Here is a 43,974-nt window from a genome sequence, read left to right on the forward strand (position 1 = left end):
CCCGGTCGGTGGACGGCTTGGAACGGCGGGACGAGTTTGTGCGACCCTGGCCCCGTGAACGCCGCCGACGAGTCGCAGCCACAGGCCGAGCAGTACATCCTCACCCTCTCGTGCCCCGACAAGACGGGCATCGTGCACGCCGTGTCGAGCTACCTCTTCATGACCGGGTGCAACATCGAGGACAGCCAGCAGTTCGGCGACCACGACACCGGACTGTTCTTCATGCGGGTGCACTTCTCGGCCGGCCACCCCGTCACCGCCGGAAAGCTGCGGGCCAGCTTCGCGGCCGTCGCCGACGCCTACCGCATGGACTGGCAGATCACACCCTGCAACGAGCGGATGCGGGTCATCCTCATGGTGAGCAAGTTCGGGCACTGCCTGAACGACCTGCTCTTCCGTACCAGCATCGGCGCGCTGCCGGTGGAGATCGCCGCCGTGGTCTCCAACCACACCGACTTCGCGGAGCTGGCGGCCTCCTATGACGTCCCCTTCCACCACATCCCGGTGACGAAGGAGAACAAGGCCGAGGCCGAGGCGGAGCTGCTCTCCCTGGTGGAGCGGGAGAACGTGCAACTGGTCGTACTCGCCCGCTATATGCAGGTGCTGTCGGACCACCTCTGCAAGGCGCTGTCCGGCCGGATCATCAACATCCACCACTCCTTCCTGCCCAGTTTCAAGGGCGCCCGGCCCTATCACCAGGCCCACGCCCGCGGGGTGAAGCTGATCGGCGCGACGGCGCACTACGTCACCGCCGACCTCGACGAGGGCCCGATCATCGAGCAGGAGGTCGAGCGGGTGGGGCACGAGGCCGGCCCGGAGCAACTCGTCGCCGTCGGCCGCGACGTGGAGTGCCAGGCCCTGGCGCGCGCCGTGAAGTGGCACAGCGAGCACCGCGTCCTGCTCAACGGCCACCGCACGGTCGTCTTCGCCTGACACCCGTTGCTCAGGCCTGGCATACCGGCCGGCCCACGACGTCCGCCAGGAAGGTCTCGACAGCGGAGGCCCATGCCTCGGGCTGCTCCCAGGGGACGAGGTGCCCGGCGTGGGGGATCTCCGCGTACGAGCCGCGGGGCAGCACCCGCACCATTTCCTGGGCCTCGGCACGGCCCAGCTCGCTGTCCCATCCGCGTACCACGAGGGCGGGACAGGACACCTGTGCCAGCTCCTCCCAGTGGGCGTCGTGGACCCAGGACTCCCGGGACCGCAGCATGTGCCGCCGCGCGAACACCGGGCGCCAGCCGTCGGGGCGCTCCTCCATCACCTCGGCGAAGAACCGGCCCCGGGACGGGCGCGGGCCCTCCAGCCAGGGATCCTCCTCGCCGAACCACCGGCGGACCGCGTCGGGCCCCGGGAAGGGCAGCGGCCAGGCGCCGAACCAGTCCTCCCAGCGGCGCTGGCTCGCCTCTCCGAGAGCCGCCGCCCGCATGTCGCACAAGACCACCGCCCGCACCAGCGAGGGCCTGCGCGCGGCGAGCTGCCAGGCGGTGAGGGCGCCCATCGAGTGCCCCACGACGGTGACCGGGGCGAGCCCCAACTGCTCGACGGCGGCGGCGGCGTCGGCCACGTAGGCCTCCCGCGTGTAGGGCCCCTCGGGCTTGGCGCTGCCTCCGTGGCCGCGCTGGTCCAGGGCCACCACCCGGTGGCGCGCGGCAAGCCGGCGAGCGGTGCCGGCCCACTGGGAGGCCCGTCCCATCAGGCCGTGCAGCAGCAGCAGGACGGCGGGCCGCCGCACCTCCTCGGGCACCTCGTCGGACGCCGCCGCGGGCCCGGTGCCTGACTGCGGGGCGGGCCCGTCGGTGTACTCCCATGCCGTGAGCGGGAGGCCGCCCGCTCCGGTGACTTCGACGCGCCTGGCCATGTGCCGCACCCCCTGGTACGTGACGTTCAGACCCCCACGCTATCGAAATCCTGTTCGATATGCGTCTTCACGCGCGCAACACCGCTCTTTCGAGTGACAACGCTCAAGGATTGCCCGCCCACGCCGAGGGGAGTACTTCAGCGGGACGCGGTCCGGCGGGGAGACGGACAGCGGGGAGCCACCCGGACAGCTCGGGGATCCGGGTGGCCTCCATGGGGACGAGGGGGACCGGGGGGTCCGGAGGGGGACAGGGAGGGGACGGAGGGGGACAGGGGAGGGACGGGGGATCGGGGGAGAAAGGGACTCCGGCGCATGGGGAGGCGCCGGAGTCCCTCCGCCGGAACCGCCCACCGCCGACGACCCGCCTCACCGGCGCCCGAGAAGCGCCGCGCCGGCGGCGGACCGCCCTGGACCGGCCGGAACCGCCCGGCCCGACGTCACAGGACGATCCACCGAGCGCACCCCACAGACGATCCACCGAGCGCACAGCCGCAGGGGACCGCACAAGCCGCGACGAGACACCGCCACGCGGCGCCCCGGGCACCGCGACGCTCCGCGGGACCGTCCTACCGCTTGGCGACGAAGACGTGGGACGCGGTCTCCGAGCTCAGCTCCGCCGCCTCACCGCCGCTGCCGACCATCACACCGCCCGCCGACGGGGTCACCGACACCACCGCGCCCGGCTGCACACCGGCCCGCCGCAGCGTGTACATCAGCTGGGCGTCCGTCTGGATCGGCTCCCCGATCCGCCGGACGACCACGCTCGCGCCCGCCTGCCCCGTCTCCAGGTCGGTCAGGCTGACCATCCCCTCGTCGAGGAACGGGTCCGCGCCGTCCTTCTCGCCCAGCTCCTCCAGGCCCGGGATCGGGTTGCCGTACGGCGACTCCGTGGGATGCCGCAGCAGCTCCAGGACGCGTCGCTCGACCGCCTCGCTCATCACGTGCTCCCAGCGGCACGCCTCGGCGTGCACGTGCTCCCACTCCAGGCCGATGACGTCGACCAGCAGGCACTCGGCCAGCCGGTGCTTGCGCATCACGCGCGTCGCGATCCGCCGCCCTTCGGCGGTCAGCTCCAGATGCCGGTCGCCCGCGACGTTCACCAGCCCGTCCCGCTCCATACGCGCGACGGTCTGACTGACCGTCGGCCCGCTCTGGTCGAGCCGTTCGGCGATTCGGGCGCGCATGGGGACCACACCCTCCTCCTCCAGCTCCAGGATGGTGCGGAGATACATCTCCGTCGTGTCGATCAGTCCGGACATGCGTGCCCCTCGATGGCTCGTACGTGGCCCTGGCCTCAATTCTGACGCATGCGACCGGCAACCGGGACGCCGTGGTTGACAGGCGGACGCTGCGGCAGCACGGTTCTCGGCATGACCGATCTGGCCGCCGCATATTTCGACGCCGCCATCGCACTGCTCAGGCGCGTGAGGGACGAGGAGTCCCCAGCGATCGAGGCGGCCGCGGCCGCGCTCGCCGACACCGTGGCGGCCGGGGGGCGGGTGTTCGCCTACGGCGCCGGGCACTCCTCGCTCCCCGCACAGGACGTCGTCTACCGCGCGGGCGGTCTCGCCCTGGTCAACCTGCTGGCCGTGCCCGGCGCGGTCGGCGTGGACGTCGTCCCCGCCACCCTCGGCAGCGCCCTCGAACAGGTGGGCGGCCTGGCCCGGGTCGTGCTGCGAAGCTCCCCCGCGCGGGCGGGCGACCTGCTGTTCGTCATCTCCCTCTCCGGCCGCAACCCGCTCCCGGTGGAGATGGCGCAGGAGGCCAGGGCACTCGGGATGACGGTGATCGGCGTCACATCGGTGGCGTACGCCAAGGAGACGCATTCCCGGCACGCGAGCGGCACCTTCCTCAAGGACCACTGCGACCTCGTCGTCGACAGCAAGATCGCGCCGGGGGACGCCGAGCTGTCCGTGCCGGGCGTCCCGGCACCGTTCGGCCCGGCCTCCACGGTGGTGACCAGCGCGCTGATGCAGGCCGTCGTGGCCACGGCCGCGGCGGACCTGGCGGAGCGCGGCGTCACCCCGCCCATGCTCCGCTCCGGCAACGTCGACGGCGGGCACGAGTGGAACGCGCGGGTCTTCGAGGAGTACGCGGACCGGATCTTCTACCGCCGCTGAACCCGGCCTCAGGCCCGCGGCGGCAGGTCGAGACCGGCCGCCGCCCGCAGCGCGACGTCCTCGGCGAAGACGGCGTCCGCCCGGTCGAAGGGACGGCCGCCCGCGCCGCGCAGGAAGGTGAGCACGCCGAGCGTGCGGCCGCGGCTGCGCAGCACGGCGCACAGTGCGTGGGCGGTGCCCTCGGGCCAGCGCCGCGCGGCAGCCCAGCTGTCGACCTGGGACCGCGTGGCGGGGTCGGCGGCCCCGGCCCCGAAGCCGGCCCGCACGGAACCGGTGCGCGCGAGCGCCTGCAGGGCCGGGTGCCCCTCCCCGTACCGCACCGGGATGCCGCCGGGCACCGGCAGGCAGGGCCCCGGACCGCCGGAGGACGTGCCCGCCGCCCGGACGAGCCGCACCCCGTCGGGCGCCAGCACGTCGAGCAGCGCGTGCTCGGCGAACCCGGCGAGGGCGAAGTCCACCCAGCAGGTGGCCGCCTCCAGGGGGTCCTCGCACTCGGCGACGGCCAGCGCGGCCCGGTGCAGCTGGTTGCTGCGGAAGCGCAGCCGCACCGCCTCGCGCTCGGCGAGCTTGGTGTCGGTGATGTCGTGGAGCAGCAGCCCGACGCCGAGCGGCACCGGCTCCTCCCCCAGCGGCGAGCCGAGCCGCACGAAGCCGCTGCGCCAGCAGCGGCGGGTGCCGCCGTCCGCCCGCAGCCCCACCCACAGCTCGCTGGGCTCGGGGGGCGCGCCCTCGGCGAGGACGTGCTGCAGGGCGCTCTCCAGCTCCTCCGCGCCCTGGTCGAGGAAGTCGCCCAGGGGCCGCCCGAGGGGCGCGTCCCGGCTGGTGCGCAGCGCGCGGGCGGCGTACGCGTTGACGACGACCGGGCGCAGGTCGGCGTCGACCAGGACGACCCCGCACGGCGCGTCGTCGAAGAGCGCCTCGCTGAGGGCGATCGAGCGCTCCAGGTCGATCTGGGCGTGCACCTCGGAGAAGGCGCAGTAGACCCCGGCGGGGCGCCCGTCGGCGCCGTGCACGGCGGCGGCCTGGGTCCGCACCAGCACCCGGCGCCCGTCCTTGGTCAGCAGCGCGAACTCGTGGACCTGGCGGCCGTCCGCGGCCATGGCGCCCAGCAGCCGTTCGCGCACCTCCTCGGCGTCGGCGCTGCGCGCGGCCCAGCCGGCGAACCCGCGCCGGCCGACGGCCTCCTGCGCCGTCCAGCCCAGGATGCGGGCGGCCTCCGCGTTCCAGTGCGTGATCACTCCGTCCCGGTCCAGGGCGCAGAGTCCGGCCTCCATCCCGTCGAGGAGCGCGGCGAGCAGCTGCGGTGTCGCGTCAAATGACTGCACGTCTGGACATTCAACCCGTGTGTGACCGACGCCACAGGAAGTTCACGAAATTCGGCGCCCGCGAGGCCTCGGCGCGCGGGGCGGAAAAAACCGCTTGCCGTCCCACGAACCGTTTCTTAGGGTTGCGGGCACACATGAAGGGAGGTGGTCCGAAGAATGAGTTCCCATCGGACGCGTGAGGTGGCTGCGGGCTGACGCCTGCGCTCCTCGCCTGCGCGCGATGTGCGTAGCGGGCCAATCCATCGCAGTCACCCGACCCGCGGGCTCGTCGGATTCGTCCGGCCGATGCCCGGACGGTTCGCCGTCCGGGGAGCAGCCCGCGGGTCGTCTGCGTCCGCGGCCCTGACCTCACCGCGCCGCCTCCGCCACCCGGCGCGGGCGGCCGCGCCCGGGAACCGGCCCCCCTCCGGCACGCCTCAGGGCGAAAGGCGCCGCACCGTCCAGCCGCCCTCCGCGGCGGTGTACACCAACCGGTCGTGCAGCCGGTTCTCCCGCCCCTGCCAGAACTCGACGCGGCCCGCCACCACCCGGAAGCCTCCCCAATGCGGCGGCACGGGCACGTCCGTGCCCTCGGGATAGCGGGCCGCCAGCTCCGCGTAGCGGTGCTCCAGCACCTCGCGCGAGGCGATCTCCGCGGACTGCTCGCTCGCCCAGGCGCCGATCCGCGAGCCGTGCGGCCGGCTCCGGAAGTAGGCCTCGGTCTCCTCGCGTGAGACGCGCTCGACGGCGCCCGTCACGATCACCTGGCGCGCGACCGGGTGCCAGGGGAAGAGCAGCGAGGCGAAGGGCCGCTCGGCGAGCTCGCGCCCCTTCCTGGAGCCGTAGTTGGTGAAGAACACGAAGCCGCGGTGGTCGTAGCTCTTCAGCAGCACCGTGCGCGAGCTGGGCAGCCCGTCCGCTCCCGCGGTGGAGACCACCATGGCGTTGGGCTCGTCGATGCGGGCGTTGACGGCATCGGCGAACCAGCGCGCGAACTGCGTGTACGGGTCGCCGGCCAGCTCGGCCTCGGTCAGTCCGCGGGCGCGGTACTGCCTGCGCATGGCGGCGGGGTCGTGGTGGCTGTGCTGCACCCGCACATCTTGCAGCACGGAGGCGGCACCGCGTGCCGCCTCCGTGCTCCCCGGCCCCACCGTCACGGTCCGCCGCAAGATGTGCCGGACCTCACGCTTCACGTCACCTGCGGAAGGGGACAGACTTACAGGCCGGGTATCTGTGCACTCCCCACACCGGGGGATATCGTGCGGGCACCCAGTGCCGACCCCCGCGCCATTCCGCGTGCCACAAGCACCACCGGATCGTCGACCGCATCACGAGGAGCCGCCTGATGTCCGACTTCGTACCCGGACTCGAGGGAGTCGTCGCCTTCGAGACGGAGATCGCCGAACCCGACAAGGAAGGCGGCGCCCTGCGCTACCGCGGGGTGGACATCGAGGACCTGGTGGGCCGCGTCTCCTTCGGGAACGTCTGGGGCCTGCTGGTCGACGGTGCCTTCAACCCCGGCCTTCCTCCCGCCGAGCCCTTCCCGATCCCCGTCCACTCCGGCGACATCCGCGTCGACGTCCAGTCGGCGCTGGCCATGCTCGCTCCGGTGTGGGGACTGAAGCCGCTGCTGGACATCGACGCCGAGCAGGCCCGCGAGGACCTGGCGCGCGCGGCCGTGATGGCGCTGTCGTACGTGGCGCAGTCGGCACGCGGCCAGGGACTGCCGATGGTGCCGCAGCGCGAGATCGACAAGGCGCAGTCGGTGGTCGAGCGCTTCATGATCCGCTGGCGCGGCGAGCCCGACCCCAAACACGTCGCCGCCGTCGACGCCTACTGGACCTCCGCCGCCGAGCACGGCATGAACGCGTCCACCTTCACCGCCCGGGTCATCGCCTCCACCGGCGCCGACGTGGCCGCCGCGCTGTCGGGCGCGGTAGGCGCCATGTCGGGCCCGCTGCACGGCGGCGCGCCCTCCCGCGTGCTGGGCATGATCGAGGAGATCGAGCGGACCGGCGACGCCGAGGCGTACGTGAAGCAGGCCCTGGACAGGGGCGAGCGCCTGATGGGCTTCGGGCACCGCGTCTACCGTGCCGAGGACCCGCGGGCCCGGGTGCTGCGCCGTACCGCCAGGGAACTGGGCGCCCCCCGTTTCGAGATCGCGGAGGCGCTGGAGAAGGCCGCCCTGGAGGAGCTGCACTCCCGCCGCCCGGACCGCGTCCTGGCCACCAACGTGGAGTTCTGGGCGGCGATCATCCTGGACTTCGCCGAGGTCCCGGCCCACATGTTCACCTCGATGTTCAGCTGCGCCCGCACCGCCGGCTGGTCGGCGCACATCCTGGAGCAGAAGCGCACCGGCCGGCTGGTGCGCCCCTCGGCCCGCTACGTCGGCCCGGGCGCCCGCGACCCGCGTGAGGTTCCGGGCTACGCGGCCATCGCCCCGTAGGCGGCCCGCCCACACCCGGCGCACCTCGCACGCCCGCCGCGGGCGGTGCACCCTGGGGGCATGAGGCTGTTCGTGGCCGTTCTGCCTCCCGGCGCCGCCCTCGCCGAGCTGGCAGACGCCGTGGACGCGCTGCGCGCCCTGCCGGGCGCGGACGGGCTGCGCTGGACGGAACGCGCCGGGTGGCATGTGACGCTGGCGTTCCTCGGGGAGGTGGACGAGGCTCTGCTGCCCGCCCTGGTCGAACGGCTCGAGCGGGCGGCGCGGCGCCATCCTCCCTGCCGGGTGCGCCTGGGCCGTGGGGGCCGCTTCGGCGACCGGACTCTGTGGGCGGGACTGGACGGCGACGACCTGGGCGGCGCGGCCGCGGCGGCGCGGGCCGCCGCACGGCGGGCGGGCGTCCGCCACGAGGACGAGCATGGCGCCTTCCACGCCCACCTGACGCTCGCCCGGCAGCGCTCCGGGCGCGTCAGGGTGGGTCTGCGGCCCTTCACGGACGCGCTCGGCGCGTTCTCGGGGACGCCGTGGACGGCGGGGGCGGTCCGCCTGGTGCGGAGCCATCCGCCCACGCCCGGAGTGCCGGGTGCCCAGCCCCGCTACGAGACGGTGCGGACCTGCCCTCTGGGGCACTGAGGCCGCCCCGTTAACCTCGCTGTGTGGACCCGAAGACCCGTACCCGCGTAATGACCGCCGCTCTCGCTCTGCTGGTGGTCGTGGTGATCGTCGGCACGATCGTGCGCGGCTAGCCGCCGCGGCCGGGCGGCCGCAGGCGCTCGGGGCGGCCCTGCGACCGTCGGCCGCCCGGCGGCCGTGGTCGGCCGTGGCCGGCCGGGCAGTGTCGTCGGCCGTCGTCGTCTGTCGTCGGCCGTCGTCGGCCCGGCGGTGTCGTCCGCCTCAGGAGCCGGCGTACACCTTCTCGACGAATTCCGCGACCTGTTCGTCGCTGAGGTGGCGGGCCAGGTCGGCCTCGGTGATGATGCCGATCAGCTTCTTGTTCTCCACCACCGGGAGCCGCTTGATGCGGTGCGATTCCATCTCGGTGAGGACGTCGGACACGTCGGCCTCGGCGTCGATCCAGCGCGGGGTGCCCTCGCACAGGTCGCCGCAGGTCACCTTGGAGGGGTCGCGTCCCGCGGCTACGCACTTGGTGACGATGTCCCGGTCGGTGATGATGCCGCACATCCGGTCGTTCGCGTCGTGGACCGGCAGCGCGCCGACGTTGAGCTCGCGCATCAGCTGCGCGGCGCGGTCGAGAGTCTCGGTCGCCGGTATCGCACGGGCGCCTGGGTGCATGATCTCTTTGGCTGTGGTCATACCCTCATCGTGCGCCCGACCGGGTGAATCTGCGACCGGGGCGCACGACGGGGCGGGGCGGCGGACGCCTACCAGGCGAAAGCCTCGGGGGACGGGCCGGGGCCGGGGAAGATCTCGTCCAGCTCGGCGAGCAGCTCCGCGGGCAGCCGCAGGTCGACCGCGCGCACCGCGGAGTCCAGCTGCTCACGGGTGCGCGGGCCGACGATCGGGCCCGTGACGCCGGGACGGCCCAGCAGCCAGGCCAGGGCGACGTCACCGGGCTGCAGTCCGGCCTTGTCGACCGCGTCCTCGTACCGCTGCACCTGCTCGCGCAGAGCGCTGTCCTTCAGCGAGTCGGCGCTGCGGCCGGAGGTGGAACGGGAGCCGCCGCCCTCACGCTCCTTGCGCAGTGCGCCGCCCAGCAGGCCGCCGTGGAGCGGCGACCAGGGGATGACGCCCAGGCCGTACTCCTGCGCGGCCGGGATCACCTCCATCTCGGCGCGGCGCTCGGCCAGGTTGTACAGGCACTGCTCGCTGACCAGGCCGATCGTGCCGCCGCGCCGGGCCGCGATCTCATTGGCCTGGGCGATCTTGTACCCGGGGAAGTTGCTGGAGCCCGCGTAGAGGACCTTCCCCTGCTGCACGAGCACGTCGACCGCTTGCCAGATCTCCTCGAAGGGGGTGTTCCGGTCGATGTGGTGGAACTGGTAGAGGTCGATGTGGTCGGTCTGCAGGCGCTTCAGGCTGGCCTCCACCCCACGCCGGATGTTGAGGGCGGAGAGCCGGTCGTGGTTGGGCCAGGCGGGCCCGTCGGGACCCATGTTCCCGTAGACCTTGGTGGCGAGCACCACCTTGTCGCGCCGGTCGCCGCCCTTCGCGAGCCAGTTCCCGATGATGGATTCCGTGCGGCCCTTGTTCTCGCCCCAGCCGTAGACATTGGCCGTGTCGATGAAATTCACGCCCGCGTCGAGAGCGGCGTCCATGATGGCGTGGCTGTCCGCCTCGTCCGTCTGCGGGCCGAAGTTCATCGTCCCCAGCACGAGTCGGCTGACCTTGAGTCCGGTGCGTCCGAGCTGTGTGTACTCCATGGGCCTCAAGACAACTCCTTGGAGTGCGCTCCAATCAAGCGATGCCGATGGGGTGCCGGTACGGCGCTCCGAGGCCCCACGCCTGGTACGCCGCGTCGGCGAAGGCGGCCGCCAGGCGGTGTTCGCCGGAGGCGTTGGGGTGGGTGCCGTCGCGGGTGTCCCTGGCGATGTCGTACCCGGCGGGGCGGGAGGCCAGCAGCAGCGGCGAGGCCGAAGTGCACAGGTCCGCGGTCGTCTTGGCCAGGAGGGTGTTGAACTCCTCGCACTGGGCGGCGAATCCGGGGTCGTGGTCGCAGCGCGAGTTGGGTATGACGGGCAGCAGCACCGCGGCGACGCGGGGGTTGGCGGCCCGCGCCCGTGCGACGAACAGCCGCACATGGGCATCGGTCTGCGCCGGGTCGGTGTAGAAGCCGAGGTCGATCAGCCCGAGCGACACCAGCAGTACGTCGGGACGGTGCTCCCGGACGGCGTCCTCGATCAGCGGCGCCATGTGCAGCCAGCCCTCGCCCCAGCCCGCGAGATGGCGGCGCGCGGAGAGGGGGAAGGCGGGGTCGGCGTAGCGCTGCGAGACGGCCGCGTCGGCGGCGGGGTCGTACAGCGCGGTCCGCGGTCCGACGATCTCGAAGTCCTCGCCCTCCGTGCCGAACGAGCACAGGTGCTGCCACATCCGGTAGCGCCAGGAGAGCTCCCCCGCGCTGCCGACGGTCATGGAGTCGCCGACGAACATCCACGCCGTGCGGCGTCCTGGCGTGCGGCGGGGCCCGTCGCCGGGGCCGGGGGAGGCGCTGAGCATGCAGGGGATCCTAGGCCGTGCCCGTCGGACGGCGCACCGGACTCCGGCCTCCGCACGCGCCGCCCAAGGCCCCGGCGCCGCCCGGGCCGGGCACCTGGCAGGCTAGGCCCATGCGTCCACTGCTCGCCGCGGCCGCGGCCTCCGTTCTCGTCATGGGTCCCCTGGTCGGCACGGCGGCCGCCGACGACGACGGGGAGTCCGTGGCTTTCACGATCTCGGACCCGCGGATCACCGAATCGAGCGGCCTCGTCGCCAGCCGCCTCCACAAGGGCGTCTACTGGGCGCACAACGACAGCGACGACGGCCCGTACGTCTACGCCGTCGACTCCGCGACGGGCAAGACGGTCGCCACCGTCACGCTGCGCGGCGTGGGCAGCCCGCGCGACGTCGAGGCGATCTCCATGGGCCCGGACGGCGCGCTGTACGTCGGCGACATAGGCGACAATCTCGGCGGCTCCTGGCCGCACGTGTGGATCTACCGCTTCCCGGAGCCCGAGCGGCTGGCGAACCAGACGGTCAGGGCGACGCAGTACACCGTCCAGTACGAGGGCGGCCCGCGCAACGCCGAGGCGCTGATGGTCGACCCGAAGACCGGGCGGGTGTACATCGCGAGCAAGAACGAGGACGGTGGCGGCCTCTACGAGGGCCCGGCGAAGCTCTCCGCGAGCGGCACCAACATCTTCCGGCGCATCGCGGACATCCCGCTGTGGATCACCGACGGCGCTTTCTCCCCGGACGGCAGCCGGCTGGTGCTGCGCGGCTACTTCGGCGCCCTGATGTACCGCTGGGAGGACGGCGAGGCCCGCCGGATCGACCAGATGCACGTGCCGCTGCAGCGGCAGGGCGAGTCCGTGGCCTTCACCCCGGACGGCAGGGCCCTCATGTACGGCAGTGAGGGCGAGGACAGCGAGGTCTGGCGCGTACCGCTCAAGGGGGACGACCTGCCCGACGCCGCCCGACGCGAGACGGCCTCCTCCCCCGGAGCCTCGGGAACCTCCACCACGGACACCACCGGCACCGAAGAACCCGGCTCCACACGCCAGTTCACCCTCGGCGCCGTCACCCTCGCCGCGATCGCCGCCCTGCTGATCGGCGTACGCCGGCTCCTGCGCCGGGAACGCTGAACGCCCGCGGGACCACCGCAGTGAGGGCGAGGACAGCGAGGTCTGGCGCGTACCGCTCAAGGGGGACGACCTGCCCGACGCCGCCCGACGCGAGACGGCCTCCTCCCCCGGAGCCTCGGGAACCTCCACCACGGACACCACCGGCACCGGCACCGAAGAACCCGGCTCCACACGCCAGTTCACCCTCGGCGCCGTCACCCTCGCCGCGATCGCCGCCCTGCTGATCGGCGTACGCCGGCTCCTGCGCCGGGAACGCTGAACGCCCGCGGGACCACCGTCGCGGTGGCCCCGCGGGGCCCGTGTCAGAGCCGCTCGACGACGAAGTCGACGCAGGCGGTCAGGGCCTGGACGTCCGCCGGCTCCACGGCCGGGAACATGGCCACGCGCAGCTGGTTGCGGCCCAGCTTGCGGTACGGCTCGGTGTCGACGATGCCGTTGGCGCGCAGCACCTTGGCGACGGCCGCGGCGTCGATGTCGTCGTTGAAGTCGATCGTGCCGACGACCTGGGAGCGCTTGGCCGGGTCGGTGACGAACGGGGTGGCGTGCTTGGAGTCCTCGGCCCAGCCGTACAGATGACCCGAGGAGGCGGCGGTGCGGCGCACCGCCCAGTCGAGACCGCCCTTCCCGTTGATCCACTCCAGCTGGTCGTTCAGCAGGAACAGGGTGGCGAGTGCCGGGGTGTTGTACGTCTGGTTCTTCCGCGAGTTGTCGATCGCGGTCGGCAGGTCGAAGAAGGCCGGGATGTGGCGGCCGGAGGCGGCGATCCGCTCCGCGCGCTCCAGCGCCGCCGGGGAGAACACGGCGATCCACAACCCGCCGTCGGCGGCGAAGGACTTCTGCGGGGCGAAGTAGTAGACGTCGGTCTCGGCGATGTCGACCGGCAGGCCGCCCGCGCCGGAGGTGGCGTCGACCAGGACGAGGGCGCCCTCGTCCGCGCCGGGGACGCGCCGCAGCGGCATGGCGACACCGGTCGAGGTCTCGTTGTGGGTGAGGGCGTAGACGTCCACGCCCGCCTCCGCGACCGCCTCGGGGTGCGAACCCGGGTCGGCGGAGACCACGGTGGGCTCGTCCAGCCACGGCGCCAGTTTGGCGGCCTTGGCGAACTTGGAGGAGAACTCGCCGAAGCTGAGGTGCTGCGACCTGCGCTCGATCAGTCCGTGGGTGGCGATGTCCCAGAAGGCGGTGGAGCCGCCGTTGCCGAGCACCACCTCGTAGCCCTCGGGGAGCGCGAACAGCTCACGGATGCCGTCCCGGACCCGGCCGACCAGGTCCTTCACCGGTGCCTGCCGGTGAGAGGTGCCCATCAGCGAGGTGCCGGTGGCGGCCAGCGCGCTGAGCGCCTCAGGCCGCACCTTGGAGGGGCCCGAACCGAATCGTCCGTCGGCGGGCTTGATGTCAGCGGGAATCTGGATCTCGGCCACATTCGCAGCGTAATGCGTGACGAGCCCGTTACGGGGCCGTGTCCCATCCGGTGAGACATGTGCCGCGACGGGGCAGGCTACGGGACATGACGGGCGATGAGCGGCACGCGTTGCGCCGCGACCTGGAGCGGGCCCTGCGGGGCGAGGTCTTCTTCGACGCGCAGAGCAGGGCGCTGACCTCGATGGACGCGTCCAACTACCGGCGTATTCCGGTGGCCGTCGTCGCCCCGTACGACGCCGAGGACGTGGCCGCGGCGCTCGCCGTGTGCCGGGCGCACGGGGTGCCGGTGGTGCCGCGCGGCGGCGGCACGTCGATCGCGGGGCAGGCGACGGGCACCGGCGTCGTGCTCGACTTCACCCGGCACATGCACCGGATCGTGTCACTCAGCCCCGAGGCGTTGACGGCCCGGGTGCAGCCCGGGGTCGTCCTGGACGACCTGCGGCGCGCCGCCGCCGCGCACGGGCTGACCTTCGGCCCCGATCCGTCCACCCACAGCCGCTGCACCCTCGGCGGCATGATCGGCAACAACGCGTGCGGCGCGCACTCCGTCGCCTGGGGCACCACGGCCGACAACGTCCGCGCCCTGGAATGCCTCACCTACGGCGGCGAACCGCTGCGCACCACCGACCCGCTCCGCGCGGACCTGCGGGAACTCGTGGACGGCCACCTCGCCCTGCTGCGCACCGGCTATCCGCAGCACCTCCCCCGCCGCATCTCCGGCTACGCCCTGGACGCGCTGCTGCCCGAGCGCGGCCAGGACCTGGCCCGCGCCCTGACAGGCAGCGAGGGCACGCTCGCCGTGCTGACGGAGGCCGAGGTCCGGCTGGTGCCCGCGCCCGCGGTGCGCGTCCTGGTCGTCCTCGGCTACCCGGACGAGAGCGCCGCCGCCGACGCCGCGAACGGCCTGCTGCCGTACGGCCCGCTGACGGTGGAGGGCATGGCCGCCGACCTGGTGGGCGGCGGGGAGGCCGCCGAACTGCTGCCGCGGGGCGGGGCGTGGCTCTTCGTCGAGATGCCCGGCACCGGTGAGGCGGAGGCGCTGCGGCGGCTCGCCGACGCGGTCGACTCGGCCGTGGTGACCTCCCCGATCGCGCAGCGCGCGCTGTGGCGGCTCCGCGAGGAGGCCGCCGGGACGGCCACCCGGACGCCCGCCGGCGCGGAGGCCTGGCCGGGCTGGGAGGACTGCGCGGTGCCCCCGGCGCGGCTCGGCGCCTACCTGCGTGACTTCCGCGTGCTGCTGCGTGAGCACGGCCTGCACGGCACCCCGTACGGGCACTTCGGCGACGGCTGCATCCACGTCCGCATCGACTTCGACCTGCTCGGCGCGGACGGGGTGGCCCGCTTCCGGCGCTTCTCCGAGGCCGCCGCCGACCTCGTCGTCGCCCACGGCGGCTCGCTGTCCGGGGAGCACGGCGACGGTCAGGCGCGCGCGGAGCTGCTGCCCCGGATGTACGGGGAGGAACTGGTGGCCCTCTTCGGCCGGTTCAAGGACGCGCTGGACCCGGCGGGCGGCCTCAACCCGGGCATGCTCGTACGGCCCGCTCCCCTCGACGCCGATCTGCGCTTCGCTGTCCTGCCGCGGCGGCCCGTCGACGTCGCCTTCGGCTACCCCCGCGACGGCGGTGACTTCTCGGCGGCGGTGCGCCGCTGCGTCGGCGTCGCCAAGTGCCGCGAGACGGGCGCGGGGGCGGGGGCCGGCGTCATGTGCCCCTCGTACCGGGTGACAGGTGAGGAGCGGCACTCCACCCGCGGCCGGGCCCGGCTGCTGCACGAGATGCTCGCGGGCGAGATCGTCACCGGCGGCTGGCGCGCGCCGGAGGTCGCGGACGCACTCGACCTGTGCCTGTCCTGCAGGGGCTGCCGGTCGGACTGCCCGGTCGGCGTCGACATGGCCACCTACAAAGCGGAGTTCCTGCACCAGCGCTACCGGCGGCGGCTGCGGCCCGCCTCCCACTACGTGATGGGCGGTCTGCCGACCTGGCTGCGTCTCGCGGCACCGGCCACCGGGACCCTGAACGCGCTGGCGCGGGTCGGGCCGCTGACGGCTCTGGGCAAGCGGGTGGCGGGGATCGCGCCCGAGCGGGAGCTGCCCCTGCCGGCGGAGGAGTCCTTCGTGCGCTGGTGGCGGCGGCAGGAGCCGCCCGCACCGGGGGCGCGGGCCGGGGCCGGGGCCGGGGCGGACACGGAGGCGACCGTGGTCCTGTGGCCGGACACCTTCACCGACCGCTTCTCCCCCGAGGTGGGCCGCGCCGCCGTACGCGTCCTCAGGGCGGCCGGGCTGCGGGTCGTGCTGCCCCCGGGGCGCGTGTGCTGCGGCCTGACCTGGGTCTCGACCGGCCGGCTCGACCGGGCCCGAAGGGTGATGCGCCGCACGGTGGAGCGGATGGCGCCGGTGGTGGCCGCGGGACGTCCCGTCGTCGTCCTGGAACCGAGCTGCGCGGCGGCGCTCCGCACCGACCTGCCCGAGCTACTCGGCACCGGCGAGGCGGCGGCCCTGGCGGATTCGGTGCGCACCTTCGCGCAGGTGCTGGAGGAGGCGGCGCCCGGCTGGACACCGCCGCGCCTCGACCGGCCCGTCACCGGCCAGACCCACTGCCACCAGCACGCCGTCCTCGGCGACGCCGCCGAGCGCCGGCTGCGCGCCCGCGCCGGGCTCAGCGGGGCCCTGGCCTCCGGCTGCTGCGGTCTGGCCGGGAACTTCGGCTTCGAACGCGGCCACTACGAGGTCTCCGTCGCCTGCGCCGAGGACCGTCTGCTGCCCGCGGTCCGCGCTGCCCGGCCCCGTACGGCCGTCCTCGCGGACGGCTTCTCCTGCCGCACCCAGCTCGCCCAGCTCGCCGGGGTACGGGCGCGCCACCTCGCGGAGCTGCTGGCGGACGGGTTCTGAGGCGGCGGACCGGCGAGGACCTTGTGGGGTGCGGGCCTCAGAACTCCGCGGTGTCCAGCTCGAGCCCGAAGGGCTCGGGCAGCCGCAGCGGCGTGCCGAAGGGGTGCGGGCCGTCCACCGACCGGTAACCGAGCTCCCCCGGCTCCGCGTACAGGGTGCAGCTGCGCTCCTGCCGGTCGACGAGCAGATACAGGGGCGCACCGTACTCGGCGTAGCGCCGGCGTTTGACGATCCGGTCCGTGTCGCCGTTGGAGTCAGAGGTGACCTCCACCACCAGCAGGGTCTGGTGGGGGACGAGAGCATCGGCTTCCGCCAGCTCCTCCGGCACGACGGCCAGGTCCGGCACGTACCAGTTGCCGCTGCCGGGGAGGTCCAGATTCCCCGAGCCCGAAAGGCAGCCCATCTTCTGCACGACAGGGTCGATCTGCCGACGGATCATGGCGGCGGCCCTCTCATGCCCCCAGGTAGGTGGCACCACTTGCTGGATGACCCCCTCGACGATCTGCACCCGGTCCCCCCCGTGGTGCCGGATCGCGTACTTCAGCGCGGTTTCCGGGTCGTCCGGCGCATACGAACCGGCGGCCGCCCGAGGCGCCCGATGGGGCTGTGAGCTCATCGGTCCTCCAGGGACTCCGCGTATCCGAGTGACGACAGCTCCGATTCTCACGCAGCCGGCGCCCGCCTGGGGCGCCCCGATCGCACATTCACTCGAAACGATGAAGGGGACGCACCGGCGGAAGCGCCGCGCCTGCGCGAGGAGCGGGACCGCGGGGCGTGGGCCCGCGCGTCCGCCGCCGGAGACCGGGCGGCGAGGCCGCCGCCCGGCCCGGCGCGGACGCCACGGCCCACCGCCGCAGCGCGCTCAGGCGGCCACCGACTCCGCCCCCACCGGCTGCGGCTCCCGCGGCACCAGCTCGATCAGCTTGTGGTCCTTGCCGCGATGCAGGTCGATCTTGAGCCGCAGCCCGCCCATTCGGGCCAGCACGAGCCCCACGCAGGCCGCCGCCGCCGCGGCGACCAGGCCGCCGGCCAGGAAGCCGATCCGGGCGCCGAACACATCGGTGACCCAGCCGACGAGCGGCCCGCCCAGCGGGGTGCCGCCCACGAAGACCATCATGAACAGGCTCATGACCCGGCCGCGCATGGCGGGGTCGGTGGCGAGCTGCACACTGGCGTTGGCCGTGGTGTTGAAGGTCAGGCCGAAGACGCCGATCGGCAGCATGAGCGCCAGGAAGATCCAGTACGTCGGCGACAGCGCCGCCACGACCTCCAGCAGCCCGAAGGCCAGCGCCGCGCCGACCAGCAGCCGCAGCCGGCTGCTGCCGCGCCGGGCCGCCAGCAGCGCGCCGATCACGGAGCCGACCGCGAGGACGGTGTTGAACAGGCCGTACATCCCGGCGTCGCCGTGGAAGACATGGTCGGCGAAGGCGGTGAGCCAGATCGGGAAGTTGTAGGCGAAGGTGCCGATGAAGCCGACCAGCACGATGGGCCAGATCAGCTCGGGCCGCCCGGCGACATAGCGCAGCCCCTCACGCAGCTGGCCCTTGCCGCGCGGCGCGGTGGGCACCTCGTACAGCTCGGAGCGCCGCATGAGCAGCAGCCCGGCGAGCGGGGCGAGGAAGGACAGGCCGTTGAAGAGGAACGCCCAGCCGCTGCCGACCGCGGTGATCAGCACACCCGCGACGGCGGGGCCGATGAGCCGGGCGCTCTGGAAGTTGGCGGAGTTCAGGGAGACGGCGTTGCGGACGTCGGCGGGGCCCACCATCTCGACGACGAACGCCTGCCGTGCCGGGTTGTCGACGACGGTGACCATGCCGAGGCCGAAGGCGATGGCGTACACGTGCCAGACCTGCACGGCGCCGCTGAGGGTCAGTGCGGCGAGGCCGAGGCCCAGCAGTCCCAGGAGGGCCTGGGTGGTCAGCAGGATGCGGCGCTTGGGGTAGCGGTCGGCGATGACGCCGCCGTAGAGCCCGAAGAGGAGCATCGGGAGGAACTGCAGCGCGGTGGTGATACCCACGGCGAAGGAGGAACCGGTGAGGCTCAGCACCAGCCAGTCCTGCGCGATGCGGGACATCCAGGTGCCGGTGTTGGAGACGATCGCCCCGCCGGCGAAGAGCCGGTAGTTGCGGTTGCGGAGCGAGCTGAACATGCCGCCGGGCGCGGGCGGCGCGGCGGGGCGGCCGGCGCCGTCGCCCCGGGAGGTTCCGGCCGGCTCCGCACCCCCCGCGGCGGCGTCGGCGCCCGCCGGGATGGGCAGGTCGGCCGGGTCGGCCGTGCCCCCGGCCGGTCCGGTCCTCTCAGGGTTGGTCGGTTCGGGTGCGGCGTCTGATGCGGCTGCCGAACTCAATCCGGTCTCGCCTCCTCGTCATCGGGTCCTTGTGTCGGCGTGAGCGAGCTTCTCCAGGACGGGCGCCGCCTCCCTGAGCACGGCGCGTTCCTGCTCAGTCAGGGTGGCCATGAGTTCGGCCAGGAACGCGTTGCGCCGGGCCCGGCTCTCCTCGAGCATCGTCTCCGCCTGCTCTGTCTGCCGGACGACGACCTGCCTGCGGTCGTCGGGGTGCGGGTCCCGGTGGACCAGGCCCTTCGACTCAAGCATGGCGACGATCCGCGTCATGGACGGCGGCTGTACGTGCTCCCTGCGGGCCAGCTCCCCCGGAGTGGCGGATCCGCAGCGCGCGAGCGTGCCCAGCACGGACATCTCCGTCGGGCTCAGCGACTCGTCGACCCGGTGGTGGCGCAGCCGGCGCGAGAGCCGCATCACGGCGGCGCGCAGCGTGTTCACCGCCGCGCGGTCGTCCTCGGACAGTTCGGTCACGTTCATTAGACTAGCTCATTACCTATGCTAAGTAAAAATGGCGAGAGCGCCGCGGCCACCAAACCCATCCACCAGAAAAATCACCCGTACGGGTGACTTCCGCCCGGAAAGCGAGGCATGGCCGAAGAGGCCCGCCCGACCCTTGGGCGCATGGCTTCGAGAGTGCTCAGCATGCGCGTGGACGAGGAGCTGCACGAACGCCTTCAGGCCCGCGCGGCGAAGCGCGGAATGAGCGTCCAGGACTACATCGTCCGGACGCTCGCCCGCGATGACTTCGACGAACGGCTCAAGGCCTCGGTCGACGAGACCGAGCAGTTCTACGCGGGCGGTCACGTCAGGCCCAGCGCCGGCATCAGGTAGGAGAAGGCGAAGACCGCCGCCACCGCGTAGAGCGCGGGCGGCACCTCGCGGCCGCGCCCGGCCACCAGCCGCAGCGCGCAGAAGGTGATGAACCCGATGCCGATGCCGTTGGTGATCGAGTAGGTGAACGGCATGAGCAGCATCGTCAGGAACGCCGGGACCGCGATCGTGAAGTCGCTCCAGTCGAACCCCCGGATGCTGCCCACCATGATCAGGAAGCCCACCGCGACCAGCGCGGGGGTGGCCGCCTGCGCCGGGACCATCGTGGCCAGCGGCGCGAAGAACAGGGCGGCGACGAAGAGCAGCCCGGTGGCGACCGAGGCGAGGCCGGTGCGCGCTCCCTCACCGGTGCCGGCGGTGGACTCCGCGTAGCAGATGTTGGCCGAGCAGGAGGCCAGGCCGCCCGCCGCCGTCGCGACGCCGTCGACCATCAGGACCCGGCTCATCCCGGGCAGGTCGCCCCGGGAGTCCAGCAGGTGCGCCTCGTCGGCGACGCCGAGGATGGTGCCCATCGCGTCGAAGAAGCAGCTCAGCAGCACGGTGAAGACGAAGAGGACGCCGGTGAGCACACCGACCTCCTGGAAGCCGCCGAACAGACTCACCTTGCCGAGCAGCCCGAAGTCGGGGGGCGCGACCGGGTTGCCGGGCCACTGCGGGACGGTCAGGCCCCAGGAGGCGTCCTTGACGTTCGCCACCGCGTCCACGACGAGCGCCAGGAGCGTCATCGCGACGATGCTGATCAGGATGGCTCCGGGCACCTTGCGGATGATCAGCCCGAGGGTCAGCAGCGCGCCGAGGATGAAGATCAGCACCGGCCAGCCGGTCAGATGGCCGCCCGTGCCCAGTTGCAGCGGGACGGTGGTGTGCGCGGCGTCCGGGATGCGGGTCACGAAGCCGGAGTCGACCAGGCCGATCGACCGGCTCGAGAGAGGGATTTGGAGGTTCCTACGATGGAAACCAGCCACCCTAGGGACCGTTTCAGTTGAACATACGAGTGCTTCAAAGGCTATCTTCGCGCGTAGACCCCTCGGGGACACTCGGTACGCTGTGCGCATGAGCAGCAGCAGCCACAGCAAGGGGACAACCGGCCTGCGCGAGGCGCCGGCGCCCCTGGAGGCGAACGACGTCGCGACCGTCACCGTCGGAACGGTCGTCTGGTTCGCGCTCTTCCTCGTCCAGCTCCCCTTCTACGGCTGGTACTCCGACCACGGCCACGCCTGGTGGATCTGGACCTGCCTGGCCGGCGGCTGCCTCGGGCTCGTCGGCCTGTGGTACGTCCGCGCCCGCCGGGACGCGATCGAGCGGGCCCGTGCCGCGCAGGAGGCCGGACAGGGCTGAGCCGCGCCCCCACCGCCCGCGCCCCTACCGCCCGCGTCCGTCCCGCCCGCGCCGGGCCGCCGGCACGCCCGGCGACCGCCCCGGAACGGGCCGCCACCACCCCGCCGTACACCGCCCCGCTCCCCGCCCCCGCCGCTCCTCGTGCCGCGCGCGGCGCCCGGCACGTACCGTCGAAGCCATGACGGAACGCACGCGGCAGGAGGCGGCCGGACCGACACGACCGGCGACGCTCGGCGGGCTGACCGCCGCCGAGGTGGCGGAGCGGGTCGCGCGGGGCGAGGTCAACGACGTGCCCGTGCGCTCGTCCCGCTCGCTGGCGGAGATCGTCCGCGCGAACGTCCTCACCCGCTTCAACGCGATCATCGGGGTGCTCTTCCTGATCATCCTGGTCGTGGGGCCGATCCAGGACGGCCTGTTCGGCTTCGTCATCATCGCCAACACCGGCATCGGCATCTTCCAGGAGTGGCGCGCCAAGAAGACCCTGGACGGACTCGCCGTCATCGGCGAGGCGAAACCCACCGTCCGCCGCGACGGGGTCGCCCATGAGGTCTCCGTCTCCGACATCGTCCTGGGCGACCTCGTCGAACTCGGGCCGGGGGACAAGGTGGTGGTCGACGGCGAGGTGGCCGAGGCCGACAGCCTGGAGGTGGACGAGTCGCTGCTCACCGGGGAGGCCGACCCCGTCGTCAAGCACCCCGGCGACCTGGTGATGTCCGGCAGCTTCGTCGTCGCCGGCGGCGGGGCCTTCACCGCGACCAAGGTCGGCCGGGAGGCCTACGCCGCGCGACTCGCCGAGGAGGCGACCCGCTTCACGCTCGTCAGCTCCGAACTGCGCAACGGAATCAGCCGGATCCTCAAGTACGTCACGTGGATGATGGTCCCCACCGCGATCGGCCTGATCGTCAGCCAGCTCGTCCTGGAGGGCAACGACTGGCGCGAGGCGGTCCGCCGCATGGTCGGCGGCATCGTGCCGATGGTGCCCGAGGGGCTGGTCCTGCTGACCTCGGTGGCCTTCGCGATCGGCGTCATCCGGCTGGGCCGCAGGCAGTGCCTCGTCCAGGAGCTGCCCGCGATCGAGGGCCTGGCCCGGGTGGACGTGGTGTGCCTGGACAAGACCGGCACCCTCACCGAGGGCACGATGGACGTCGCCGAACTACGGATGCTGGACGGCCCGGCCGAGCCCTACGTGCGGCAGGTGCTCGGCGCGGTCAGCTCCGCCGATCCCCGCCCCAACCCCACGCTGACCGCCGTCGCCGCGGCCTTCCCCGCCCCCGGCGACGGCTGGCACGTCACAAAGGCGCTGCCCTTCTCCTCCGCCCGCAAATACAGCGGCGCGGCGTTCACCGAACCGGGCGGGGAACGCAGCGCCTGGCTGCTCGGCGCCCCCGATGTGCTGCTCGCCCCCGGCGACCCTGCGCTGGGCGAGGTCGACGACCTCAACGCCCACGGCCTGCGGGTGCTGCTGCTCGCCCGGACCGGCGCGGACCTCGACGACCCGGCGGCGGACGCCTCGGCCGTCCCGGCCGCACTGGTCGTCCTGGAGCAGCGGCTGCGCCCCGACGCCGCCGCCACCCTGCGCTACTTCGCCGAGCAGGACGTCCAGGCCAAGGTCATCTCCGGCGACAACGCGGTCTCCGTCGGCGCGGTCGCCCGGAAGCTGGGGCTGCCCGGCGCCGAGCGGACGGTCGACGCCCGCGAGCTGCCCGCCGAACGCGGCCCCATGGCGGCCGAGATCGGCCGGGGCGCGGTCTTCGGCCGGGTCACCCCGCGGCAGAAGCGGGAGATGGTGGGCGCGCTGCAGTCCGGCGGCCACACCGTGGCGATGACCGGGGACGGCGTCAACGACGTCCTCGCCCTCAAGGACGCGGACATCGGCGTTGCCATGGGGTCCGGCTCGGAGGCGACGCGGGCGGTCGCCCAGATCGTGCTGCTCGACAACAGCTTCTCGACCCTCCCGTCGGTCGTGGCCGAGGGCCGCCGCGTCATCGGCAACATCACGCGCGTCGCGACCCTCTTCCTCACCAAGACCGTCTACTCGGTCCTGCTCGCCCTGCTGGTGATCATCTGGCACGCGCCCTACCCGTTCCTCCCCCGGCACCTGACGCTGCTGTCCACGCTGACCATCGGCGTCCCCGCCTTCTTCCTCGCCCTGGCCCCCAACACCGAGCGGGCCAGGCCGCACTTCGTGCGCCGGGTCATGCGCTACTCGCTGCCCGCCGGGGTGATCGCGGGCGTCGCCACCTTTGTGACGTACATGCTCGCCCGGCACCATTACCGCGGCGACGGCGCGCTGGAGGCCGAGACCAGTGCCGCGACGCTGACCCTCTTCCTCATAGCGACCTGGGTGCTGGCGCTGGTGGCACGCCCCTACACCTGGTGGCGGATCGGCCTGGTCCTCGCCATGGGCGCCGGTTTCCTCGTCGTGCTGGTCACCCCCTGGCTGCAGGAGTTCTTCGCCCTCCGCCTGGTCGGCACGCGGGGCCCCTGGACGGCCGTCGCCGTGGCGGCGGCCGCCGCCTTCCTGCTGGAGCTGGTCTGGCGCCGCGTCGGCCGCGTGGACGACGACACCGCCGCGCCGGAGCGGGAGGGCGCGCCAGGTCCCCGCTGAGGGGGCTCAGTCGAACCAGCGGTCGCGGGCCAGCTCCTCCGTACGGGTCGGGTCCTCCAGCAGCGCCGCCACCTCGAAGCGGCGCTGCCAGGCGCCGGCCGCCCAAGCCAGGCCCGCGGCGACGCCTTCCAGCGTGGCGGCGTGCAGGGTGCCGTCGACCCACCGCCAGTCGAGCTCGACGGTGCCGCCGTCGGGGGCCGCGACCAGCAACTCCTCGTGCTCGACATACGACAGGGGGACGCCCGGCAGCAGCTCGCGGACCGTGTCCGCGACGTCGTGCGGTTCCCCCTGCGAGACGACCGGGGCGTCGAACGCCTCACTGAGCCGACGCACCTGGAACAACTCGGCCAGCGCCGCGGCACGGACCGGCGGCACCGGGAGCAGGGGCAGGTCCGCGGCGAGCGGCAGCAGGTCCGGCGCGTCCGCGACGAGGGCCTCCCCGGCGTCGACCACGCGCGGCTCACGGCCGTCGACGACGGCTCGCAGCTCGTCGGGGAGGGTCACCTGCTCGGGGTCGACGGTGGCCAGCTCGGAGTAGAGCCGGTGCAGCTGGGCCGGGGTGACGGCGGAGTCCGGGTCGGCGAGGCGGGCGAGCAGTTCGGCGGCGCCGCCCGGCTCGACCAGCAGAGCCGGGACGGACGTGCGCACGCCGAGCGCGCGCAGCACCTCGTCGTCGACGGCCCCGGCCTCGGCGTCCTCGTACAGCCCGGCGAGCAGCGGGTCGCCGCCGGCGGCGCGCAGGCCGACCGGGCGGCGGCCGTCGAGGACCGGGTGGTCGCGCAGCCACCACGCGGTGTAGGGCCGCACGGTGCGCGTGGTGCCGTCCGGCAGCAGGACCCGCACCGGCTGGGTGACCGCGTCGCGCAGCGGCGGCACGGAGAGCATCGCCAGAGCCTGCGGCCAGGCGTCGTCGTCGACGAGGTCGAGGTCCCGCACGGCGACGATCTCGGTGGCGACCGGCGGCACGTCGGTGTCCGGCAGCTGGTCCAGGACGTCCTCGCACCAGACGTCGACCGCGTCAAGCAGCCCGGCGTCGTCCGGCTCGGCCCAGTCGCCGTCCCGGGGCTCCAGCTCGTCCGGGTCGAGCACCACGTCGGTGGCCCGCACCAGCGCGAAGGTGGCGAGCACGCCGACCGCGGTCAGCGGCTGCTCGCCCCAGCGGGCCGCCAGGTCCGCGTCGACCAGGCCCAGCTCCCCTTCCCGGACGACCCGCTCGAAGGCGCTGCCCGGCAGCACCAGTTCACCGGCGGGGGCGAGCTCGCCCTCGTCGTCGGTCAGGGCCAGCGCGGCCAGCCACGGCTCGTCGCCCGGGGCGAGGTTCGCGGCCCGGACCAGGCCCAGGACGACCTCGGCCAGCTCCTCCGCGTCCAGCGCGGGGGCGGCATCCGCCCCGACGCCGTCGTACCACGCCTCGTCGGCGTCCAGGGACGCGGCCACGGCGGCCCGCACCTGCGGGGTGGTCAGGACGGCGCGCGGCGTCGCGGGGGTGGCTCCGAGCTTCTCCAGCAGCGGGTGCGCGGCCCGCGGATCGGCCACTTTCAGGCCCAGCCGGCCCAGCTCCGACGCGGTGGGCAGTGCGGTGCCGGCCGGGACGGCCTCGTCGGCGTAGACGCTGTCCATCTCGGGCAGCGGCAGCAGCACCTGGCGCGGTCCGACGACCGTACGGCCGTCCGCGAGCGGCACGGGGAGCCCGCTCAGCCGGTCCGGGTCGGTGCCGGCCAGAGAGTCGTAGAGTCGGCGCCACCAGGCCGCGGGCCGCTCCACCCCGGCCAGCCGGTCGATCGCGTCGCCCAGCGGCAACCGGGCGACCCCGAGGGCCCGCAGCTCGGGACGGCGCTCCAGCCCTGGCGGCAGCAGCGTCGGGAAGACCTCCGCCAGCACCCGGACGGTCTCCGCGCCGGCGCCCTCCACGACCTCGGCCTCCACCGGGCGCAGCGCGGGCGGGAGGTCGTCCCCCTCGTCGGTTCCGGACACGTCGGCGGCGCGCGGCAGGAAGGCGGTGCGCGGCAGTTGCTCCAGCACGTGGCGGCGCAGTTCGGCGTCGAGTTCGCCCTTGCCCAGCGGGCCGGGCACCAGGTCCACGATGCCCGCGGCGACCGGCCGCCAGTCCGCCAGCAGCCGTACGTACAACTCGGCGGCCCGCGCGACCAGGAAGCCGGTGAGGGCGCCGGGCGCGGCGTGGCGCCGGCTCGGGTCCAGCGGCAGCGAGGCGATGAGCAGGGCGGGCAGCCCCAGCGGTTCGTCGGTAGGCGTCGGGGCGTGCACGAAGGGCGCGGTCCGCGGCCGCTCGGGCGCGCCGTCCCGGCCCACCGGCACGGCCCAGGTCACCGACCACACCGGACGCAGCCGCTCCTCGACCGGGCGGTCGGCCAGCAGCGCCGCCTCCAGCGCGCCGGCCTCGCTCACGGTGCGCCAGCGGGTCGTCCCGCCGGCGCTGTCCACGACGACGGTCAGCCCGTCCTCCTGACCCCGGGTCAAGGTCCGCACGCCCTCCGGCGTCTCCACGACCACCTCGGCGAGGCCCGGAAGGGACAGCAGCAGCGCGTCGTCGATCCCGGCGAGCAGGCGCGCCGCGAGGTCCGCGGCGGCGCCGTCGCGCAGCGGCAGCACGACGCACGTGTCGTAGCCCTCCGGAGCGGTTCCCTCGGCGGGCAGCGGCAGCCGCAGCAGCGGTACGTGGCCGTCCCTTCGGCGCAGTTCGTCGGCGAGCCCGGCAGACCCCGCCCCGGTCTCCCGCGCCAGGTCCCGGGCCTCCGCCAGCGACCAGCGCACGCCGCCGCTGCGGCTGAGGATCGCGGGCTCGTCGCTGACCGCGAGCACGGCGGAGAAGCCGACGCCGAAGCGGCCGACGGACAGGTCGCCGTCCTCGCGCTTGGCGCTGGCCCGCAGCGTCGACAACGACTCCACGCCCACGGCGTCCAGGTGGGCCCCGGTGTTCGCGGCGGCGAGCACCCCCTCGCGCAGGGTCAGCCGCAGCCGGCCTGCCACCCCGGCACGGGCCGCCGCGTCGGCGGCGTTCTGGGCCAGTTCGACGACGAGTCGGTCGCGGTAGCCGCCGAGCGCGAGGTCCTCCTCCGCGTTGGCGTCCTCCCGGAACCGGGCGGGCGACGCGGCCCACGCGTCCAGCACGGCCCGCCGCAGCCGTGCGGTCCCGAACGGATCTGCGCCCCGGTCCATCGCGGTCCCGCTCACGTCGTCTTCTCCTCACGCGTACTCGCATGCCCTGTGCGGGTCGACGCTACAGCGTGCGCGGCCACGGCCGCCCGGCGTGCCCGCGGGGGCCGGGCGGCCCATGCGGGTGTGGTGCCCGCACGCAGCAGCACCGAGCGCACAGCGGCCCGGGCCCGCGGTGCCGTCCGGCCGCGACCCCGGGGCCACCCGCAGCGCCGCCACCGGCCCGGCGAAGCCGCGAGCAGGCCGGAGGCCCCGCGGCACCAACCCGCACCGCCACCGCTGTACCGGCCCGGGCCGGTGTAGGCGACAGCCCCCGTCACAAGGCGATGCCCTCACAGACGGCCGGGCGGCGCGCCGACCTGGCCGCCCCACCCGGCGGCACAGACCAGCCGCATGAGGGCACCCGCGCTCACCAGCCCGCAGCCTCGCCGCCCCCCACCCGCCCAAGCGTCAACGGTGCCCAACCCGGACGGCCCGGCCTCGACGACGCCTTGGAGATCCGCAGGGCCCGCGCTCCTGGGCGGCCCCACCCCTCCCGCAAGCCCCGCCACTCCGCCCGGCAAGACCGCCGACAGCGGCGCGGTCCCGGGCCCCGAAGTCGCCGCCGAGCGGCAGGCGGGCTCGCCGGACGCGCCGCGGGCGACCGGCCGCTGCCGCAGGTGCGCCCCCGCGCGCACGTCACGGCGGGCGTGGAAGGGCAGGGCTGGACGGCACGAACCCCGGTGGGCGGTCGCCTTCGGCGGTGCCGGCCACGGCCGGCTCATAGAAGTGCCGCCCAGCGGGCACCGGCTCGGGCACACATCCTGGGCGCCCGCAGCGCCGACCCGGCCCGGCGGAGCCGTGAGCGGTCCAGTGCCCAGCGCCCCCCGGGCCTCAGCCCGCACCATCAGTGCCCAGCGCGCCCCGCTCGGACACAGCACCCCCGGGCATCAGCCCGCACCCCCAGGGCATCAGCCCGCACCACCAGTGCTCAGCACCCCCCGCTCGGACACAGCACCCCCGGGCATCAGCCCGCACCACCAGTGCCCAGCGCCCCCCGCTCGGACACAGCACCCCCGGGCATCAGCCCGCACCACCAGTGCCCAGCGCCCCCCGCTCGGACACAACACCCGCGGGCATCAGCCCGCACGCGCACCGGCCCGCGGCCCGGCGGCGCCACCCGGCACCCGCCGGAGCCGCCCGCCGGCGGAGCCGTCAGCTGTGGCCGAGTTCCTCGGCGGGGGTCGTGTCCTCGACGGAGCCCTGCCGGTCCGGGTGCAGGCGCAGCGGCTCCACCGCGGTCTCGTCGAGGACCGGCGGCGCCGGGCGGGGAGGCTTGGGCATCACGGCGGCCTCGGAGTGGGCGCCGCACCCGTACGCGAGGGAGACGACGCGCCCGTCCGCCGGGGAGAACTCGTTCGCGCAGATGCCGAAGGCCTGCCGCAGCGAGCCCGCGATAGGGACGAGGAAGCCGCAGGAGACGCACTGGGCGGGGGCGGCCTGGGCCATGGGGGCCTTCGCGCCGTACTCGTCCTCCCATCGGTCCGCGGCGACGTGCAGCCCGTAACGGGACAGCACGCGCGGCCGGGCCATGCCGATCTCCTCCGCGACGGCCGCGATCGAGCCGACCGCCGGCGCCATCGGCAGGGCCGCGGGCGGACCTCCGGAGACGTCGGCGTCCTCGGCCTCGACGAGGTCGGCCATCTCGTGCGAGACCGGCGAGTTCGGCGGCGGCGCGTCCTCCCCGGAGAAGCCGGGCTCCAGGCGCAGGTCCTCCGCCTCGGTGGGCAGCAGATCGCCGGGGCCGAGGTCACCGGGGCGCAGACGCTCGCTCCACGGCACCCATTCGGGCGCGAGGACGGCGTCCGGCCCGGGCACCAGGACCGTCTCGTCCAGGGTGACCGCCTTGGCACGGGAGGCGCGGGTGAGCGTGACCGCCCAGCGCCAGCCGCGGTAGGCGGCCTCGCGGCAGGCGAACAGATGCGTCACCACCCTGTCACCCTCGGCGACCGTGCCGAGGTGCTCGCCGACCGCTTTCTCGCCGAAGGCCTCGACGGCGGCTTCGAGGGCGAGGTCGACCGCCTCGGCGCACAGGCGGTCAGGGGTACGGCTTCGCATCGCAGCACTCACAAGAATCGATTCTCTCCTACGCCGTCTTATGCGTGCGCCGCCGAGGGTCGGGCGGGCGGTGGCGGAGCGGACCGGGGGACCGCTTCAAACGCTGCCTGCCCGTACGTCCACGGGCGCACCTGATGACTCCATTCTGCGCGATCGCACGCTATCGGTGCGCGCCCCGTTCGGAAAGCCGCCCGGTAGGGCAGACTGGCGTGCGTGGCACGCACAGTGACGTCCGGCCCAGGACCGGTTCGCAGGGCGGGGAGCGCCGTCGCGCGTGCCACGCGGCGTTCGTCGTCCGCCGTGGTGCGCCGCGTCCGGCGCCACACGCACGCGGACGGGGCGGGCGAGTCGGGGCTCGCGAAGCTGATCGAGCTGCACGCGGTGAACTCGGCCGGCGACATGCTGATCACCGTCGCGCTCGCCAGCACGATCTTCTTCTCCGTGCCGACCGGTGAGGCGCGCGGCCGGGTGGCGCTCTACCTGCTCGTCACGATGGCCCCGTTCGCGCTGCTGGCCCCGGTGGTCGGGCCGCTGCTGGACCGGATCCCGCACGGGCGGCGCGCCGCGATGGCGATGTCGATGCTGGCCCGCGCGATCCTGGCCTGGACGATGGCAGGAGTGGTGGCGACCGCCGGACTGGAGCTGTACCCGGCCGCCCTGGGCGTGCTCGTGGCCTCGAAGGCGTACGGCGTGGTGCGCAGCGCCGTGGTGCCGCGGCTGCTGCCGGAGCGCACCACCCTGGTGAAGGCGAACTCGCGGGTGAGCCTGACGGGTCTGCTGGCCACGGCCGTGGCCGCGCCGGTCGGCGCACTGCTGCATCTGATCGGGCCGGGCGTGCCGTTGTACGGGGCGTTCGCCGTCTTCGTCTGCGGGACACTGCTCTCCTTCTCCCTCCCGCACAGGGTGGACTCCGCCAAGGGCGAAGCACGCGCGGAGCTGAGCGCGGGCGAGGACGCCGGGCCCGACCGCCCGGACCGCCGGTGGCAGGAGAAGCGGCCGGGACTGCGGAGCGTCGGAGGCCCGGTGCTGCACGCCCTGCAGGCCAACGCCTCGCTGCGGGCGCTGTCCGGGTTCCTGACGCTCTTCCTCGCGTTCCTGCTGCGCGAGCATCCGGTGGGCGGCCTCTCGGGGCCCGTCGCGCTGGGCGCGGTCGCCGTGGCGGCCGGCGGCGGCAACGCCTTCGGCACCGCGCTGGGCTCCTGGCTGCGCGCCCGCGGACCGGAGCGGATCATCATCGTCGCGCTGGCCGCCGCCCTGGCGGCGACCTGCGTGGCGGCGTCCTGGTACGGGGTGCTGACCATCGCCCTCGTCGCGGCCGCGGCGGGCATCGCGCAGGCACTGGGCAAGCTCTCGCTGGACGCCCTGATCCAGCGCGACGTCCCGGAGGAGGTGCGCACCTCGGCGTTCGCCCGCTCGGAGACCGCCCTCCAGCTGGCGTGGGTGTCGGGCGGCGCCATCGGCATCCTCCTGCCCCTCCACGGCACGCTCGGGATGGCGGTGGGCGCGGCCCTGGTGGCGCTCGGCGTCGTCTTCTCGGTCCGCGGGCTGCTGCGCGGCTCCCGGGGGACGGCGGCACGTCCGCGCACGGTGTGAGCCCGGCCCCGGCCCCGGCCCGACCTCGGCATCGCGCGGAAGGCGGCAGCCGGGGGACACGAGCGGGCCCCCCGGCGTAGCGGGAGCACGACCGCCCGGTAGCCTCACCCTCATGAGCAATCGCCGCCGTGCCGCCGCCCTCGGTGCTGTGTCCCTCGGGCTGATCGCCCTCTCCGCCTGCGAGAAGCCGACCCCCCTGGCGACCGTCACCGTCGGCGACAGGACCGTGACCACCGAGGCCACCGCCAAGTGCTACCTCGACGGGAAGAAGCTGTCGGAGAAGGACTTCATCGACTGCCTGCAGGGCAAGCCCGAGAAGACCATCACGGTCCGGCCCGGCGACAAGGTGCGGATCGGCGTCGACCCCGCGATCGCCGAGAAGGGCTGGGTCGTGGCCACAGGCACCGCCGGCAAGTCGGGGCTGCTGAAGGACACCACCTACCGCTCCCTCGACGCCGACACCCTGCTCGCCGACCCGCAGACCGGCGCCCCGGCCGGCGAGGTCACGCTCAACGTCATCGAGACCGGCGGCGGCCAGGACTACCTCGGTGTCTGGCAGTTCAAGCTGGAGACGGCGAGCTGACCCCCCGCCGGCCCCGGACATGACGCCCCGCCTGCTCGTCGTCACCGCCGTCGCGGCGGAACGCGACGCGGTCGTCCGCGGTCTCGGCGGCACGGCCACCGAGCGGCCCGTGCCCGGTGGCCGCGTCCTGCTGCGCACCGCGCTCGCGGACGTGCTGGCCGCCGGGGTCGGGCCCGCGGCAGCCGCCGCCGGCACGGCGGCGGCGCTCGCCGCGGCCGAGTACGCCCTCGTCGTCTCGGCCGGGATCGCCGGCGGCTTCCCGCCCGGCGCGCCGGTCGGCGCGACCGTCGTCGCCGACGCCCTCGTCGCCGCCGATCTGGGCGCCGAGGGCCCGGAGGGCTTCCTCCCGGTCGCCGCACTGGGCTTCGGCACCTCCGAGCACCGTCCGCCCGAAGCGCTGTCGCGCCGGGTCGCCGAGGTGCTCGGCGCGGCGTACGGGCCGGTCCTGACGGTGTCGACGGCGACCGGTACGGCGGCCCGGGCGGCAGAACTGACGCGCCGTCACCCAGGCGCGGTGGCCGAGGCCATGGAGGGCTTCGGCGTCGCGGAGGCCGCCGCGGCACACAAGCTGCCCGTTCTGGAGCTCCGCACGGTGTCCAACCCCGTGGGCCCGCGCGACCGGGCGGCCTGGAGGATCGGCGAGGCGCTCGAGGCGCTCGCCGACGCCTTCGCCCGGCTGGGGAAGGAACCGGCCGTACTCGGCGTTGGGGAACGGACATGAGCCAAGAGCGCGCGCTGCGGATCGCCTACTCCCCGTGTCCCAACGACACCTTCGTCTTCCACGCCTGGGCGCACGGCCTGGTCCCGGGCGCGCCACCGATCGACGTGACGTTCGCCGACATCGACATCACCAACGGCATGGCCGAGCGCGGCGAGTTCGAGATCCTGAAGGTCTCGTACGCGGTGCTGCCCTATGTGCTCGACGAGTACGCGCTGCTGCCCTGCGGCGGCGCGCTGGGCCGTGGCTGCGGTCCGCTCGTGCTGACCAGGGACGAGGGCACGGGCAGGGGCGCCGACCTGAGCGGGCGCACGGTGGCGGTGCCGAGCGAGCGCTCGACGGCGTATCTGCTCTTCAGGCTGTGGGCGGCCGCCGAAGTGCCGGGCGGTGTCGGGCAGATCGTCGTCCTGCCGTTCCACGAGATCATGCCTGCGGTGCGGGACGGCCGGGTCGACGCGGGACTCGTCATCCACGAGGCGCGCTTCACCTACCAGGACTACGGCCTGCACAAGCTCGCCGACATGGGCGAGCACTGGGAGCGGACGACCGGCCTGCCCATCCCGCTCGGCGCGATCATCGCCAAGCGCTCCCTCGGCGAGGAGCGGCTGCGCGAACTGGCGGACGCCGCCCGCGCATCCGTCCGGATGGCCTGGGACGAGCCGGAGGCCTCACGCGGCTACGTCATGGAGCACGCGCAGGAGATGGACCCGAAGGTGGCGGACCAGCACATCGGGCTGTACGTCAACGAGTTCACCGCGGCGCTCGGCGAGGAGGGCTACGCGGCGGTCCGCGGCCTGCTCACCCGGGCCGCGGCCGAGGGGCTGGTACCGCCCCTCGGTCCGCACGCGCTCGAGGTGTGAGCCCGCACCCGGGCAGGGCTCAGACGTCCAGCTGGTCGGCGACGACGCGCAGGACGGAGGCGATCTTGTGGCCGTGGGCCTTGTCCGGGTAACGACCGCGCTGCAGCGAGCGGGCGACGTCCTCCAGCAGCGTGGTGAGGTCCTGCACGATGGGCAGCAGCTCGTCGGGCTTGCGCCGCTGCGCGGCCGCCACGGAGGGCGCCGGCTCCAGCAGGGTCACCGAGAGGGCCTGGTCGCCGCGTTGCCCGGCGACCACCCCGAACTCGACGCGCTGCCCGGGCTTCAGTGTGGCCACGCCGTCCGGCAGGACGGAGGAGTGGACGAAGACGTCGCCGCCGTCGTCGCGGGAGAGGAAGCCGAAGCCCTTCTCGCTGTTGAACCACTTGACCTTGCCGGTAGGCACCGTCCGACCTCGTCCTCGCTGTAGACACGAAAAAGCTCTTGGATAGCAAGACAGCGGGTCCTCTGGCAGACCCGCCGTCCATAAGGCTAATGGCCCAGGGGCGTGTGACAAGACTTTGCGGAGCTGCCGCTCCCGGCCGTCATCCGGCCGGTGCGCTGCGACTTCCCCGGCGATCTACCCTGGTCGGGTGACCAACGAAACCCGGAAACCCGGCGATCTCCTCGTACGCGTCGGCGCCGCCGTCTTCGTCGTCGGCGCCCTCGGCACCCTGGCCACCGTGGCCCCGCTCTTCCTGGGGTCCGACCCGCTGCCGACCGCCGCCTACCTGGTGTCGATGCTCATGGGCGTCGGCTTCGCGCTGGGCCTGGCCGGGCTGCTGCGCTCCGCGCGGGCACAGAGCCGTCAGGCGACGGCGTCCGGTCCCGGGAGGTAGGCGGCGAACCAGGCGGGGAACTCCGTCAGGTCGGTGAGCACGACGTCCGCGCCGGCGGCGCGCAGCTCGTCCGCCGCGACCGGTCCCGTGGCCACCGCCACGGACAGCGCCCCGGCAGTCCGGGCTCCGACGACGTCCCCCACGTGGTCCCCGACGTAGACCGCCGCCCCGTACTCGGTCAGCGCCTCCGCCTTCGCCTCGGCCCACAGCCAGCCGCGCACCTCGTCGGCCTCGATGCCCAGGTGCGTGAGGTGCAGCTTGGCGTTCGGCTCGTGCTTCGCGGTGACGACGACGACCCGGCCGCCCGCGGCATGCACGGCGGCGACGGCCTCGCGCGCGCCGGGCATGGCCGGGGTGGGGGCGACGGCGAACTCGGGGTAGAGCTCGCGGTAGCGGTCGGCGACCGCGGGGACGTCCTCCGCCGGGAACCAGTGCGCCAGCTCCCAGTCGAGCGGCGGCCCGAGGCGGGTCACGGCGAGCGCGGCGTCGATGAAGACGCCGGTCTCCGCCGCGAGGCGCTCGTACACGGCCCTGATGCCGGGCCGTGAGTCGATCAGGGTCATGTCGAGGTCGAACCCGACCGTGATCGGGGACGTCTGCGGGGAAACGGGCATGGCAGCCACCCTAACGAGGGGACCGGCCGGCCCTGCCGCCCCACCAGAGCAGGAAGGCGGCGGAGGCGACCGCCGCGATCCGCACGACGACGGGCAGCGCGTCCGCGAGCGCGGTGGCCACGCCCCCCTCGGGGATCGGCTCGCCCCACCGCCCGGCGAAGCGGCCCCAGACCCAGACCAGCGCGCCCCCCGCCGTCAGCCCCGGCAGGCCGAGCGCGGCGAACCGGGACGCGCGGCGGGACAGGCGGCGTGAGCCGTACGCCACGGCCCAGCCGGCGAGGAGGGCGATCCAGGAGCCGAGGGCGGCGCCGGCGAGCAGCAGGAGCGCGGCGGCGGTCTCCAGGAAACCGGCTCGCCACCGCCGCCGCCTCGCGCGGCGCTCGGCGGGGGCGGTGTCCTGCTCGGCGTCCGGCGCGGAGTCGGGATCGGAGCCGGGCTCCGGTTCCTTCTGCCCGGCGAAGCGGGCGGCGGCCGCCGCCTCCTCCTCGGGAACCTGCGGGATGAGCAGGCCGCCGGTCATGCCGGGGAGCCCGTCGAGTTCGTCGCCGGGGACGGGCCTGCGCGGCGGGGCGGCGGACGGGGGCGGCGTGCGCTGCTCGGGCAGCCGCCACCACTGCGGCTCCGGGGGCACGGGTGCCTGCGGCGCCTGCGGGGGCGGCGCCTGGGCGGCGCGGGGCGCGGGGACGGCGGCGGCATCCTGCACCACCGTGTCGGGCGCGCCCATCCGTCCCAGGATCCGCCGCACCACGGCCGGGTTGTCACTGCCGCGCCGCTGCCGGTCTATGTCCTCGCGCAGCTGTGCCACGAGGTCCCGCCGGCGGTCCGCCGGCAGGGACGTCTGCGCCAGGTCCCCCACCTTGCTGAGGTAGTCCAGTACCAGCCGGTCGCTCTCCTCCGCACCCATGCGCCGACGCTATCGCCCTCCGGGCCGGCCGTGGGGTGGGGTCGGGTGCACGTCACCCCCGGCCCGGCGCCCCCGGCGCACACGACGCCGCAGGGGCGCGGGAAGGGCGCACGGAGCGGGCGGGGAGGCCGCGCTGGGTGGGGTCCGCCCATGGGACAGGCGCCGCGCCTGCGCACCGTCCGCAGCTCACCCTGCGGGCTCGCGGCGCACACGCCGGGGGAGAACCGGGGCCCGGGCCCGCCGTGGGCGGGGGCGGGCCGGGCTAATGTGGGGGAGATGAGCACTGACGGCCCCGCGGCGGCGCCGCGCACGCTCGCGGAGGACCTGCGCGCCCGCGGCGACGAAGCGTTGACCGCACTGCTCCGGGCGCGCCCGGACCTGCTGAACCCGGTCCCCAACGACCTCTCGCAGCTGGCGACCCGGGCCGGCACCCGGGCTTCCGTCGTCCGCGCCCTCGAACGCCTGGACCGGTTCACCCATCAGACCGCCGAGGCGCTCGCCGTGGCGCCGGACGGCGCGCCCTACGAGGCGCTCGCCGCTCTGATGGGCCCGGAGGCGGCGGAGGCGCTGCCCGGCGCCGTGGCGACGCTGCGGACCCAGGCGCTGCTGTGGGGCTGCGAGGAGCGGCTGCGCCTGGTGCGCACCGCGCGGGACCTTCTGGCCCCGACCGCGGGAAGCCCCTCGCCGACCGGCCTGGGGCCGACGGTGGCGGAGGCGACGTCCGGCATGTCGCCGACGCGGTTGCAGCAGGTCCTCGCGGGGGCCGGGCTGCCGCCGACGCATGACCCGGTGAGCGCGGTGGAGGCGTTGACCTCGCTCTTCGTCGACCGGGCGCGTATGGCGGCGCTGCTCGACGGGGCGCCCCCGGAGGCGGGGGCGGTGCTGCGCAAACTGATGTGGGGTCCGCCGTACGGGGAGGTGGCGGACGTGTCGTCGCCGCCGCCCCCGGTGACCTGGCTGCTGGAGCGGGGGCTGCTGCTGCCGGCCGGGGCGCGCAACGTCGTCCTCCCCCGCGAGGTGGCCCTGCATCTGCGCGAGGGCAGGGCGCACCGGTCCGTCGAGCCGGCGGCGCCCGCGGTGGAGGCGAAGGAACACGATCCACAGGCTGTGGACAGGACCGCCGCGGGCCAGGCCTTCACGGCCGTCCGCACGGTCGAGGAGCTGCTGAAGCAATGGGAGACCGGCGGCCCGCAGGTACTGCGCGCCGGCGGGCTGAGCGTGCGGGATCTGAAGCGGGTGGCCACGGCGCTGGACGTGCCGGAGCCGCTGGCCGCGTTCTGGCTGGAGCTGGCGTACGCCGCGGGCCTGGTCGCAGCGGACGGAGAGGTGGACGAGGCGTACGCGCCCACCCCTGCCGCCGACGCGTGGCTGGCGCTGCCCGCCGAGGACCGGTGGGCGGAGCTCGCGACGGCGTGGCTGGCCGCCACCCGGGTGCCCGGCGTCGTCGGCACGCGGGACGCGAAGGGCCGCGCGCTGGCCGCCCTCGGCCCGGACCTGGACCGATCGCTCGCGCCCGAGGTGCGCCGGCGGACGCTGGAGCTGCTGGCCGCGCTCCCCGATGGCGCCTCGGCGGACGGGGACGCGCTGCTGGCCCGGCTGCGCTGGGAGCGCCCGCTGCGGGGCGGCGCCGCGCTGGACCCGTTCCGGGCCGACCTGGTGCGCTGGACGGTGTCGGAGGCCGAGCTGCTGGGCATCACCGGCCGCGGCGCGTTGTCGGCGCACGGTCGTGCGCTGCTGCACCGCTCCGGGGACGCGGCGGCGGCGCTGCTCGGGCCGCTGCTGCCGGAGCCGCTGGATCATGTGCTGCTCCAGGCGGATCTGACGGCGGTCGCGCCGGGCCCCCTGCAGCCGCATCTGGCCGAGACCCTGCACGTGCTGGCGGACGTGGAGTCCAAGGGCGGCGCGACGGTCTTCCGCTTCACCCCGGAGTCGGTGCGCCGGGCGCTGGACGCCGGACGTACCGCCGCCGACCTGCACGCCTTCCTCGCGGCGCATTCCCGAACGCCCGTGCCGCAGCCGCTGAGCTATCTCGTGGACGACGTCGCCCGCCGGCACGGCCGGCTGCGCGTCGGTGCTGCCTCGGCGTATGTGCGCTGCGACGACGACGCCCTGCTGAGCGAGCTGCTGGCCGACCGCCGGGCGGCCGGCCTGGGGCTGCGCCGGCTGGCGCCGACGGTGCTGGCCGCCCAGAGCGATCCGGCGACGCTGCTGGAGCGGCTGCGCGCGCTGGGCCACGCGCCGGCCGCGGAGTCCGCCGAGGGCGATGTGCTGATCACCCGGGCGGATGCCCGGCGCACCCCGCCGCGCAGCGCACCGGTGCCCGTGGTGGACGGTCCTCCGGCCCCGGACGCGACGCTTCTCGGGGCGGCCGTGAAGGCGATCCGGGCCGGCGACCGGGCCTCGACCGCGGTCCGCCGGGAGCACGCGGGCCGGCCTGCCGTCGACGGCCACGGCCACGGGCGGCTGCCCCGTACGGCCGCGGCCGAGACGCTGGCGACGATGCAGGCGGCGGTGCTGACCGGCGAGTCGGTGTGGATCGGCTACGTCAACGCGGAGGGCGCGGCGAGCCAGCGCGTGATCGGCCCGATGCGGGTGGAGGGCGGCTTCGTCACCGCGTACGACCACACCGCCGACGAGGTGCGCACCTTCGCGCTGCACCGGATAACCGGTGTCGCCGAGCTGGCCGACGACCCGGCCTGACCCCCGTAGACCGACCGACCGAGCCCGGCCGCGGGATCGATCCGGGGGACCGGGGCGTTTGCCTCCGGGGATGGGGGACCATGGATAGTTCAACCCCGGCCCCTGCCCCGGTCCCGGCCCGCCCCTTCGCGGAGGTTTGTGTGTCCTGCCTGATCGTCCAGAGCGACAAGACCCTGCTCCTGGAGGTCGATCACGAGCTCGCCGAAGCGTGCCGGCGTGCCATCGCCCCCTTCGCGGAACTCGAGCGCGCGCCCGAGCACATCCACACCTACCGGATCACGCCGCTGGGGCTGTGGAACGCCCGCGCCGCCGGGCACGACGCGGAGCAGGTCGTGGACGCGCTCGTGCAGTACTCCCGCTACCCGGTGCCGCACGCACTGCTGGTGGACGTCGCCGAGACGATGGCCCGCTACGGGCGGCTGACGCTGAGCAAGCACCCGGCGCACGGCCTTGTGCTGACCAGCACGGACCGCCCCGTGCTGGAGGAGGTGCTCCGCTCGAAGAAGATCGCGCCGCTGGTGGGCGCCCGGCTCGACCCGGACACGGTGGTCGTCCACCCCTCCGAGCGCGGCCAGATCAAGCAGGTGCTGCTGAAGCTGGGCTGGCCGGCCGAGGACCTGGCCGGCTACGTGGACGGCGAGGCGCACCCGATCGAGCTGGACCAGAACGGCTGGAAGCTCCGCCCCTACCAGGAGCAGGCGGTGGAAGGCTTCTGGCACGGCGGCTCCGGCGTGGTGGTGCTGCCCTGCGGCGCCGGCAAGACGCTGGTGGGCGCGGGTGCGATGGCGCAGGCGAAGGCGACGACCCTGATCCTGGTGACGAACACGGTCTCCGCCCGGCAGTGGAAGCACGAGCTGGTGAAGCGGACCTCGCTGACCGAGGACGAGATCGGCGAGTACAGCGGCACCCGCAAGGAGATCCGCCCGGTCACCATCGCCACCTACCAGGTGCTGACGACCAAGCGGAAGGGCGTCTACTCGCACCTGGAGCTCTTCGACTCCCGCGACTGGGGTCTGATCGTCTACGACGAGGTGCACCTGCTGCCGGCGCCGGTCTTCAAGTTCACCGCGGACCTCCAGGCCCGCCGCCGGCTCGGCCTGACGGCGACGCTGGTGCGCGAGGACGGCCGCGAGTCGGACGTCTTCTCGCTGATCGGCCCCAAGCGCTTCGACGCGCCGTGGAAGGAGATCGAGGCGCAGGGCTACATCGCGCCCGCCGACTGCGTGGAGGTGCGGGTCAATCTGACGGACTCCGAGCGGCTGGCGTACGCGACCGCCGAGCCGGAGGAGAAGTACCGGTACTGCGCGACGACGGAGAGCAAGCGCAGGGTCACCGAGGCGCTGGTGGCCAAGCACCGCGGGGAGCAGACGCTGGTGATCGGCCAGTACATCGACCAGCTCGACGAGCTGGGCGAGCACCTGGACGCGCCGGTGATCAAGGGCGAGACGACGAACGCACAGCGCGAGAAGCTCTTCGACGCCTTCCGGCAGGGCGAGATCTCGGTGCTCGTGGTCTCCAAGGTGGCCAACTTCTCGATCGACCTGCCGGAGGCGACGGTCGCCATCCAGGTCTCGGGCACGTTCGGTTCGCGGCAGGAGGAGGCCCAGCGCCTGGGCCGGGTGCTGCGCCCCAAGGCGGACGGCCACGAGGCCCGCTTCTACTCCGTGGTCGCCCGCGACACCATCGACCAGGACTTCGCCGCACACCGGCAGCGGTTCCTGGCCGAGCAGGGGTACGCGTACCGCATCGTCGACGCGGACGAGCTGCTCTAGCTCCGGGGCCGTGACGTCAGCTCCGGGGTCGTGACGTCGTGCCTTCTGCTCGAGGCGGCGCCGCCGGGCCCCGCTTCCGGTGGTCGCGAACCGGCACCTCGGGAGCCTTTGGACGGCTTCGCCCGAGGCATGGCGTCGCGGCCCTGACTCTCGCTCTGGGCGCCGCGCCCGTCCGGCCGGCCCGCCGCGTCAGTCGCGCGCGGCGGTGCCGTCCTGGCCCAGCACCACGACCCGGAAGGCCGTGGCGACGAACACCCGGACCGCGCGCAGCGCGTCCCCCACAGGGTGGACCGGATGCCGGTGCGTGGCGTCCTCGGCGAGGGCGCTGCTGCCGTGGACAGCGGAGACCATGGGGCGTGCCATGCCCCCAATGTACGCATATGTGATGCTTTGGGCAGAGGTTTGGGCGGCCGGCGCCGGGAAAACCGGTTAGCGCCACGCGTCGCGCAGGCGTAAGATCCTGCGTCTTGCCGCCCGCCCCCCGCAGGGGCGGCGCCGCCGGCCGGACGGAAACCGGTCGGCCCGTGTCGAATCCGTATCAGGACAGCGCCCCGCCCCGTGCCCCCGCGCGCGCCGGTCGGGGGCCGGCTGAGCCATGCCCTACGTGCCGCCGGAGGCAACCCGTGCCAGGGGAACGATCCCTCACCGCCGACAATCCGCTCGACCGCGAACGCGCCCACCTCGCCGCGTCCCGCTCCGCCCTCCGCGCGATGCGCGCCGACGTCGAAGCCCTCGACATCAGGGATGTGACCGCCAACTGGGTGAACGCGGAAGTGCTGCAGTCCGAGATCGACGCCCGCATCAAAGCGCTCGCCGATCTTGCGCACACCCCGCTCTTCTTCGGCCGCCTGGACTACGAGAAGGGCGAGGCCTTCGGCGGGGAGGAGGTGGGCCACCGCTTCTACATCGGCCGCCGCCACGTCCACGACGCGGACGGCGACCCCATGGTCATCGACTGGCGCGCGCCGGTCTCGCAGCCCTTCTACCGGGCCTCCCGCACCGACCCGCAGGACGTCGCGCTGCGCCGCCGCTTCGGCTACACCGGCGGGGAGCTCACCGCCTACGAGGACGAGCACCTCACCGACCCGGCCGAGGCGCAGACCTCCAGCAAGCTGCTCCAGCGCGAGATCGAGCGGCCGCGCGTCGGCCCGATGCGGGACATCGTCGCCACCATCCAGCCCGAGCAGGACGAGATCGTCCGCGCCGAGGTCGGCGGGACGGTCTGCGTGCAGGGCGCGCCCGGCACCGGGAAGACCGCCGTCGGCCTGCACCGGGTGGCGTACCTCCTCTACGCGCACCGCGAGCGGCTCGCCCGTTCGGGCACCCTCGTCGTCGGTCCCAACGCGTCCTTCCTGCACTACATCGAGCAGGTGCTGCCCGCGCTGGGCGAGCTGAGCGTCCAGCAGGCCACGGTCGACGACCTGGTCGCCCACGTCCCGGTCAAGGGCGCCGACTCGGCGGCCGCCGCCGGCGTCAAGGGCGACGCGCGCATGGCCGAGGTGCTGCGGCGGGCGGTCCGCTCCGGCATCCGGATGCCCACCGAGCCGGTGGTCGTGGTGCGCGGCTCGCGCCGCTGGCGCGTCCCGGCGTACGAGGTGGAGGAGCTGGTCCGCGAGCTCATGGCGCGCGACATCCGCTACGGCGCCGCCCGAGAGGCGCTGCCGCAGCGGATCGCGCACGCCGTGCTGGTCCGGATGGAGGCGGCCGGGGAGGCCCCCGACGACCGGGTGCAGGACGCGGTCGCACGCAACGCGGCGGTCAAGGCGGCCGTCAAGGAGCTGTGGCCGCCGGCGGACCCGGCGAAGACGGTGCTGCGACTGCTGTCCGACCCGGAGTTCCTGGCCGCCTGCGCCGAGGGCGTGCTGACCGAGGAGGAGCAGAAGCAGATCCTGTGGGAGAAGCCCGCCCGCTCGGTGGCCTCCGCGAAGTGGTCGGCAGCCGACGCCGTGCTGGTCGACGAGGCCCACGATCTGGTGCACCGCACGGCCTCGCTCGGCCACGTCGTGCTGGACGAGGCGCAGGACCTCTCCCCCATGCAGTACCGGGCGGTGGGCCGCCGCTGCTCCACCGGCTCCGCGACCGTGCTGGGCGACCTCGCCCAGGGCACGACCCCGTGGGCGACCGGGACCTGGGACGAGGCGCTCACGCACCTCGGGAAGCCCGATGCCCGGATCGAGGAGCTGACCCAGGGTTTCCGCGTTCCGCTGGAGGTCATCGCCTACGCGTCCCGGCTGCTGCCGCAGATCGCCCCCGGGCTGAAGGAGGCGACCTCGGTCCGGGAGAACCCCGGCGCCTTCTCGGTGACCGAGGTCCCGGCGGACGGGCTGACCGAGGCCGTGCTGGACGCCTGCCGCCAGGCGCTGGACCGGGAGGGGTCGATCGGCCTGATCGCGGCCGACGCGCGCCTGCCCGTGCTGGCGGAGGCGCTGGCGGCGGCCGGGCTGCCGTATCTGTCTCCCGGCCAGGAGACCACGCCGGAGGTACGGCTCACCCTCGTCCCCGCCTCGCTGGCCAAGGGTCTGGAGTACGACTACGTGGTCCTGGACGAGCCCGTCGCGGTCGTCGACGGCGAGCCCGACGAGCGCACCGGCCTGCGCCGCCTGTACGTCGCGCTCACCCGTGCGGTCTCGGGCCTCGCCGTCCTCCACGCGGCGCCCCTGCCGGAGGCCCTTCGGCTGCCCTGATCCACCGCAGGTCCGCCGGCGACGAGCCCGCTGACCCGGCCCGGAGCGGTGTTGAAGGTCGGCGGGCACTCGCCGGCGTCGGGCACCCCGAGCCGTCCCGCGGTGCCCGCGCCCGCGTGGACGAGGCGGCCGCCGCGGGCCGTGCGCGCGACGATGGCGTCGATTGCGGTGGCGACTGCGGGCAGTTCCGCCGCGACGGCGGCCGGGACGGTGGCGTCCTCGGCGTTCATCAGCGTGGCGATGTCCAGCATCGGGAGCCGGTCGACCTCGGCGAGCTCGGCGCGGAAGCCCTCGGTGGCGAGGCGGTCCAGCTCGCGGCGGAGCTCGGCGTGCGTCATCGCTGGTGGCTTCTTCGCGGGCTGTGGCGTTGGGCGAGGGCCTCGTACGAGGCGGACAGCGCCGGGGCGGCGGTGTCGTAGGTGCGCTGGGCGACGCCGACGAACAGGCAGTCCACCACCAGCAGCTGACTGGTGCGGCTGGCCATGGCGGCGGGGCGCAGTGCGCTCTCCCGGCCGCTGGAGGTGAGCAGCACATGGTCGGCGTAGCGGGTGACGGTGCCGTCCGCCCGGCCGGTCACGGCGATGGTGGTGGCGCCCCGATCGAACGCGGCGCGCAGCGGTTCGACGACGTCGTGGGTGTGCCCGGAGTGCGTGACGGCCACGGCCACGTCGCCCTGACGCAGTTGGACGGCGTTGGTGAGGGTGAGGTGGGGGTCGCCCAGGGCGTGCGCGACCAGGCCGATGCGCAGCAGCTTCTGCACCAGGTCCTGGGCGACCAGACTCGACGCCCCTATTCCGTAGACGTCGATGCGGCGGGCGGCGGCCAGCGCGCCCACCGCCGCCTCCAGTTGGGCCACGTCCAGTTGGGCCGCGGTGTCGGCCAGGCACCGCTGCTCGTCCAGCGCGAGCTTGGCGACCACGTCGGCCGGCGGGTCGTCCACCGCGATTCCGGGGTGACGGCGGGAGGGGCGCCGGCCTCCTCCCGGGCGGCCAGCGCGGCCAGTGCGAGCCGCAGGTCCCGGTAGCCGGGGTAGCCCAGCAGCCGCGCGGTGCGCACCACGGTGGCCTCGCTCGTCCCCGCGCGGGCCGCGAGCGCCGTCACGGTCAGCCGGGAGCAGCCCGCCGGGTCCTCGGCCACGGCCTGCGCGACGGACCGCATCGACCGGGGCATGGAGGGGGCCAGGGTCCTGACTCTGGCGGCCAGCCCCCCGGCGTCGAAGGTTTCCTTCAGTGTCTCGGCCACGGACGAAAGCTATTTTTCGGCTGCTGACGGCGTCAAGAACGCCCGCCCGGCGGGGTGGTCCACAATGGGGCCATGGATCCTGACGCACCCGGTTCCTCCGCCGGCCTGGAGGCGGCCCTGCACGGCGCCCGCGCGCTCGTCCTCGCGGACCTGTCCGCGACGGGCGTGGCCGACGCCGACGTCGTCTCGCTCGTGGAGGACGCCGTCTCCCAGCGCCGCTGGTGGGTGGAGCAGTGGCCCGACGGCGCCGCGTTCGTCGCGGGGCTGGTCGCCCAGGACGTCAAGGACGCCCTGCTGGAACGCATGGGCCGCTGGCCGCTCTGCCCGCGCTGCGCCGACCCCCACGGCCTCGATGTGGAGCCCGAACTCGGCCCCGACCCGCACTGGGTGTGCGAGTCGCTCGGCGAGGCCATCGCCCCCGTCGGCGCCCTGTCCGCCGCCCTCGGCGGTCCGCGCTGAGGTGACCGTCTACATCGACCCGCCGACGTGGCCGGGCCACGGCCGCATGTGGTCCCACCTGGTGAGCGACACCTCCTATGAGGAGCTCCACGCCTTCGCCGCCGCCATAGGCGCGCCGCGCCGGGCCTTCGACGGCGACCACTACGACCTGCCCAGCGAGCGCTACGCCTCGGCCGTCGCCGCGGGCGCCGTCCAGGTCGGCAGCAAGGAACTGCTGCGCCACCTCACCGCGGCGGGTTTGCGCCGTCCCAAGCGCAGGTCCCCCCAAGGTGAGGCCGGCCGGAC

General features: G+C 74.3%; 36 protein-coding genes and 3 pseudogenes. 19 read left to right on the forward strand and 20 right to left on the reverse strand.

Features of this window, described 5'->3' with window-relative positions; genetic code table 11:
* The first annotated feature begins 54 nt into the window (after positions 1–54).
* Positions 55–933 carry a formyltetrahydrofolate deformylase gene (gene purU, locus AC3ET4_RS08660; protein WP_431947678.1) on the forward strand — a complete coding sequence of 293 codons (879 nt, stop codon included), beginning with the start codon at positions 55–57 and terminating at the stop codon, positions 931–933.
* Between the two features lie 10 nt (positions 934–943).
* On the opposite strand, the gene AC3ET4_RS08665 is transcribed toward purU, so the two are convergent.
* Together AC3ET4_RS08665 and AC3ET4_RS08670 are read right to left on the reverse strand one after the other, a co-directional pair.
* On the reverse strand, positions 944–1,858 hold the full coding sequence (locus AC3ET4_RS08665) for an alpha/beta fold hydrolase (RefSeq protein ID WP_431947680.1): 915 nt from the start codon (positions 1,856–1,858) through the stop codon (positions 944–946).
* A gap of 566 nt (positions 1,859–2,424) precedes the next feature.
* On the reverse strand, positions 2,425–3,117 hold the full coding sequence (locus AC3ET4_RS08670) for an iron-dependent transcriptional repressor DtxR (protein ID WP_431947682.1): 693 nt from the start codon (positions 3,115–3,117) through the stop codon (positions 2,425–2,427).
* A gap of 111 nt (positions 3,118–3,228) precedes the next feature.
* Between AC3ET4_RS08670 and AC3ET4_RS08675 the strand changes: the two genes are divergently transcribed.
* Complete coding sequence (locus AC3ET4_RS08675) at positions 3,229–3,978, forward strand: SIS domain-containing protein (protein WP_431947684.1); 750 nt, start codon at positions 3,229–3,231, stop codon at positions 3,976–3,978.
* A gap of 8 nt (positions 3,979–3,986) precedes the next feature.
* Here AC3ET4_RS08675 and AC3ET4_RS08680 read toward each other — a convergent pair whose 3' ends face one another.
* Positions 3,987–5,303: a PAS domain-containing protein gene (locus AC3ET4_RS08680; protein ID WP_431947686.1), complete on the reverse strand. Its 1,317-nt coding sequence runs from the start codon at positions 5,301–5,303 to the stop codon at positions 3,987–3,989.
* Positions 5,304–5,719: 416 nt separating this feature from the next.
* Positions 5,720–6,343 (reverse strand): pyridoxamine 5'-phosphate oxidase, encoded by a 624-nt coding sequence (pdxH, locus tag AC3ET4_RS08685; protein WP_431947747.1) that lies wholly within the window; start codon positions 6,341–6,343, stop codon positions 5,720–5,722.
* Between the two features lie 284 nt (positions 6,344–6,627).
* Between pdxH and AC3ET4_RS08690 the strand changes: the two genes are divergently transcribed.
* Both AC3ET4_RS08690 and thpR read left to right on the forward strand, forming a co-directional pair.
* Positions 6,628–7,728 carry a citrate synthase 2 gene (locus AC3ET4_RS08690; RefSeq protein WP_431947688.1) on the forward strand — a complete coding sequence of 367 codons (1,101 nt, stop codon included), beginning with the start codon at positions 6,628–6,630 and terminating at the stop codon, positions 7,726–7,728.
* A gap of 60 nt (positions 7,729–7,788) precedes the next feature.
* Positions 7,789–8,358: an RNA 2',3'-cyclic phosphodiesterase gene (gene thpR / locus AC3ET4_RS08695; protein ID WP_431947690.1), complete on the forward strand. Its 570-nt coding sequence runs from the start codon at positions 7,789–7,791 to the stop codon at positions 8,356–8,358.
* 261 nt (positions 8,359–8,619) lie between these two features.
* On the opposite strand, the gene AC3ET4_RS08700 is transcribed toward thpR, so the two are convergent.
* The 3 genes from AC3ET4_RS08700 to AC3ET4_RS08710 form a co-directional block, all read right to left on the reverse strand.
* Positions 8,620–9,039: a CBS domain-containing protein gene (locus AC3ET4_RS08700; RefSeq protein WP_431947692.1), complete on the reverse strand. Its 420-nt coding sequence runs from the start codon at positions 9,037–9,039 to the stop codon at positions 8,620–8,622.
* A 68-nt stretch (positions 9,040–9,107) separates the two neighbouring features.
* Entirely contained in the window at positions 9,108–10,106 is a 999-nt protein-coding gene (locus tag AC3ET4_RS08705) for an aldo/keto reductase (RefSeq protein WP_431947694.1), read from the reverse strand.
* A gap of 34 nt (positions 10,107–10,140) precedes the next feature.
* Positions 10,141–10,833 carry a GDSL-type esterase/lipase family protein gene (locus tag AC3ET4_RS08710; RefSeq protein ID WP_431947749.1) on the reverse strand — a complete coding sequence of 231 codons (693 nt, stop codon included), beginning with the start codon at positions 10,831–10,833 and terminating at the stop codon, positions 10,141–10,143.
* A 176-nt stretch (positions 10,834–11,009) separates the two neighbouring features.
* Between AC3ET4_RS08710 and AC3ET4_RS08715 the strand changes: the two genes are divergently transcribed.
* Positions 11,010–12,023 carry a hypothetical protein gene (locus tag AC3ET4_RS08715; RefSeq protein ID WP_431947696.1) on the forward strand — a complete coding sequence of 338 codons (1,014 nt, stop codon included), beginning with the start codon at positions 11,010–11,012 and terminating at the stop codon, positions 12,021–12,023.
* Between the two features lie 302 nt (positions 12,024–12,325).
* On the opposite strand, the gene serC is transcribed toward AC3ET4_RS08715, so the two are convergent.
* Entirely contained in the window at positions 12,326–13,444 is a 1,119-nt protein-coding gene (gene serC, locus AC3ET4_RS08720; RefSeq protein ID WP_431947698.1) for a phosphoserine transaminase, read from the reverse strand.
* A gap of 86 nt (positions 13,445–13,530) precedes the next feature.
* Between serC and AC3ET4_RS08725 the strand changes: the two genes are divergently transcribed.
* Entirely contained in the window at positions 13,531–16,332 is a 2,802-nt protein-coding gene (locus AC3ET4_RS08725) for an FAD-binding and (Fe-S)-binding domain-containing protein (protein WP_431947700.1), read from the forward strand.
* Positions 16,333–16,369: 37 nt separating this feature from the next.
* Here the strand turns inward: AC3ET4_RS08725 and AC3ET4_RS08730 are convergent, their stop codons facing one another.
* From AC3ET4_RS08730 to AC3ET4_RS08740, 3 genes are all read right to left on the reverse strand, one after another.
* Entirely contained in the window at positions 16,370–16,948 is a 579-nt protein-coding gene (locus AC3ET4_RS08730; RefSeq protein ID WP_431947702.1) for a Uma2 family endonuclease, read from the reverse strand.
* 246 nt (positions 16,949–17,194) lie between these two features.
* A complete protein-coding gene (locus tag AC3ET4_RS08735; RefSeq protein WP_431947704.1) occupies positions 17,195–18,679 on the reverse strand; it encodes an MFS transporter in 1,485 nt (494 codons plus the stop codon).
* Between the two features lie 18 nt (positions 18,680–18,697).
* A complete protein-coding gene (locus AC3ET4_RS08740) occupies positions 18,698–19,153 on the reverse strand; it encodes a MarR family winged helix-turn-helix transcriptional regulator (RefSeq protein WP_431947706.1) in 456 nt (151 codons plus the stop codon).
* A 144-nt stretch (positions 19,154–19,297) separates the two neighbouring features.
* Here AC3ET4_RS08740 and AC3ET4_RS08745 point away from each other — a divergent pair, with 144 nt between their 5' ends.
* Positions 19,298–19,507 (forward strand): FitA-like ribbon-helix-helix domain-containing protein, encoded by a 210-nt coding sequence (locus tag AC3ET4_RS08745; protein ID WP_431947707.1) that lies wholly within the window; start codon positions 19,298–19,300, stop codon positions 19,505–19,507.
* On the opposite strand, the pseudogene AC3ET4_RS08750 reads toward AC3ET4_RS08745, so the two are convergent.
* Positions 19,477–20,421 (reverse strand): annotated as a pseudogene (locus tag AC3ET4_RS08750) (solute carrier family 23 protein); the annotation flags it as partial. The gene AC3ET4_RS08745 and the pseudogene AC3ET4_RS08750 overlap by 31 nt on opposite strands.
* Before the next feature lie 139 nt (positions 20,422–20,560).
* On the opposite strand from AC3ET4_RS08750, the gene AC3ET4_RS08755 reads away from it, so the two are divergent.
* Both AC3ET4_RS08755 and AC3ET4_RS08760 read left to right on the forward strand, forming a co-directional pair.
* Entirely contained in the window at positions 20,561–20,845 is a 285-nt protein-coding gene (locus AC3ET4_RS08755; RefSeq protein WP_431947709.1) for a DUF2530 domain-containing protein, read from the forward strand.
* A 178-nt stretch (positions 20,846–21,023) separates the two neighbouring features.
* Positions 21,024–23,453, forward strand: a complete 2,430-nt coding sequence (locus AC3ET4_RS08760; RefSeq protein WP_431947711.1) for an HAD-IC family P-type ATPase — start codon at positions 21,024–21,026, stop codon at positions 23,451–23,453.
* 6 nt (positions 23,454–23,459) lie between these two features.
* Here the strand turns inward: AC3ET4_RS08760 and AC3ET4_RS08765 are convergent, their stop codons facing one another.
* Positions 23,460–26,630, reverse strand: a complete 3,171-nt coding sequence (locus AC3ET4_RS08765; RefSeq protein WP_431947751.1) for a sacsin N-terminal ATP-binding-like domain-containing protein — start codon at positions 26,628–26,630, stop codon at positions 23,460–23,462.
* Between the two features lie 1,191 nt (positions 26,631–27,821).
* On the reverse strand, positions 27,822–28,724 hold the full coding sequence (locus AC3ET4_RS08770) for a DUF3027 domain-containing protein (protein WP_431947713.1): 903 nt from the start codon (positions 28,722–28,724) through the stop codon (positions 27,822–27,824).
* Positions 28,725–28,937: 213 nt separating this feature from the next.
* On the opposite strand from AC3ET4_RS08770, the gene AC3ET4_RS08775 reads away from it, so the two are divergent.
* The 4 genes from AC3ET4_RS08775 to AC3ET4_RS08790 all read left to right on the forward strand — a co-directional run bounded on the left by AC3ET4_RS08775 (position 28,938) and on the right by AC3ET4_RS08790 (position 32,478).
* Positions 28,938–30,317: an MFS transporter gene (locus AC3ET4_RS08775; protein ID WP_431947715.1), complete on the forward strand. Its 1,380-nt coding sequence runs from the start codon at positions 28,938–28,940 to the stop codon at positions 30,315–30,317.
* A 112-nt stretch (positions 30,318–30,429) separates the two neighbouring features.
* A complete protein-coding gene (locus AC3ET4_RS08780) occupies positions 30,430–30,900 on the forward strand; it encodes a hypothetical protein (RefSeq protein ID WP_431947717.1) in 471 nt (156 codons plus the stop codon).
* Positions 30,901–30,919: 19 nt separating this feature from the next.
* Complete coding sequence (locus AC3ET4_RS08785; RefSeq protein WP_431947719.1) at positions 30,920–31,621, forward strand: futalosine hydrolase; 702 nt, start codon at positions 30,920–30,922, stop codon at positions 31,619–31,621.
* Positions 31,618–32,478: a 1,4-dihydroxy-6-naphtoate synthase gene (locus AC3ET4_RS08790; protein WP_431947721.1), complete on the forward strand. Its 861-nt coding sequence runs from the start codon at positions 31,618–31,620 to the stop codon at positions 32,476–32,478. The genes AC3ET4_RS08785 and AC3ET4_RS08790 overlap by 4 nt, the downstream gene beginning before the upstream one ends.
* A 19-nt stretch (positions 32,479–32,497) precedes the next feature.
* Here the strand turns inward: AC3ET4_RS08790 and AC3ET4_RS08795 are convergent, their stop codons facing one another.
* Positions 32,498–32,881 carry a cold-shock protein gene (locus AC3ET4_RS08795; RefSeq protein ID WP_319161765.1) on the reverse strand — a complete coding sequence of 128 codons (384 nt, stop codon included), beginning with the start codon at positions 32,879–32,881 and terminating at the stop codon, positions 32,498–32,500.
* Positions 32,882–33,068: 187 nt separating this feature from the next.
* Between AC3ET4_RS08795 and AC3ET4_RS08800 the strand changes: the two genes are divergently transcribed.
* Complete coding sequence (locus tag AC3ET4_RS08800; protein WP_431947723.1) at positions 33,069–33,314, forward strand: hypothetical protein; 246 nt, start codon at positions 33,069–33,071, stop codon at positions 33,312–33,314.
* Here the strand turns inward: AC3ET4_RS08800 and AC3ET4_RS08805 are convergent.
* A complete protein-coding gene (locus AC3ET4_RS08805) occupies positions 33,284–33,928 on the reverse strand; it encodes an HAD family hydrolase (RefSeq protein ID WP_431947725.1) in 645 nt (214 codons plus the stop codon). The genes AC3ET4_RS08800 and AC3ET4_RS08805 overlap by 31 nt on opposite strands.
* Positions 33,929–33,938: 10 nt before the next feature.
* On the reverse strand, positions 33,939–34,832 hold the full coding sequence (locus tag AC3ET4_RS08810; protein ID WP_431947727.1) for an HAAS signaling domain-containing protein: 894 nt from the start codon (positions 34,830–34,832) through the stop codon (positions 33,939–33,941).
* A gap of 276 nt (positions 34,833–35,108) precedes the next feature.
* Between AC3ET4_RS08810 and AC3ET4_RS08815 the strand changes: the two genes are divergently transcribed.
* Both AC3ET4_RS08815 and AC3ET4_RS08820 read left to right on the forward strand, forming a co-directional pair.
* A complete protein-coding gene (locus AC3ET4_RS08815; protein WP_431947729.1) occupies positions 35,109–37,532 on the forward strand; it encodes a helicase-associated domain-containing protein in 2,424 nt (807 codons plus the stop codon).
* Between the two features lie 140 nt (positions 37,533–37,672).
* Positions 37,673–39,304, forward strand: coding sequence for a DNA repair helicase XPB (locus AC3ET4_RS08820; protein ID WP_431947731.1), 1,632 nt, complete (start codon positions 37,673–37,675; stop codon positions 39,302–39,304).
* Between the two features lie 189 nt (positions 39,305–39,493).
* Here the strand turns inward: AC3ET4_RS08820 and AC3ET4_RS08825 are convergent, their stop codons facing one another.
* Entirely contained in the window at positions 39,494–39,667 is a 174-nt protein-coding gene (locus tag AC3ET4_RS08825; protein WP_431947733.1) for a hypothetical protein, read from the reverse strand.
* Positions 39,668–39,927: 260 nt separating this feature from the next.
* On the opposite strand from AC3ET4_RS08825, the gene AC3ET4_RS08830 reads away from it, so the two are divergent.
* On the forward strand, positions 39,928–41,988 hold the full coding sequence (locus AC3ET4_RS08830) for a HelD family protein (RefSeq protein WP_431947735.1): 2,061 nt from the start codon (positions 39,928–39,930) through the stop codon (positions 41,986–41,988).
* 8 nt (positions 41,989–41,996) lie between these two features.
* On the opposite strand, the pseudogene AC3ET4_RS08835 reads toward AC3ET4_RS08830, so the two are convergent.
* Positions 41,997–42,326, reverse strand: a pseudogene (locus AC3ET4_RS08835) (N-acetylmuramic acid 6-phosphate etherase); the annotation flags it as partial.
* Positions 42,323–43,158 (reverse strand): annotated as a pseudogene (locus AC3ET4_RS08840) (MurR/RpiR family transcriptional regulator). The pseudogenes AC3ET4_RS08835 and AC3ET4_RS08840, both read right to left, overlap by 4 nt.
* Before the next feature lie 144 nt (positions 43,159–43,302).
* On the opposite strand from AC3ET4_RS08840, the gene AC3ET4_RS08845 reads away from it, so the two are divergent.
* Together AC3ET4_RS08845 and AC3ET4_RS08850 are read left to right on the forward strand one after the other, a co-directional pair.
* A complete protein-coding gene (locus AC3ET4_RS08845; protein WP_431947737.1) occupies positions 43,303–43,689 on the forward strand; it encodes a hypothetical protein in 387 nt (128 codons plus the stop codon).
* Position 43,690: 1 nt separating this feature from the next.
* Positions 43,691–43,974 (forward strand): DUF4031 domain-containing protein (locus AC3ET4_RS08850; RefSeq protein WP_431947739.1); only part of this gene is annotated, 284 nt, incomplete at its 3' end.

It is taken from the genome of Actinacidiphila sp. bgisy167 (genome assembly GCF_057707665.1).

What these genes read in the sequence shown, in the direction of transcription:
- AC3ET4_RS08715 (WP_431947696.1), top strand. Translation starts at nt 11,010, where the DNA reads ATGCGTCCACTGCTCGCCGCGGCCGCGGCCTCCGTTCTCGTCATGGGT.
- AC3ET4_RS08705 (WP_431947694.1), bottom strand. Translation starts at nt 10,106, where the DNA reads ATGGAGTACACACAGCTCGGACGCACCGGACTCAAGGTCAGCCGACTC.
- AC3ET4_RS08760 (WP_431947711.1), top strand. Translation starts at nt 21,024, where the DNA reads ATGACGGAACGCACGCGGCAGGAGGCGGCCGGACCGACACGACCGGCG.
- AC3ET4_RS08780 (WP_431947717.1), top strand. Translation starts at nt 30,430, where the DNA reads ATGAGCAATCGCCGCCGTGCCGCCGCCCTCGGTGCTGTGTCCCTCGGG.
- AC3ET4_RS08665 (WP_431947680.1), bottom strand. Translation starts at nt 1,858, where the DNA reads ATGGCCAGGCGCGTCGAAGTCACCGGAGCGGGCGGCCTCCCGCTCACG.
- AC3ET4_RS08810 (WP_431947727.1), bottom strand. Translation starts at nt 34,832, where the DNA reads ATGGGTGCGGAGGAGAGCGACCGGCTGGTACTGGACTACCTCAGCAAG.
- AC3ET4_RS08730 (WP_431947702.1), bottom strand. Translation starts at nt 16,948, where the DNA reads ATGAGCTCACAGCCCCATCGGGCGCCTCGGGCGGCCGCCGGTTCGTAT.
- AC3ET4_RS08745 (WP_431947707.1), top strand. Translation starts at nt 19,298, where the DNA reads ATGGCTTCGAGAGTGCTCAGCATGCGCGTGGACGAGGAGCTGCACGAA.
- thpR (WP_431947690.1), top strand. Translation starts at nt 7,789, where the DNA reads ATGAGGCTGTTCGTGGCCGTTCTGCCTCCCGGCGCCGCCCTCGCCGAG.
- AC3ET4_RS08710 (WP_431947749.1), bottom strand. Translation starts at nt 10,833, where the DNA reads ATGTTCGTCGGCGACTCCATGACCGTCGGCAGCGCGGGGGAGCTCTCC.
- AC3ET4_RS08825 (WP_431947733.1), bottom strand. Translation starts at nt 39,667, where the DNA reads ATGGCACGCCCCATGGTCTCCGCTGTCCACGGCAGCAGCGCCCTCGCC.
- AC3ET4_RS08805 (WP_431947725.1), bottom strand. Translation starts at nt 33,928, where the DNA reads ATGCCCGTTTCCCCGCAGACGTCCCCGATCACGGTCGGGTTCGACCTC.
- AC3ET4_RS08815 (WP_431947729.1), top strand. Translation starts at nt 35,109, where the DNA reads ATGAGCACTGACGGCCCCGCGGCGGCGCCGCGCACGCTCGCGGAGGAC.
- AC3ET4_RS08675 (WP_431947684.1), top strand. Translation starts at nt 3,229, where the DNA reads ATGACCGATCTGGCCGCCGCATATTTCGACGCCGCCATCGCACTGCTC.
- pdxH (WP_431947747.1), bottom strand. Translation starts at nt 6,343, where the DNA reads ATGCGCAGGCAGTACCGCGCCCGCGGACTGACCGAGGCCGAGCTGGCC.
- AC3ET4_RS08845 (WP_431947737.1), top strand. Translation starts at nt 43,303, where the DNA reads ATGGATCCTGACGCACCCGGTTCCTCCGCCGGCCTGGAGGCGGCCCTG.
- AC3ET4_RS08755 (WP_431947709.1), top strand. Translation starts at nt 20,561, where the DNA reads ATGAGCAGCAGCAGCCACAGCAAGGGGACAACCGGCCTGCGCGAGGCG.
- AC3ET4_RS08770 (WP_431947713.1), bottom strand. Translation starts at nt 28,724, where the DNA reads ATGCGAAGCCGTACCCCTGACCGCCTGTGCGCCGAGGCGGTCGACCTC.
- AC3ET4_RS08765 (WP_431947751.1), bottom strand. Translation starts at nt 26,630, where the DNA reads ATGGACCGGGGCGCAGATCCGTTCGGGACCGCACGGCTGCGGCGGGCC.
- AC3ET4_RS08740 (WP_431947706.1), bottom strand. Translation starts at nt 19,153, where the DNA reads ATGAACGTGACCGAACTGTCCGAGGACGACCGCGCGGCGGTGAACACG.
- AC3ET4_RS08690 (WP_431947688.1), top strand. Translation starts at nt 6,628, where the DNA reads ATGTCCGACTTCGTACCCGGACTCGAGGGAGTCGTCGCCTTCGAGACG.
- AC3ET4_RS08785 (WP_431947719.1), top strand. Translation starts at nt 30,920, where the DNA reads ATGACGCCCCGCCTGCTCGTCGTCACCGCCGTCGCGGCGGAACGCGAC.
- AC3ET4_RS08670 (WP_431947682.1), bottom strand. Translation starts at nt 3,117, where the DNA reads ATGTCCGGACTGATCGACACGACGGAGATGTATCTCCGCACCATCCTG.
- AC3ET4_RS08790 (WP_431947721.1), top strand. Translation starts at nt 31,618, where the DNA reads ATGAGCCAAGAGCGCGCGCTGCGGATCGCCTACTCCCCGTGTCCCAAC.
- AC3ET4_RS08725 (WP_431947700.1), top strand. Translation starts at nt 13,531, where the DNA reads ATGACGGGCGATGAGCGGCACGCGTTGCGCCGCGACCTGGAGCGGGCC.
- AC3ET4_RS08700 (WP_431947692.1), bottom strand. Translation starts at nt 9,039, where the DNA reads ATGACCACAGCCAAAGAGATCATGCACCCAGGCGCCCGTGCGATACCG.